A 56,975-nucleotide genomic window follows, 5' to 3' on the forward strand; every position below is an offset into this window, starting at 1 on the left:
AGCGTCAGCTGCGAACACGGGAACAACGGTGTCAGGGACGCGGTGCCCGTGGGCACGGTCACTGTTCCACTTCCTGACGACGCCGTGCCGCTCCCTGACGATGTTGTCCCACTTCCTGACGATGTTGTCCCACTCCCTGATGACCCGGTGCTACCGGCGTTAGCCGCCTCCAGCACCAGATACACGCCGTTGGCTTGATATTTCAACGTCGGCGTCAGGTTGAGGCTATTGACCAGCACCCCACTGAATGTGCCGGTGACACCACCGGTGGCCGCAAGAATCTGATACGACTGATTCGCCGTATAGGTACCGGCTGCCGCGCTGAGGCTGACATTGCCCCCCTTGAGCACGGCGCTGCCGTTGATCTGCAGCAAGCCGTGCGCACCGGTGGGATCGATATAGATCTGGAACTGCGAGCCGGGGTTGAAGGTGACAGTACGCGTGGCCGACATCACTTTCGCGGCGGCGGCCGCATCGCCGATCAGCAGGTTGCCAAAGACGTTGATGCCGCCCACCTGGCCGGTACCTGACAGTGTCGCGCCCGCATCGACCTGCACGTCGCTGGTGATCGTGCCGTCCACCTGCAAATCACCGGACGCGACCTCGGTGGTGCCGGTATAGGTATCGACGGCAGTCAACGCCGTGGTGCCGCTACCGGTTTGCAATAGACCACCACTGCCGGAAATCACGCCGCTAAAGGTGTTGTTATCGGAGCGATCGAAGGCGACGATGCCTTGATCCACGATATCGCCCAGCACGCTACCGCCGCTGCTGCCAACGCCTAGCTGCAGCGTACCGCCGCTGATCGTGGTGCCACCGGTATACGTATTGGCACCGCTCAACGCCAGCGTGCCAATGCCGATCTTGATCAGACTGCCAGCAGTGCCACCAGCGATGCCGCCATCCGTGATGGCGCCAGCAAACATCGTGGAGTCCACGGTGCCGACGGTCAAGGCATGACTGCCGAGGGCAACGATGCTTCCAGCTGCACCGCTGAGATCCTGCAATGTCTCCGCCGTCGCCTGAGAGATATCCAGCGTGGCGCCCGCACCGGTCAAAGCGACGCTGCTGCTGGACGCAAGGCTACCGGCGACGCCGCTGCTGTTAGTGCCCAGATACAGTGTGCTGCCGGCGCCGATCGTCGTGGCGCCGGTGTACGTGGTGTTTTCCAGCAAGGTCAGCGGCAGTACGCCGATCTGAGTCAGGCCGCCACTACCACTGATGTTCGAGAGCGACACGGCGGTAATGCCATCTTGCGCGCCGACTACGTTGTCGACGAGCAGTGTACCGTTGTCGGTGATGCGATCCGTGCTCAGTCCATCGGAGCTCTCGGCCGTCAGCAAACTGCTGTCGCCGCGCGAGCTGGAAAAATAACCGAGCTGACCTGGCGTGCCGGTGGAGTTGCCGACCGTACCATCACCCAGCTGCAGGATCGTGCCCGCATCAATCTGGGTCAGACCGTTGTAATCCCCTGGCTGGGTAAAGATGACATGGTTGGCATTGCTGGCGTTGCCGGTAATCACCACCGATCCGATACCGGGGGTAGAGGTCGAGTCGTGATAGATCCCGCCGCCGATCGGCGTATCCAGGGTGACCGTACCGTCGTAGTCGAAAGCGAGAATGCCACCGTTGTGCAGATTGATGTAGCTGGTGTATTCGTTGCCAGGCAGGAAGATTTTGTCGGTGGTGCCATCGCCGAACTGGACGATGCCGCCTTCGATATTGAAGCCGCGCGTGCTGGACCCACCACGGATCATGGTGTAATTCAGGCTCGGATTCGACAGCGACGGATCGGTTTCCGCGGTTACGCCGCTGTCGGTGTAACTGTACACGCCCGACAGCACGATCAGCCCGCCATAGCCATTGATGTTGATATCGTTGCCGAAGTGGCTCTCCCACACGTTCTGGGTCACCGTCATCACACCGGAGTTGCCGGACCCGGCGTCGATCGGCGTGTTCAGGATGAACGAGCCGTTGTTGAAAACGAACGACGAATCGGGGATGGCGCCGTAGCTGTGGTCGGTCCCCAAATACAGCGTCTGGTTGTTCTCGATGATGGTCGCACCGGTATAGGTGCTTACCGTCGGAAGGTAAAGCTCACCGCTGACCAGATGGAGTGAACCGCTGCCGCTGATACTATTGATTGTCACCGTCGAGCCGTCATTGGCCCCGTCCACGGCGAGCGTGCCGTCGTTCTGGATGTTGACGAAGTTGTTGCCAAAGCTGCCCAGCGACCCCGTGTTCCCTGTTTGCGCGTTGGCGGCTAACTTCAGCGTGGCCCCAGTTCCGATGTTGATGGCCGGTGCATTCATATTGACGACGTCGTAGATCCAGCCATGAAACGAGTTTCCCGCGATGCCCTCGTAAGTCTCGGCATTACCGGGGTAATAACCCTTATCTACTATGGTCTCCGTCGCGCTGGGCACGTTAAACGTGTTGACGCCGGTCAACACCAAGGTGTTGCCAGCGCCGCTGACGGTCAGCGTACCGGTGCCCGATAACACGCCGCTGTACGTGGTGGTCCCGCTAGGCAAGGCGACGGAATAGGCAGCTCCCTGCAGAACGATGTTGTCGGTTCCCGCATCGGCTTGCAAAAGCGCCGTGATGTCGCCACCGGCGCTGGGTGCCGTGACCTGTGCGAATGCGTCGACGCTGGTGGCAGCCAGCGCGATGCCAAGCATCACCACAAGTCGCTTTCTGGTTGGCTCGCCCTGGCCGGACTTTTCTCTCAGCCACCGACCGTCATGGCCGCCACCGATAACGTGCTTCATCTGCTTGTCCCCTCACCTGGATTTCTCACATGAAGATGTCTAGGGGCTTCCTGCGACAAGCCGATGCATCAAGAGGTCCGAACCTTAAGTGTCCGAAGGCCATCTGAGCTTGCCCTTATCCAACGATTGCGTGCGATGCCCCCAGCATCGATCTGGCGCATCCTGCGATGTCCTGAAGATCACCGACAATTATGAAATCGCGTATCGCGATTCATGTTTCTCCAATCTGGGTAGAGTTTCCCTGACTCGCCCCTGCAGGTCGCACGTTCCCAGCCGGTATCCGCAGCGGAAGATATCGCGCAAGTCGGTTTCAACGTTGGCAACGACGACCTTCCCAGTTCAGCCGCGACTATCGCCGACTGTTTGGCCGTCCACCCGGTGAGGATGGAAAGCGCCTGTGCCAGTTGAGCTAACGGGATAGCGCGGCGCCATAAAGGCACGCGCAAGCTTCGGCGTATTCGCTAATGACTATTTACCGGTGCCAACAAACCACTCAAACGATCAACACTTCCTGCAATGCGCTCAAGCTGGGGATAACGCAGTGTGCCGTGATACGGAATCGTTGCGGCATGAGTCTGCCCATCGGTCTCGTATTGAATTTCGACCAGTGTGGTGACCGCCGATTTCACGGCAGCCTTCATCAGGTCGGACGTATACGGTTTGCCATTCACCGAAATGATGTGTGCTCCAGGCGCCATGCCAGCGGTGAACGCCGGACCCTGCCAGGAAACCACCCGCACATCGCCCTTGCTCGATATAGACAAGCCGATCGAGTATGTGAGATCGATCACGCCGGAGTCGGCCTCGTCCTGTGTAAAGGTCGCGGTAGGCGTATCGGTATAGACGAGCCGCCAGCCCATCCGCGCGAGGCCATCGAGAACACCCGAATCATGGGCATCCAGCCGTGACCGCAAGAAGCCACTCCAGTCGTACGGCACGATTCGATCAAGCGCGTCGCACACCTGCTCGAACGTGTAGGTTGAGGTGATGCGCGAACCGTTGCCCACGTCGAAGAACGCACGTGCGAAATCATTGAGATTTTTTTTATCGTTGCTGCGCTCGCGCATGATGGCGTCAACGTCCAGCCACAGCATCACGCCCTCCGGGTAATAATCTTCGCGACGTTGCCAATCGCGCCATGCCACCGAATGGCCCGCCATGTAGAGCGGATCGTTATTGCTGTCCTGTAGAGTCTTCCAGCTCCGCCCCACCCGCGCGTCAACCACGGCAGCATCAAGCGCCAGCTTGTCGAGCGTCTCTTGCCGCGTTCGTTGACCGCTGCGCGCGGCAAGAACCCGCCCCCAGAACTCCGTTTGTCCTTCATAAACCCAAAGCAGGCTATCCCGCATAGGTACATTCAACGTCGGGGTCCATAAGTCAGCCGGCTGACGGAATTTCCCGTTCCATGAATGCACGTACTCGTGGGCAATCAAGTCACGGTTGTTGAGTTGCTCGGCGCTGTCAGTGAAATAGTTGGCCGGCAGATTGTCTTCTCCGGATTCCAGATGCTCGATGCCGCCGGCAGGGAACGCATCGCTCAGCGTGACGATCGCATCGTAGTGAGCGTAATGCGGCGGCCCAAGCAGTTGCCGGGTCTGCACAAGAAGCTGGCGTAACTTGCTCAAGTCATCGCCAGTTTCCTCAAGGTCGCCGGGGTTATCGGCCAAAAGGTCCAGCCGGACCGCAGGCACGCCATCCGGCGTAAGTTTCACTTGCCGCCAGTACCGACCGGCATATATCGGCGAATCGGCAAGCGTCTCCAGCGATGCAGGCTTGAAAGCGATCATGTCACCGGACGCACCATCCACGTCGAGCGAGGTGAAGGCCTTGAGCCCCGGAGGTAATTTCAAACTCGCAGCCACAGGAATGTTTCTGGCGAACCAGCCCGCCGGATAAAGAAGCAGTCGCTGCCATTGCACATTAACGAGGTTCGGCGTCATCACCGCGTCAGATGCCCGCGTCAGATATTGAAACTCGACCTCGATCGCGAGCGCGCCAACCGGCACGTTGATATGGAACGCATGCATGTCAACTGCATCGCGCTGCCAATCGATGCTCTTTCCGTTGATGCTGACGAAGAGACCAGCAAGATTGGCCACTGAAATCGTCTCGGCGTGACTCGCGCCTTCCCAGGCCGGATAGAGCAAGGTAAGCGGCCCGGATGCCTGCACGGGCAAAGTTTCCCTGACGGTAAATAGCTTGTGGGCGATATCGGTCGCGTCAACAACTAACGATAGGGTGCCCTTGAACGGCACATCGCGAGGTGCCTCGATCGGCGCTGGATAAGGCAGCGGTTGGGGATTGATGCCAGCACCCATTGCCGCCAGCGAGCATGTAAACGCCATGCTCGCAGCCGCGCACAACGTCATCGCTGGGCGATGGATGACGTTACGTAAAAAGGCATTTATTCCATGGAGCATGCCGCCGACACAACGCTTGCTCGCTCGCATAGACAGCAGAGCATGTCGTGGCAATCGGAACGTAGCGTATTTAATAAGTTTCCTCACCGACCTGGCCTCAACGTCAATCATTGCAATGACGGCGACCAGCCTAACAAGGCTATTTACAAATAGTCAATCTTGGACTTATTGTCTATTTGATGCGAAAACGCTATTGCTATTCCGACACCGTGCAAGACCAACGAGTCGGTAAGCTCGCCACCACGTTTACGAGCCCGAGGACCAAGCGATATGCCGAAAAGGACGAAAATTGCTCAAGCGAAATTCGCCTCGTACTTCCCCGTAGCCGATGCCATCGCGACACTTTTCCGGCCGCACGTGGAAGTGGTCATCCACGACTTGTCTTCCTTGAAAGTGGCATACATAGCCAACTCGATTTCCAGGCGACGCATTGGCGATTCATCGGTGGCTGACCAAGTCTCCGAGGAAAGCCTTGCCCAAGCCGTGATCGGTCCGTACCGCAAGGTGAACAAGGACGGTCGCAACCTGCGCTCCGTCACCGCGGTCATCCGAGATGCCGATCAGCAGCCCGCTGCGATGATGTGCATCAACTTCGACGTCTCCACCCTTGAACGCATCAGGGATGAAGTATCCGCGCTGGCCTTCCTTCCGGAATCCCTGGAACCACACGCACCGTTCTTCCATGACAACTGGCGACAAGCCTTGGAACGCCTGGTGCAGGAAGTTGAGCGCGAGGAAGGCATACCGGTGAAGTCCTTCAACACCAGTCTGCGCTTTGCGCTGATCGAGAAAATCAGCGACAGCGGTTTTCTAAGCATGCGCAATGCGCCTCCGGTCGTTGCAGAACGCGTCGGCATTTCACGGGCTGCTCTGTACAAATACCTCAAAGAGATTCGCTCACGCGCCTAGCGATTCAACTCAGTTGCTAGCGTATCGGTCTGCGTGCGGATTCCGGTCGGCTTGAACACCGATTCCGCTTGACGCTGAACACCTTGCTGGTGCTGACCAGAGACTGTCGTTCTATTGCGGTTGAGGCCGCCACCCAGCGGCGGGTACTCCTCATGATGCTCGGTGGTGGCTAGCCCCACTCTCTCAACCATCCGTCGAACGCGTCGTTTTCTCCCAGTGATTGATCTCGGCGGTCAAGTCAAACAACTTCTGACGCACCAGGTTGAGCGCGTCGCTTCCGAGCAGTAAATGCGCTGGAGGCGAGTCACTATCGATCAAACTCAGCATGGCCTGCGCTGCTTTTGCAGGATCTCCAAGCTGCTTTCCGTTCTTTTGCTGACGGGCCTCTCGGATCGGATCGAACAGCCCGTCGTAATCAGAAATGGAGCGAGGTGTCCTGACCATCGAACGTCCTGCCCAGTCAGTGCGGAACGAGCCAGGGGCTACCGCCGTTACGGCGATGCCGAGTGGCTTCACTTCTTTGCCGAGCACTTCTGAAATGCCTTCCAATGCGAACTTGCTGCCGCAATAGTAGGAAATCCCAGGCAGAGTGATATAGCCGCCCATCGAAGTGATGTTGAGGATATGCCCCCTGCGTCGATGACGCATGTAGGGCAGTACGGCCTTCATCATGGCCACCGCACCAAACACATTGACGTCGAACTGCCGCCGCATCTCTGCCAATGGCGACTCCTCCATAACGCCCTCGTGACCATATCCGGCGTTGTTGACCAGTACGTCCACCGGACCAACGGTCCCCTCGATGTCGGCAACGACCCCATCGATCGCATCAAAGTCGGTGACATCGAGAATGCGGCCTATCGCGTTGCTGGCAGCAAGCGCTTCGAACTCACGCCGAGCTTGCTCATTTCGCACAGTTCCAACCACACGATGACCCATGGCGAGAGCCTCTTGGGCCAGGGCCCTGCCGAACCCGCTGCTAACCCCGGTAATAAGCAAAGTCTTGGCTGCTGACATGGTGGCTACTCCTGAAGAATAATGGGAGGGTGCACAATAGGCTCTTATAGGCAGGATTTTGACGCCTTATTATCCAACTTTCTTGCCTATTCCTATGAACAGTCATCTCCCATGAAGAAGGCCGAGCAACCTTTGGCAGACGAAAGCCAGCGTATGGCTGCCCTTGCTCGTGGACTAGCGCCCCAGGAGGGATACAACCTCACGGCATTGCCTGACGTACGCATACTGCGCTCTGATCGAACCCTGTCGCGAACGCCGGTTTTGTATGACCCCGGCATCGTGATCGTGTGCCAAGGGCGCAAGCGTGGCTATTTTGGTAACCAGATTTATCGTTACGACGAGCAGCATTACTTGGCGGTTGCTGTGCCCGTTCCGTTCACGATGGAATCGGATGGCACGCCCGAACATCCACTGTTGGCCGTCTATATGCATCTGGATTTTCAGATGGCCGCGGAGCTGATGATTCAAATCGACCGCCATCACTTGCCGGTTGATCAGGAGACGCCGCTCAGCATGATATCCAGCCCCATGGACTCAGCTCTGCGGATGTCCGTGCTGCGCTTTCTGGAAGCCATGAGCCGACCATTGGAAGCGACGATTCTTGGACCAGGCCTGGTGCGTGAACTTTATTTTCGGATACTCACTGGGCCCCAGGGTATGGCCATGCGCTCGGCCCTTGGAATGCACGGGCAATTCGGCAAGATAGGGAAAGCACTTCGCCATATTCACGTTGCATACGCGCAACCAATCAATCTGGCGCAATTGGCTAGAGAAGCTGATATGAGCGTACCCACGTTCCATAGCCATTTCAGGGCCGTAACGCAAACGTCGCCCATGCAGTACGTAAAGTCCACGCGACTACACCAAGCCCGTCTATTGATAGTGCGCCAAGGTATGACGGCGGAGGCCGCTGGCTACGCGGTGGGGTATGCAAGCGCCTCGCAATTCAATCGAGAGTTCAAGCGGCTTTTCGGCCTACCGCCAGTTGCGGAAGTGAGGCGCATGAGGAAAAACTTTGCAATACCTCCCGCACAAGCGGCGTCGGACTACGTTTCATCACACTGAATTGATACGACACAGTCCCTGGATCTGGGTGCTGGGTGGTGTCCGCTTTCACTCGAAGCCGCATAGAAACCACTGAGCAACAGCGGCACGATGTTCAACGCCAGAGGGATGTTCAAACGTGGCCGGAACGGTGTTCAGTCGCCACCGGAATCCACGACAAAAAAGAAAAGGCCACCTCGCGGCGGCCTTCTCTCGCATAGCGCGTTAACCAACCTCGGTGAATCAGGCCGCGGCGCCCTCTTTTTTCAGGCTGGCCATGTCGATCACGAAGCGGTACTTCACGTCGCTCTTGAGCATGCGCTCGTAGGCCTCGTTGATGTCCTGGATGTTGATCTTCTCGATGTCCGAGGCGATACCGTGCTCGGCGCAGAAATCGAGCATCTCCTGCGTCTCGGCAATACCGCCGATCAGCGAGCCGGCCAGCGAACGACGCCCGAAAATCAGTGCGCCAGCGCCCAATTCAGCTGGCTTGTCAGGTACGCCAACCAGGGTCATGGTGCCGCCGCGCTTGAGCATCTGCAGATAGACGTCCAAATCGTGCTTGGCCGACACGGTATCCAGAATGAAATCGAAGGAGCCCGCATGGGCCTTCATCTGCTCGGGGTTGTTGGACAACACCACCTCGTCGGCGCCCAGGCGCAGCGCATCTTCGCGCTTGGACTCGGACGTGGTGAACTGCACCACCTTGGCACCGAAGGCATGCGCCAGCTTTAGCGCCATATGGCCCAGACCGCCCAGACCAACCACGCCGACCTTGCTGCCCTTGCCTACTTTCCAATGCTTCAGCGGTGAGTAGGTGGTGATACCGGCACACAGCAGCGGGGCGGCGGCGGCCGGATCGAGCTTGTCGGAAATGCGCAGGGTAAACGCCTCGTCCACCACGATCTGGCTCGAGTAGCCGCCCTGAGTGACGCGGCCGTCGTGACGATCCTTACCGGCGTAGGTAAGAGTGAAGCCGTTCTCGCAGAACTGCTCGAGGTCTTCCTTGCAGCTGGCGCATTCGCGGCACGAGTCGACCAAACAACCGACGCCGGCCATGTCGCCCACCTTGAACTTGGTCACGCCCTTACCAACGGCAGTGACGCGACCGATGATCTCGTGGCCCGGCACGATCGGGTACTCACCCTTGCCCCACTCGTCGCGCACGGTGTGCAGGTCCGAATGGCAGACGCCGCAGTAGAGGATGTCGATCACGACGTCGAGGTCACGCGGATCGCGACGCTCGAAGCGGTATGGCGCCAGCGGGGCTTTGGCCGATGCGGCGGCATAGCTGAGAGTGGGAAGCATGGGAGATCTCCGTAGGGGGATAGGAACCCCTTCAGAGTACGGCGTGTAAAGCAACCGTAGTAGTCTCAATAACGGCTTTCAAAAACAACCAGGAGTTTCCAATGGATCGACTCCGCGCGATCGAGACCTTTCTCAAGGCGATCGACCTGGGCAGCTTCAACCGCACTGCCTCAGCCCAGGGCACCACCCCGCAAGCCGTCAGCAAGGCCGTGCGCCAGCTCGAGCGCGAGCTGGGCGTGCAGCTATTCCGTCGCAGCACGCGAAAAAGCAGCCTCACCGAGGAGGGCCGCCGCTTCGCCGACAAGGTGCGGCCCGGCATCGAGACCGTCAACAGCGCATGGCAGCATGCGCGACAAGCGGTCACCGAGGAACACGGCACTATCCGCCTCACCGCTTCGCCGAGTCTGGGCCGTCTCTTTCTGCTGCCGCTGATCGGGATGTTCCGCCGAATGTATCCAGGCGTGATGGTCGAGTTGCTGTCGGACGACCGCTATACCGATCTGATCGGCAGCGACATCGACATCGGCTTCCGTAGCGGTTTTTCGCCCGACGCCCAACTGGTGGTACGCGAACTGTTCCGTATTCAGTTGATCATCTGCGCCAGCCCGGCCTATCTGGCCGAACACGGTGTACCGTCGCAAAGAGCACAACTGGAAGGACATATGTTTACCGGTTCGCGTCACCCCAATACCGGACGCATCTCACCGTGGGAGTTCCTGCATGAGGGGGAGCTGCGCTTCGGCGACCTGCCAGCCGGCTTCACCAGCAACGACCCCGAGGCCGAAACCCAGGCTGTGATAGCCGGGCTCGGCGTGGGCCAGATCGACAGCATCAGCGCCGCCCGCCATCTGCGCAGCGGAGCGCTGGTGCCCTTGATGCTCGATCAACTCAACGAACGCTACGGCGTCTACATGTACTACGCCCAGCGTACGGAAATACCCAGCCGCGTACGCAAATTCATCGACTTCGTGATGGCCCAGACCGGCGATGCGGCCGCCTGCCGCCTCACCGAGGAGGAATTGAAGACTCTGCATCGACGTGGGCTGCGTGCCGCCACGCCAAGCAAACCGGCTCGATGATCGAAGCACGCGTAACCTATAACTTTAGTCGGCCGCGACTCTGGCGTGCGCATTCCGCGCCAGCCACGTCAGTGGGTTACGATGCCGCGCCTTGATCGTGTTGCGGCAAGCTACCGCTAGTTTCAGGAGTACCCCACGTGTCGCATTGCTCCAGCCCCCTGCTTACGCGCCCCATCGTCGATGCCTTGCTCGCTGCACGCGATGCCGGCGCGGGCGAGTGGATCGGCTCGCTGGATCTGGGGATCTCGAATGCCAGTACGCCGCTGGAGATGGACGCTTGGCAGTGGCGTGGTCAGCATTATCCCTACCCGCTCAAGCTGAAAGACCGCACGATTTATTACTGGGACGGCGAGGAATTCGCGCCTGTGTCGCGCTTTGCTGGCTCGCTGATCAAGCTGGTGCCCACCGAGTGGGGCGCACCGACGTTCGAGATCGACGGCATCAAGATGCTGCCGACGTCGAAAGAGTCACCCTTCGAGGATGCGCGCCGCAAAGTGGCGCTGATCGAGCCGCGTGGCAAGGTGGTGCTCGATACCTGCGGCGGACTGGGCTACTTCGCAGCCTGCTGCCTGGAGGCGGGTGTGGCGCACATCCAGTCGCTCGAAAAGAACGCCGACGTGCTGTGGCTGCGCACGCTCAATCCATGGTCGCCCAATCCGGATGGGCTCGCCAGCGGCGGTCGCCTGCAGCTCAATCATGCCGATGTGTCGCTGGCGATCACGCAGATTGCCGATGCGTCAGTCGACGCGCTGCTGCACGACCCACCGCGCTTCGGCATCGCCGGCGAACTCTACTCGCAGGTGTTCTACGATCAGCTGGCGCGCGTACTGCGCCGCGGCGGCCGTCTGTTCCACTACACCGGCAGCCCGAACAAACTCATCAGTGGCCGCGACGTTCCCAACGAAGTGGCCAAGCGGCTGGAGAAAGCCGGCTTCAAGGCACAGCTGGCGCTGGATGGCGTACTGGCAACACGGCGCTGACCTAGCTGAAACGGGTATCCGTCGAACGCTCGTCAGCCTCCCATCGAAGGCTGCTGCGCCTGGATGAAATCGACAAACGCGCGCAGCGGCGCGGGAAGATGGTGGCGACCCGGATAGTAGAGAAACGGCCCGGAGAACCGTTGCCACCACGGCTCCAGTACCGGCTCCAGCGCACCGCTTTCCAGATGCGGGCGCAGCCAGTCTTCGAACAATTGAATGACACCACAACCGGCGACGGCAGCGTCTACGGCAAGATCGGTAGCCGCGCCGATGCGAACGACCAACGGACCGGAAGGCTCCACCATGACGATCTCGCCATCACGCTCGAACTCCCAGGCATTCATGGCGCCGCTGGCGAACCGCCCGCGCAAACAGGCATGGGCGAGCAGATCGCGCGGATGGTCGGGGCGACCGCAGCGGTCGAGATAGGCCGGCGACGCTGCCGTCGCATAGCGCTGCACGCGCGGGCCGATCGGCAAGGCGATCATGTCCTGCTCTAGCCGTTCGTCATAGCGAATGCCGGCGTCACAGCCCGCGGCGAGCACATCGACGAAGCTATCTTCGGCGATGATCTCCAGACGGATGTCGGGATAGGCCGCGAGAAACGGCGGCACGATGTGCGGCAGCACCAGTCGCGCCGCACTCACCGGCACATTCAGCCGGAGCGTACCGGCTGGACGGTCGCGAAAACCGTTTACCACATCCAGCGCGGCCTCGACTTCGCCCAGCGCAGGGCCAAGCCGATCGAGCAATCGCGCACCGGCTTCGGTGGGCATCACGCTGCGGGTGGTGCGGTTGAGCAACCTCACGCCGAGCGTGCTCTCGAGCCGGCGCACCGCCTCGCTCAGACTGGACGCGCTGCCGTCCATCTTCCTGGCGGCATCGCGAAACCCGCCTGCCCGAGCCACAGCGACGAAGGCCGTGAGATCTGCAAGATTCGCCGGCATTGTTCGATTTTCCATACGGCCTGTGCCGATTTAGCCTGGTTATCATACAAGCGTCGAGTGTCTATATTTCAGGTCCCTTGATGAGAAAGACCGTGAGAGAAAGACCATGACAGACATCCGCAAAGCCGGAACTTTCAAGCTCGGCGATCGCACCGTGAAGCGTCTGGGCTACGGCGCCATGCAGCTGGCCGGCAAAGGCGTGTTCGGCCCGCCGAAAGACCGTGACGGCGCGCTCGCCGTGCTGCGCGAGGCCGTGGCCAGCGGTATCGATCACATCGACACCAGCGACTTCTACGGTCCGCACGTCACCAATCAGATCATTCGCGAAGCGCTGCACCCGTACGCCGACGATCTGGTGATCGTCACCAAGATCGGGGCGCGCCGCGGCGAAGACAGTTCGTGGAATCCAGCCTTTTCGGCGGAGGAGCTGACCCGCGCCGTGCATGACAACCTGCGCAACCTCGGGCTGGACGTGCTTGATGTCGTCAACCTGCGCCTGATGTTCAGTATTCACGGCCCGGCCGAAGGCTCGCTCGAAGCACCGCTGACGGTGCTTGCAGAACTCCAGCAGCAAGGTCTGGTTCGCCATATCGGCTTGAGCAACGTGACGCGCAAGCAGATCGCCGAAGGGCGCGCCATTGCGGACATCGTCTGCGTGCAGAACCAGTACAACCTCGCGCACCGGAACGACGACGCGCTGATCGACGAACTCGCCGCCGCGGGTATCGCTTATGCACCGTTCTTCCCGCTCGGTGGTTTCACACCGCTGCAATCAACCGCGCTCTCCGATGTTGCCATGCAACTCGATGCCACGCCCATGCAGGTAGCACTCGCCTGGTTGCTGCAGCGCTCCCCGAACATCCTGCTGATTCCAGGCACCTCGTCGGTAACGCATCTGCGTGAGAATCTGGCCGCGACTGATATTGCCTTGCCAGACGACGCGCTGAAAATACTGGATCACATCGCCGGTGATAACGCGCCGGGCTGAGGCTGGGCCGACGTAACACGTTTAGTAACGAGGGCAGCCCTCAGAAAGGGATGCCCTCGCCACCGTTCAGATCAGCGCTAGCTCTACCGGTTCCGCCCTATTTGCGCGCCGCGATGATCTGGCTCAGGTAATCCGGTGTGCCCTCGACGCGGACCAGATGCGGGTACTGCAAGCCGCCGTGATAATCCACCGACACCGTGCGGAAACCGCCCTGGTAGTTCAGCAGCAGCTGGATTGGTGACTGGCTGTCCTTGGCCGCCGTAATTGCTTCCTTCAGCACGTCGCTCGAATAGTCCTGGCCGTTCACCGCGATCAGCGTGGCTCCGCTGCTGACGCCGGCCTTGAACGCCGCGCCATTCCAGTTCACGTCGTTGATCAGTCCCTTGTCTGCCATCGTCAAACCGATCGACCAGGTGAAGTTGTACAGATGGCGCGGCGGTTCCGGCTGGCTGTTGTACTGCTTCTCGTAGTCGCTTTCCTTGTCGGTATAGACCAGCTTCCATCCGGTGCCATCGATGCCATTGAGCGGCGGATTAAGCGCATCAACGCGGGCGTGCAGGAAGCTGGCCCAGTCGTAAGGCGCCACGCCGTTCAATGCGGCCACGACGTCGTCGAAGGTGTAAGTCTTGGTCACGTAGCTGCCATTGTCGACACCGAAAAACGCATGGGCGAAATCGTCCAGCGACTTGCGGTCATTCGTCAGAGCGCGCAGCTTGCTATCCACCTCCAGCCACATCATCTGTCCGCCGCTGTAGTAATCCTCGCTCATCTGCCAGCTGCGATACGGCAGGCCCGAGCGATGCGCAGCAGTGGGATCATTGGTCGTGTCCTCGAGCGTGCGCCACGCGAAACCGGCGCGGTTACGCTCGTAATTGGCCGCTGTCATCGCGAGCGCATCGCGAAACTGCTGTGGCGTCCACATGCCGGAACGCGCGGTCAGCACGAAACCCCAATACTGTGTCTGCCCCTCGTAGACCCATAGCAGCGAATCGCCCATCGGCACGTTGAAGTTGGGCGTCCACAGGTCAGCCGGACGTCGGAACTTGCCGTTCCACGAATGCGTGTACTCGTGCGCCAGCAGGTCACGATCGGGCGCGTTCTCACTCCACGCCGTGAAGTAATCGGCACCGAGACCGTCCTCGCTGGACTGGTGGTGCTCGGTGCCGTTGCCGCCCAACTGGTCCGAAAGCGAAAAGAGGAAGTCGTAGTGGTCGTAGTGATGCGAGCCGAACAGCGTGATCGCCTGCGTCACCAATGCCCGATGCACCTTCAACTGCTCGGGCGTCATCTCCAGATACTTCGGTGCATCCGCCACGATGTCCAGATGCACTGGTGCACCACCGGCAGGCGTGAGATCGACACGCTTGAAGTACTGGCCCGCGTAGATCGGCGAATCAACCAGATTGTTGAACGTCACCGGCTTGAAGGTGGTGGTGTCACCCGACTCAGACGTCGTCTCCAGCGCGGTGCCGAGCTGCCAGCCATGCGCCAGCGTCACGCTGGGCACAAAGGTGATGCCACGCGAAAAATAGCCGGCCGGATACAACGAAACCTTGCTCCATTCCATGTCCATCATGCGGTCGGTGATATCGAAATCGCCGCTGCGATCGGACAGATACTGAAAGTCCACGTCGATGCTCGACAGGCCAGTCGGTACATCGAGATGGAACGCGAAGACGTTGTACTTGTCGCGCTTCCACATCAGCGGCTTGCCGTTGCCACTGAGCTTGAGCCCGGCAAGCATGGCAATCGGACCACTCGGCGAATGGTCGCCAGGAATCCACTGCGGATACAGCAGCGTCAACGCACCCGACTTCACAGGAATGGTCTCGTGCACGCGAAAAATGCCCTGTACCGTGTCGCTGGCATCGACATGAATCGCTATCGTGCCGGGATACGGCGTGTCCTGTGGTAGTGGTACCTGGTCGGTTCGCAGCTCCTGTGCGCATACGCTACCGATCGCGAGAGCCATCGATATGGCCACGACAAGACGTACAAGCGTGCAGCGCGCGCCAGACGGCGACCGGGGGGAAGAGGCAACGAACATGATGAACTCCGACAGGCAAATCCAAGGAATTCGCACAACTTAACATCGCTGCACAAACTATGGGGAGGGAATCCGAGCACGGCGAGTGATGCTGCACTTGGCTGTTTGCGCACGCTTGCCTATTCCACCCGTTTCCCGCCGCTGGCCGAGGCCAGGCGCAGAAAGGTCTCGTGCTGATAGCGGCTCATGCGCAGCTTCTGGCCGGTATCCATCGTGACGACGTGGTAGCCGTTGAACCACGGATGGATAGCCTGGATCCGGCGTACGTTGATAATTGCCGAGCGGTGGACGCGCGCGAAATGCCGCGGATCAAGACGCGCGGCGAGTGCGCTCATGGTCTCTCGCATCTCGTGGACGCCATCGGCCAGGTGGATCTGCACGGTGTTGCCGCTGGCCTTGATCCACACGATCTGGTCGACGTCGATAAAACTGATGTGCTCGTCGATGCGCACGGGAAGGCGCTGGATGTAGTCATCGCGCTGGCGCAAGGCGTCGAGCGCCTGCAGGATCTGCACGGAGGCGACCCCGCCTGCACCCTCGCCGGTCGACAGCCGCGCCTTCACGCGCCGCAACGTGTTCGCGAAACGCTCCCGACTGAACGGCTTCACCAGGTAATCCACCGCATTTGCCTCAAACGCCCGCACCGCATATTGCTCGAAGGCGGTGACAAACACCGTCGCCGGCATGCGCTCTGCGCCAATGGTCGCCGCCACCTCCATGCCGCTCATGGCAGGCATCTGGATGTCGAGAAAAACCAGGTCCGGTGACTGACTGCGTATCGCCTCGACCGCCGACACGCCATCACCGCACTCGGCCAACAGCTCGATGTCGGGATCGTCACGCAGCAGCCGCACGATGGCATGGCGTGCGATCGGCTCGTCGTCCACGACCAGGGTAGCGATGCTCATGCGGAGGCGACCTCGGGCGCATCGTCAGGCTCTTCGATCTCGCGAAACGGCAGCCGAAGACGGCAGATAACGCCCTGAGGCCAAATCATCCCCAAGTTAACCTGCGCAACACCGCCATATAGTTCGCGCAGGCGTAGCTCGGTGTTCGACAGCCCGATACCGTGTCCCGAGGTGGATGCTGCGCCGGCCTCCAGCGTGCTGTTGCGGTTGCGCACGTCGATGCACAGAGTGTCGCCCTCACGCCGACTTTCTACCTCGATGCAGTCCACACCGACTCGCTTGCCGATCCCATGGGTGATGGCGTTCTCCACGATCGGCTGCAGGATCAGGCTGGGCACAGCACAATCCAGCGTATCCGGAGCGACGTAGATCTGCGTGGTGAGGCGATCCTTGAAGCGTATGCGCTGGATGCCGAGGTAGAGATCCAGCAGCACCAGCTCCCGCCGCAAGCTGATTTCCTGGCCATCGTAATCCTCGAGGAATGCACGCAGCAGGTCGCTCAGGCGCAGCAGCATGTCTTCGGCCGACAGCGTGTCCTCGTCCAGCAACGTCGCAATCGCGTGCAGCGTGTTGAACAGGAAATGCGGCTGCAGTTGCGACTTCAACGCACGCAGGCGCGACTGTGCGAGCTCCGTCGCCAGCTGGCTCGCCTCGATCTCGCGACGCGTCTTTTCGGCATGGAACCGCACGGCTTGCTGAATCGCGAACAGCGACCAGTAGGCCAGCAAGTCGGTGGCGAAGTTCTGGCCGATAAACTCCTTGACCTGTTCACCGAACGAACTGGGTTCGAACGCTGTCGACACGAACGCGCCGATCAAAATGGCCAGCACAGTCACACCCAAGCTCGCCAGCAATTGCATGCCTAGCCCGCGCAGTGGCATCGGCGACTGAATCGGATACTTCGCTGCCAGCCGGAACACCAGCGGCGTCAATGCCGCCCAGGTGTACCACTCGATGATCGACCAACGCAGGTAATCGAAAGGCGAAAAGGTATGTCCGATCAAAATGTCTTGCATGAACCCCTGTATCGCAAACACCACCACCACTACCCCCCACAGACCGAGATAGCGGAACAGGCCGATCTGCGTGTTGCCGAGGCGAACCATCATCGCGGGATATCCCGTGGGTTGGAGTGGCCATCCTAGGTGCTGCGCACGGCGCTGCAAAGCAAGATCGCTACGCCACTACGATTCACCACTGCGTTACGACGATTCATCCCGAACTACTTTCGCAGGACACCTCCATCCGGCCATATCACGGTGCCGACCGTGTGCGCACGAGCCACCGGCGGCACCTCACCTCAGCCGGAGCACCTCCATGAATTCGACCCACGCCACCTCCCTTGTCGTCATGTTTGCCTTCGCGCTTGGCAACCTGCTCGTCGTTCCATCGGCGGTCAGCGCCGATGCTGCGCGCAGACCCGCGCGGCACTTCGATCTGGTGAACGCCACGTTTGACAGTGTTATCGCGCTCGCCATCGCGCCTGCCGACCGTGATGCCTTCCATGACATTGCCCTCGGCCAGCCGTTACAAGGCGGGCTGACCTCAATGACCTTCGACGTCCCCACCGGCGGATGCCTGCGCGACCTCCGTGTCACCTTCCACGGCGGACGTACCCAGCTCTTTCCGCGCATCGATGTCTGCCGTAGCAGTGGCCTGCGCCTGGCGCCCAAAAACGGCAGCACAGAACCTTCCTGAGCATGATCAAAGGGGGCGAAGTGTCTCCGCCCCCTTTGATTCAACGCTCTTGCTGTTTGTCCCGCATCGCGTTCGAAAATCTCCGGAGAAGCTTCGACAGCATGCTGCGCTCCTCCTTGGTCCAGTCATCCAGAAGCTGAGACAGTAGCGTTCGTCGCGCCAACTTGATCGCCTCGATGGTGCGAGATCCGGCCTTGGTGATGACGGCTTCCTTGACCCGCATGTCGTTTGCGCCGGGTTGGCGTTTGACGAGGCCCAGCTCCTCGAGCTTGGCTATCTGCCGACTGACGGTGGAAGGATCACGACCCACTTGCTCGGCCAGCTCAGCGCCACCCATGGCTGGAGAAATGCTGAGACGGACCAGGAGCGGAAAAAGCGCTCGATCGAGCGACACACCCGCCTCTCGCAGCAAGACATCATCCTGACGCGGGCTATTCATGGCGCCGACCAAATCAATCAACGAGCCGGCAAGTTCATCCAAATTACTTGTATCGCGCATGCTTTACTTGCCTCCCTCATCGGCCTACTATTGCTTGCATCATACAAGCAATAGAGATCATCATGAATCATAAAAGTGTTCTTCTTATCATGGGCAGCACACGCGCTGGCCGGATCTGCCCGATCATCACCGAATGGGTTGCTCGCATCGGGCGCTCCTGCACCGACTTTAGCTATGAGCTGGTGGACCTGTCGCAATGGCCACTGCCCATGGACGATGAGCCCGGCATCCCTGCGGCTGGCGGATATATTCAACCCCACACGCAAGCGTGGAGCAGAAAAGTGGCCAGCGCGGATGCTGTGGTCTTCGTCACACCGCAATACAACTGGGGTTATCCCGCAACGTTAAAAAACGCGATTGACCACCTCTACAAGGAATGGAACGGAAAGCCTGCAGCGATCATCACTTACGGAGGCCATGGCGGCGGAAAATGTGCAGAGCAGCTGCGCCAAGTCGCCGGGGCCGTCAAGATGCAGCTGACATCAGCGACGCCTGCCATCACCCTTTCCAGCGACGTCATCAAGAACGGATCACCCATCGACCCCGACGTCGATTTCAAGACTTACGTTGAGTCCGTCGAGCAGGCGCTCCACCAGTTAGCGACCTTTATGGTTTGATCCATGCGAGCAAAGCCAGCTCACTGTTGCCGTTTTGCTAAACGTGCTTGGCGAAACGCCTTAGGTCTTCAGCGTAAGCCACTGGGGCTTCCCAACCCGGGAAGTGACCGCCGTGCTTTTGCATGGAGTATTGCCTGACGTTATAAAAGCGCTCGGCCCAGACCTTGGGTGCAGTCACCAAATCCTTTGGCCACATGCAAATGGCGGTAGGTACGCTGACATGATCGCCGAGCTGAATCTTTGGCCGAAAGTGGTGGTTGTCGTAGTAGTAACGCATCGATGATCCGATCGTCTGCGTGGACCAATAAACCATCAGGTTGTCGATGAGCATGTCCGATGAAAAAGTCTGCAGAAGATCGCCGCCGTGATCGCTCCAACAGTAAAACTTCTCCGCAATCCAGCTAGCCAGACCAACAGGTGAATCCGCTAAAGCGAACGCCAGCGTTTGCGGTCGAGTGGATTGCAGATGGTTATAGGCGCCCTGCTCCGCCTCCCATTGCGCAACGCTTGCTTGATAGGCGCGCTCGACATCCGAAAGAGGTGGTGACTGTGCTGTGAGCGGCGGGTCCACCACCGCTGAAAGATGGATGCCCATGACGCTCTCGGGGTACTTCAATGCCAATCGCGTCGCTACGCCGGCGCCGATGTCGGTTCCCGACGCGAGATAACCCGGGTAACCGAGATGCTCGGTCATCAGCGAGTGGAACAATGCTTCGGTACTGACTGGATACGGACGCGTGGGTCGATCCGAAAAGCCAAACCCCGGCAGTGCCGGAATCACCACGTCGAAAGCGTCGTCTGCCGAACCACCAAAGGCGGCCGGATCAGCAAGCATCGGCGCCAGCTTTGCATACTCGACGAAGCTGGACGGCCAGCCGTTCATCAGGATCAGCGGCTTCGGCCGCGGGCCACGGCCTTTCAAATGGATATAGCTGACGCCCAAACCGCCGATATCCGCCCGGAACTGCGGCAACACGTTCAATCGTTTTTCGGCGGCGTCCATATCGTAATCCGCCGACCAATACTGCACGAGCGCCTTCAGGAAAGACTCGTTCATTCCATAGCGCCAATCTGTCGTTACCGCGTCGCTCCAACGCGTCTCGACAAGGCGACGTCGAAGATCTCCCCTCAGTGCGCTGTCGAATTTGATATGAAAGGGTTGACTAGGCATCACGTCACTTTCTCCTGTCGCTATTCGTTGCTCGGAGCGCTGGCCTTGCGCCAGCATGCGCGCCGCGATGGGTGCGGTAACGGTTAGTGCGAAAGCGCCGCCGACCTTTCTCAGAAACTGGCGTCGCTGCATGCATGAAATTCCTCAGAGAAAAATGGAGCGCCACAGCCAGCTATCGGCGCTGATCCAGCAAGGCAGTCAAGCCATTCCCGCAGTTACCGTATAAATAAATTAAATGGTAACATCGACATTCGCCAGAGAACTACCATGCCCGAACACCGCACCGGCACGCCCGCCAGACTGAGCCAGTTGGAATCGTTTCTCTGGCACGATTTCGACGCCGGCTTTGACGACTGGAACGTGTGGGTTCGCCGAAAAATGCCGCACAGCGCTGAAGCGACCACGACGAAGAGTGCGTTTCGCTACGGCATGCAAATCCATGCAGCATTGAGGTCGTTGCAAGCCGCCAACAGCGGCATGGCCACGAGCAACGAAGTCGCCGGTCGTGAAACATTCAACCGCCTCGCAGCCCACTACGGCATTCGCCCGCGCCTTGGCGAGGACGGACTTATCGTCCTCGCGTCAGACCGCCCGACGGACGGTGTGGTGTCGCTTATCCTCGCCGCCTTCGAGGCCATGCAGACCGGCGTCTGGAAACGATTCAAGCTGTGCCGTGAGCCAACCTGCCGCGCCTCCTATTACGATGCCTCCAAAGCAGCGGCGAAAACATGGTGTTCCATGGACACCTGCGGCAGCCGCAACAAGATGCGCCGCTACCGCGCTAAAACGTAAGAGCGAACCGAGGCAAGCATGCAAGACAGGCGTCGTTGAGGAGTTTTCGGATGTGAGACAAGCCGCAAGTGGAGCCACCCTCATCGTGGATAGCATCCACCGAAGCACTTATGGCGTATAAACCTTTTGACCCTTCAGCCAGAGCAGGAATCCCTCCCATGAAGTCATTGTTGAAATTCGCCGCCCTCAGCCTCGTCGGCACCGCCATCCTCACGTCGCCTGCGTTTGCGGCACTGAAGGAAGGCACCCAGGCACCGGAATTCACCGCGCCCGCCTATCTCGCCGGCCAGCCGTTCACATTCGATCTGGCCGATGCACTGAAGAAAGGGCCGGTGGTGGTCTACTTCTTCCCGGCCGCGCACACCTCGGGCTGCAACATCGAGGCTCACCTGTTCTCGCAGGCCATCGATCAGTTCAAGGCGCTGCATGCCACCGTGATCGGCGTTACCGCCGGCCATACCTCGGAGCTGGCGGATTTCTCCAAGGAAACCGAACACTGCGGTGGCAAGTTTCCAGTCGCCGCGGATGAGGGCGCAAAGATTGCCAAGGAATACGACGCGACGCTGACGCTCAAGCCGGACTGGTCGGACCGTACCTCGTACGTGATCGCCCCGTCGGGGAAAATCACCCACGTCTATTCCAGCCTCAGCCCCACGAAGCATGTTCAAGAGACGCTCGACGCGGTAAAGGCGCTCGAGAAGCAGGGCTAACTGCGCGGCTGGTCCAGGGCTGCCGATAACCCATCGGCAGCTCTTTCGCGCTCGTCAATGAAAGGATGCACAGGCATCCACAGCTAACCAGCCTGATGTGGTTTCCGCCAACGAACATCGTCCGGAAACTTAACCGCGCCCTCACTGGATGAAACGCGATCCAAATTTCCCGCCGCGGTTTCTCGCGATGGAAGGCAATGTCTTTCGCAGTAGTACAAAAGCCATCACAACGGCAAGAAAAGCGAAGAGACTTCCCTCAGGCCCTACCCCGCCGCCGGTAAGCCAGACCGACCCATGGGGGAGAAAATCAAAGAGATGTCCTTGGTCGAGGTAGCCGCTTCCCACCGCGCCAAACAGTGGCGCGCGGCGATCAATGCGATTCGCGATCGCGCTGATGAACCCTAACACGCGTTCCCGCAAGATGACGTCGCATTAGCTTGCTCTTCATCCGTAGCCCGAGTATTAGATCAAGACGGTAATGTGGTTTGTCGATCAGCAAACGGGGACGTTGTCAGTGACGATGCAGCCCGAAGACTTGCCTGTCCGACTATCAAGCACGCAATCAGGTGATGAGCAAAGGTTGCGCCTTGTGGTTGAGGCTGCACCAAATGCCATGCTCATGATCAACGCGAGCGGCATTATTGTCTTGGTAAACACTCAAACTGAGCGACTCTTTGGGCATGAGCGTTCCGAGCTTCTCAACAGACATATAGAGATGCTGCTTCCCGAGCGCTATCGAGGCCGTCACGTCGGCTTGAGGACAAATTTTTTCGCGCAACCTGTTACAAGATTCATGGGTGAAGGTAAGGAACTCTTTGGACTACGTAAAGATGCTACCGAGGTACCGGTAGAAATTGGCTTAAGTCCGGTTGAAAGTGACGGCGAGTGGCATGTTCTCGCATCGATCATAGATATTACCGAGCGACTCCGAGTCGATAAGGTCCGACGCGCGACGCGGGATGATGTGTTCCGTCAATTGATCCTCGACAGCTTACCCTTCAGTACGATCGCGACCGATATCAACGGGCAAATTCTTACCGCGAATCCTGCGGCCGACCGTTTGCTTGGATACGATCGTCATGAGTTAGTGGGAAAGTCCGCCCTGGTTCTCCACGATACCAAGGAGCTGAAGTTGCGCGCGGCAGAGCTTACTGAGCCTGGCCTGGAACCCATAGCAGCGAATTATCAGGTCATCGTGAAGTCCGGTAGTCAGGGCATGGCCGACGAACGCGAGTGGACCTATGTAAGGAAGGATGGCTCGGGCGTACCGGTGAACATCGCCATTACATCCCTTCGAGACGATGCGGGCAATGTCACGGGCTTCCTCAAGGTGGCCTATGACATTACGACTCGCAAGCGCGCCGAGAATTACATCCGCCATATGGCGCACCACGACGCACTTACAGGGTTGCCAAATAGAGCGCTTCTCATGGATCGGCTGGAAATGGCCATCCGTCAGGGGCAGCGCCATGCCAGGCAAGCAGCGGTATTGATGATTGACCTGGATCACTTTAAGCGAGTTAACGACTCGCTAGGCCATCAGATAGGCGATCAGCTACTGCTAACGGTTGCCAAGCGGCTGCAGGGGCGTATTCGTGATATTGATACCGTCGCCCGGTTGGGCGGTGATGAGTTTGTTGTGGTGCTGAACGAAGTTTCCGGTCGAGAGACGTTGACCGCTCTTATCAATGATCTGGCAGCTCTGATATCGGACACGATGTTAATCGAAGGGCATGAGCTCGCGGTCACGCCAAGCATCGGCGGTTGTCTGTTCCCCGATGATGGCGTGGACGCAGGCACATTGCTCAAGCATGCGGATGCGGCCATGTACCAAGCCAAGGCGATCGGTCGGAGCAACTTCCAGTGGTTCGATAACGCGATGCTCCGGGCGACTGAGGAAAAACTGGCGCTGGGGCTTGCCCTGGGGCACGCCATTGAGCGCAACGAGTTGACTGTGCATTACCAACCCGAAGTCTCGATCTCAGATCGACAGGTCGTGGGTATGGAGGCTCTCGTGCGCTGGAGTAACCCGATGCGGGGTGAGATCGAACCCGATCGATTCGTACCTATCGCGGAAGAATCCGGTCTCATCCTCACGCTCGGAGAGTGGGTACTGCGTAAAGCTTGCCGCGAGTGCGTCGAGATTCAGCGCGAGCTCAAACGGATGGTGTCGGTTGCCGTCAACGTCTCGCCCAGACAATTCCAGCAGAAGGATTGGATAGCGACCCTGGTGAATGCCATCGCCGAAAGTTGCATCACACCTTCCTGCCTCGAGCTTGAGATCACCGAGGGAATGCTCATGGAGAATCCGGAGGAGAGTGCACGAAAGCTGCACCAAATCCGAAAGCTCGGCGTGAAGATCGTCGTCGACGATTTTGGTACCGGCTACTCCAGCCTCTCCTACCTTACGCGCTTCCCGATCGACAAGATCAAGATCGACCGTTCCTTCGTGCGGGATCTCGCGACCGATGCCGCCGATGCCGCCGTGATCAATGCAATTATCGCGCTGGCCAAAAGCCTCAATATTCGCGTCATCGCTGAGGGTGTCGAGACCGAGCAACAGCACAGCTATATGTTTGAACGAGGCTGTGACGAAGCTCAAGGCTTCCTATACGGCGCTGCTGTTTCCAGCACGGCTTTCGCTGAAGCCGTCTCTTGCATTGAAAGCAACTGAAGATCAGCCCAGAGAAAGCCCATTTAAGCATCCTGGAAAGTTGAGAATCAGCTGTGCTACACAGTGATCCGGTACTTGCCCTGCAAAAGTTTTTCGATCTCACCTATCGTAGGCGCCATGATTTTTCTTGTTCTGGGCGGAGCTTTTTGCTGTGGCTTCAATGGCAAGCCTATAACGATGCGCGCGCCCAAACGGCCGCTGCGCAAATTGAGGGGGAGTTCTATATAGGATTCCCCTTCCCTGGCTGTGGAAGGGGCGGTAACGCTGCCGCTTATTGGACGTCCTCCTCCTTGTCCGCATAGTGCCCTGCCAGATCACGAGCAATGAGCGGCTCATTGAGAAGATAGGCGGCATGGTCCGCCAGTGTGTTCCAGCATTCCAGCGCCTGAGTTTGCCCCTGCAAATGTGCAGAGATATCCTGCACCACGTGCACCGGCACTTCCTTGCCGAGATGCCGCGTAGTGAACGTCAACACCTGCAATATCGCGGCGAGGCCGCGCAAGCATTCATTCGCCTGTGCTTCGGCACCTTGGTAGATAGCCGCCAGATGGTCAGGGCCGAGTCGGGCCAGCCCTGCGCCTACGATACGGCCTTCTCCGCCACCTTGCAGGTGATCTAGCAAAGTGTGGAGGCTGTAGAGCCCATCGGCTGCTCGGATAGAGTGATCTATCGCTCTGCTCGCTTCATTGTTCACATTTGTTTCCATGGCAAACGCTCTTTACGTGCGCCTTCCTGGCTCGAAATGTGACGGCGCATCAACGCCATCGAGCCAAACCTATCGAATCGTTACCTTCTGTTTTGTGTCGTACTCATCAAACAGCTTAATTGTAATTTGACTTATTAGTCCGTAGATCAATAGTCCACCAGATACGACTGTTCACTGGTGGATATCACCTCTTACGTTGGCCCCGCCTTTCGACTCCTGCGCGAACGCCATTCGCTCAGTCAGGAGGAACTGGCACTACGCGCCGGATTGGACCGCACCTATGTGAGCGGCATCGAGCGAAGCCGCCGCAACCCCTCACTGAAATCCATTCAACGTATCTCCGCTGAGCTGGATACCTCACTGGATCAGGTGTTCGCCCTGGCACGCGAACTAGCGGATGAGAGCGAAAAGATTCCTGCACAGAAGCATAGTGCGTGCCAAACACTGAGTAGCCAAATCCGTCAGCACCAGCATCGTGTTTGATCAGCGGAAGTTGGTGGCAAACGATTCACCGCTGGACTACTCGGCATTGAGCTATCGCGTCAACTTCGTGTCGAACAACTGACGCGCGGCTTCCACGTCGGGCAAGTTGACGACGGTCCAGTCGTACAACGCCTTGAACGGCTTTTTCAGACTTTTACCCAACGCCGTCACGCTGTACTCGACAGCGATGGGTGACGCCTCGACGACACGCCTGGCCACAATGCCGTTGCGTTCCAGGCGGCGAAGAGTCTGCGTCAGCGCCTTTTGCGTAATGCCTTCCAGCGTGCGTTTGATTTCGTTGAAGCGCAGCGGTCCATCTTTCAGGGCAGCAAGAATCAGCACCGACCATTTGTCAGCCAGCTCGTCCAGCAATAACCGGCTGGGGCAATCGGCGGCCTGAAGCACACGATGTTTGAGTGAGGCCATGGTGGTTTCCTTATGGCTACCTGGTTGCAGAATTGTGCCTCATTGACACTAGGTATACAAACTATACCATCGCCTCATTCCCTTCGATGGAGCTTCCTGTATGACTTCCACCAACACCACCTCTTCAAGTGCCGACGTTCTGTTTCAGCCGTTTCAGATAAAGAGCCTCGCATTGAAGAATCGCGTGGTTATGGCACCGATGACGCGCTCGTTTTCACCCGATGGCGTACCCGGCGAGAATGTTGCCGCTTACTACCGTCGGCGTGCCGAGGGCGAGGTCGGGCTGATCCTGTCCGAAGGCACCGTGATTGATCGGCCGTCTGCCCGGAACGAGGGTAAGATCCCGTTCTTCCACGGCGATGCCCCGCTGGCCGGCTGGAAACCGGTGATCGACGGCGTACATGCCGCTGGCGGCAAGATGGGTCCGCAGATATGGCACGTCGGTGCCGTGGCGCATCCGTTTGCTGACTGGGCGCCGCCGGCACCGCCCGAGAGCCCTTCCGGTCTCGTGGCACCCGGCACCGCCCGTGGTCAGGCGATGAGCGAGGAAGATATTGCCGATGCCGTCGCGGCCTTTGCCCGCGCTGCCGCCGATGCCAAACGCCTTGGCTTCGACACGCTGGAGATTCACGGCGCACATGGTTACCTGATCGACCAGTTCTTCTGGTCGGGCACCAACGAGCGCACCGATCGTTACGGCGGCGCCACGCTCGCCCAGCGTTCGCGCTTTGCCGGCGAAGTGGTCAAGGCGATACGCCAAGCCGTGGGTCCGGACTTTCCGATCATCTTGCGGGTGAGCCAGTGGAAGCAGCAGGACTACGCGGCACGCCTGGCATCCACGCCGGACGCCATGACGGACTGGCTGCTGCCGCTAGTGGAAGCTGGCATCGACATTCTGCATTGCTCGCAGCGGCGCTTCTGGGAACCGGAGTTCGCGGAGATCGACGGCGCCCACGGCCTCAACTTCGCTGGCTGGGCAAAGAAGCTCACCGGCGCCGCCACGATCAGCGTCGGCTCAGTGGGTCTGTCGGGTGACTTCATGGCGGCCTTTGCTGGCGAAAGCTCCACCCCAGTCGGTTTGGACAACCTCGTCGAACGCATGCAGCGTGGCGAGTTCGATTTGATCGCCGTGGGCCGCGCACTGCTCAGTGATCCCCTGTGGCTGACGAAAGTCCGCATGGGTCACCGCGAGCACTTGAAAGAATTCACAGCGGCGGCAATGGCTGAGCTGGTGATGTAAGCGGAACGCTTGCTCAACAACTGCGTGAATCATTACACCAAGGATGCCCTCAACGAGCCGTGACGCTGGCGGTACTGGTGGAGACAGAACCCGTGTGAATGCCGGACTGCATGACGCCGATGGCAATCGTGAACACCAGTGCGACCACCGTGGCGAGATGGGGGATGCGGCTGGCGCTCGCGGTTTGAGACTTGAACATGATGGCAACTCCTGAGGAAGACATTGGCGTCGCGAACACGGCGCCTATGGCTTCGCATGATCCGCAGTCAGCGCCATAGAGGCCAATCGTTTGTTTTCATGGCGTCCATTTACCGCGGCTATCGCTCGGGAGGGCGCTCTTTGTCAAAACGAACGGGGCGCCGAGGTAGACCGATGGCTTCCTCCATCGACGCCTGTCGTCGCCAGCGCCTCGAAATCCCGCATGTGATCAATTTATCGGCGTCTCTCGATAACCATGACGCGGCTTCCGATTGAGGCCAAAGATAGGCATTTTTCTGAGTGGAAATCAGTCTTTCACTGATGGGACTTATGCAGGGAATGATCAAAAGTGGTTTCGCCTGGTTGTTCCTTGTGACGGGAACCGGCATCCATCCCTATCTCTTCAGAGGAAAAGCAAATGCATCCATTCATCAGATCCGCTGCGATCGTCGCCTTCGCGCTTTCGGCAGCTCAGGCCATGGCGAAAGAACCTGGCGCGTGTGGCGCGCTCCCCGACTATGTTCGCGAAGCAGCGCGCGACATGGCCTATTGCGTCACCATGCCGGCCCCCATCGCGGCTTGCGGCCCTGCGGCGGTTGATGTGCAGGTATTCGGCAACGCCGAAGGTCGACTGCCGCAGGCAGGTCGCGGCCAAACCTACTACGAGGGCAAAGCCCGGCATGACCCAGGCGGCCCGGCGGGCACGTATCGGCTTGTATACCTCGTCACCGACGGCAAAACCAAGTCGGTCATCGAGAGTCGTTATTACTCTGCCGATCACTACGAGTCGTTCTGCAGCATTCGTTGAGAGCTCAGAAAAAACGAACGGGGCCTGCGTGATTTGGCCCCGTTTTGTTCCTTGTGACTCGCGTAGAACCTCGAACCGGAACTCGCAAACTATTGGAACCTGGCACCGTCAACCTTTGATGCCAGGCGTTCCTCGAGACACCATACTGAATCGTTCAGTTGAGGATCGACAAAGGCTCCGCGTCCATGCGTAGCCTTTATTTTTATCAGTTCCGCTGCTGCGTCCCCGCGGGAGTCGCGACGAATCCGTACTGCTTGCCGGCAGCGTCGAAGTATTCGCCGGCGACCACACCGAAATTGTTGATCGTGGTCGCAAACGTCACCGCCGCTCCAGGCACGTCGATAGTGTGGAATTGCTTCTGTGTTTCGACGAAACCGTGGAAGGCTCCGGACGCGTCCACGTAGTAGCCGGAGATTTGGCCGACGTCATTAATTGCGAATATCGTCATCGATACTGCATTGACCGCCTAGGTCGCCGAAATCGTTGATCCCCCAGAAGATCTTCAGCCAAACCGGGATAGCCGAGCGTCTGATAGGTATAGATCTTCGGGCCACTAGCGGCCACGGATGGTGCCGCGGCGGCTGCCGATGGCATCGCACCGGTTCCAGAGTCCGCAATGGCAACACTCGTGAAACCGGCAAAGACGAGGGCGAAGAGGGCGGCGGCTCTTGTGAGCCGTCATGCGAAGAGCGATGATTTGACATGATTTCAATCCGTATTTGGATGAGACGTGCGATAACATTCCGGAGGCTTGCGGCTATCCCAAGCGGAGCCATCACTCTTTACAGCGCAAAAAGGCCGTCTGCACCGACACGCTCGGTACAACCGCCTCTGCCGCGATGCTGGTCGCGATTGCCAAATGCTCCTTGCGCATGAACGCCGAACCCCAAATCACGGAAACCCTCGCACGCGGTGACCCTGCGGCGATGGATGCGTTGATTCCGAAGATCTACGCAACGCTGCGCCATCTGGCGCGCCGCCAGCGGGCGCATGAAGCGGCGCATACGCTTGAAACGACGGCGCTGGTTCACGAGGCCTATCTGAAGCTGGCCAATCAGAGCGACGTCAGGTTTGCCGATCGCGCACACTTGTATGCATACATGAGCCGGGTGATGCGGCATATCCTGATCGACCATGCGCGACGAAAGAAGGCTCAGAAACGTCAAGCACCGGAGATGATGGCGGGAGAGGTGCGATCGGAAATCATCGATGTGCTGGCGATCGACGAGGCGTTGAGTCGGCTTGCGGCGCTCGATCAGCGCCTTGCGCACGTCGCCGAGCTCCGCTTGTTCGCCGACCTTTCGAGCCCGGATATCGCCGCAGTTCTAGGTGTCAATGCACGCACGGTCGAGCGCGACTGGCTGAAAGCGCGCACGTTTCTGTCAGTCTGCCTGATGCCGGGTGCGTGAGGCGCTGTCGGTAGCTGCGGCCTGATTGCGCTTATAGAGACATGCCAGAACAGGAATATGCGCGGCCGATGATTTTCGACTTTGACCAACGATGGCACGAGATCGAACAGCTGATCGATCAGCTGTTCGAGGTGCCTGCCGCCGAACGGGCCGATTGGCTGCGTACGCACTGCGAAGACGCGACGCTGCGTGTACTCGTTGCACAGGCGCTCGACGATGCGCCTGGTATTGAGGCGATCGAGCGCGGCATGACGCAATGGTTGCCGACGCTCGCCGACAACCTACCCGATACGCTGCCGGCCATCTCGGGCTATCGCGTCCTTCGTTTCGTCGGCGCGGGCGGCATGGCCAGCGTGTTCGAGGCCGAACGCGAACTGCCTGGTGGCCCGCAAACTGTCGCCCTCAAGTTGTTGCGCATCGACGTTCACGACGCCGATGAGCGCCGACGCTTCCTGCGCGAACAACGCATCCTCGCGCGGCTGCAGCATCCGCACATCGCGCAACTGCTCGATGCGGGGTTCTCGCCAACGGGCACGCCGTTTCTCGCGCTCGAATACGTTTCCGGCGATGACCTCCTCACGCATTGCGAACGGCGCGGGCTGGCCACGCGTGAGCGCCTCGCGTTGTTCATCGACGTGTCCGCGGCAGTCGAGCATGCGCACCGCAGCCTGATCGTGCACCGCGATTTGAAGCCGAGCAATGTGCTCGTCGGCGCGGATGGTTGCGTCAAGCTGGTCGATTTTGGCATCGCCAAACTTCTAACTGGTGAAGGCGAGCAAACGCGCACCGAGGTGCGGCGCCTGACTCGCTCGTACGCGGCTCCCGAACAGTTCGCCGGCGACGTCGCGACGACCGCGATTGATGTGTACGCACTCGGCGTGTTGCTGGCCGAGCTGCTCGGCGGTCTGCAACCACGTCGTATCCACAAATACGCGGATGCGAACGTGTCAGTGTTCGACGACGAGGCGTTGCGACGAAAACTCGGCGTCGATCTCCATGCGATCATGCAGAAAGCAACACGACTCGACCCGATCCGTCGCTACGCGAGTGTTGCGGCGCTGCGCGACGACATCGAACGCTACCTTGACAGCAGGCCATTGCGCGCCCGAGCGGATACGTTCGCTTATCGCGTTTTCACGCTCGCAAAGCGGCATATGTTGGCTGTCTCGGTCAGTGCCGTAATCGCGATGATCCTCGCCGGTGCGACGGCAGTCGGCCTGTACGAGGCGCGTCTTGCACGTCGTGCGGCCCAGGAGGCGCATGCGCAGGCGCTGTCGGCCGAAGGCGAAGCAAGGCGCGCGGATGCGCTCAAATCGTTCCTCGAAGGCCTGTTCGATAGCCCGTCGCATGGAACGGAGACCAATGAAACTGCCGAGGATCTGCTCGCGCACGGACGCGAGCGAGCCGATCGCGATTTCGCGATGCAGCCTGCGCTGCGCGTCGAGACTCTCGCGCTGATCGGCGATCTCGAGCGTCGCAGCGGCCATCCGGATCGCGCGCGGCAGCCGCTCGAAGAAGCCGCGACACTGGCGAAAGTGCAGTTCGGCGTGACTGACAGGCGGACGCTCCACGTCGAATACCTGTTGGCAAAGGAAGCCGATGAACTGGGCCGCTTTCGTGAGGCAGGGTTGCGGCTTCAGAACGCGACCGACGCGTTCGAGGCAGGTCCGAACCGCGATTCGCCGGAAGAAGTGCAGGCACTCGCGTGGATCGCTGGCCTCGACGAGCGTATCGGCGAATCGGCGAAGGCGATCGACATCGGCAAGAATGCGCTCGCGCTCGCGCGTCGCGTGCTTCCGGACGACAGCGATGCGCTAACCGAAGCGGTGACGAACCTTGGCTGGATCCTGATGGATGCCGGCCATCCTGACGAAGCAGAACCGCTGTTGCGCGAAGCGCTGGCGCGCAAACGCAACCAACTTGGCAGCCGACACGCCGAAGTCGCCGACGTGATGGCATACCTGACCTCGACTTTGTCCCAACTCGGTCGCTATGGCGAAGGCGAGCAGCTCATGCGCGACGCACTCGACATCGACGCCAGCGCGTACGCGCGACCCAATGCTCACGTGGCCTGGCATCTCAATGATCTTGCCGTCGTGCTCGCACTCGAAGGCAAGTTCGACGAAGCCAGTGCGTTCTACGCGAAGTCGATTGCGATCGATCAGGCGCTTGCGCCGGCGGCGGCACTCAACGAAGCGGTGAGCCTGGGTAATCTGGCGCGGATCCGTTTCAGACAGGGTGCTTATGCCGAATCCGAGGCGAGCTTTCGCGATGTGATCGACCGCAAACAGCGCCTGCTCGGCGCGGACTATGGCGACAACGGCCGCAACTATGACTGTGCGATTCTGGCGGAAATCCTCATCGCGCGTGGTCGTTTAGACGAAGCTCGAATGATTGCCGATAGCGCACTGGCGGAGGCGCGAAAGCAGCATCTTGATGCGCATCCGGATATTGCTTTCGCGCTCACCGTCGAAGCCGAGCTCATGGTTGCAAGCGGCGCTCACGAGCACGCCGCTGCATTTGCCGGAAAGGCCGTCGCTATGTACGTCGCGCTAGCGGACCAAGGCTCGGAAAAGGCGATCAGGGCGCGTCTTCTGTTCGGCGAAATTCTGCAAACCCTCGGCCGCAACGGCGAAGCAAAGCAGCAACTCGAAAGCGCCCTCGCAGCGGTCAGAACAACCACGCCGAATACAGCCGCGCTCGTTGCGCACGCCGAGGCCGACCTTGCGCGCGTCGATGCGGCGCTCGGCGATCGCGCCGCTGCGGATCAGCTTCGCGCAGAGGCCGAGGCATCGCTCGCCGAAATCAAAGCGGGGCCGAACACCGAGCGCGATGATACGATACGCCTACTCGCAAACCTCAAGATCAGAGCCAGTTGATTCGAGATTGCCCAGTGATCAGTGCCCAGACAAAACGATGTCAGGTTGATGCTGTTTGCTGCATCGTCATGGATCCCGAAGAGCCACGCGAAATGCGGCCGACGATGAGCCTGAAACGCTTAGAGCCTGTTTATGATCCCCACGCGACTTTCACTGCCACGTGCACGTTGCGCTCGGACAGCCTGAGCGTTGCGATCGCGCGACCGGCATCCCACGACCAGTGGTCGAAAGGCTGGCCGTCCACGGTCACACCCTGCGGCTTGCCTGTCGCATGGATATGCAATTCGTACGATCGCCGCTGCACCTGCCTCTCGAAAGTCCCCGTGGTCGGTGCGATGACCAACTGCTGCGCCCCGTTGGCCACGGTGCTGTAGTCGATCGAGGTCAACGCGTAGGCGTGGTTGGTATAGGCCAGTGAAGTGCCATCGTCCTCGTAAAGATCAAAATGGCCCTTGCCGCGTCCGTAGAGATCGAGGATCAGCCTGTCCAGCGGCCGGGCATCGGAATACGCGCTAGCCGGCTGTTGCGGAACAATCGCGCCATCGCGCACGAACACCGGCATCGCATCCGTTGCATAGTTCGCGCTGAAGGTTTTGCCACCTTCGTAGTGCTTGCCGGTAAAGAAATCGAACCACTCGCCCGGCGGCAGGTAGACGCTGACCTTGCCGCTTGGATCGAGTACAGGCGCCACCAGCATCTGGTCGCCGAAAAAGTATTCGTGCGGATGCTCGTACGCCTCGTCGAGATCCGGATAGACAAGATAAAGCGGCCGCATGATCGGCATCGACGCCGAGTGCGCCTGCCAGGCGTAGCTGTAGACGTAGGGAATCAGCTGGGTGTGCAGATTGAAGTATTTCTTCATCAGCGCGATGCCCTGCGGACCGTACAGCCATGGCATGCGCATGTTGCCTTCGAGCGGATTGGCATGCGCACTGTGCATGCGCAGGATCGGGCTGAGCGCGCCGAACTCGATCCAACGGGCGTAGAGGTTGAAGTCGATCTTCGCGCCATGAAAACCGCCGATGTCGTGACTTACATACGGCACCAGCACATTGCCGGCTCGCGTGCTGTACGCGACCTCGTAGGCCAGCACCGGCCATTCCGAATAGGTATCACCAGTGAAGTACGCCGGATAGCGTTCACTGCCCCAGCCACCGTAGCGACCGAGGATGAAACCGCGCTTGCCGGTGGCCTGCTCAGTCGCGTCGTAGAACACCTTGTTGGTCCACAGTTGCTTGTCGAGGCCTGGCATGTCCACCGCACCGCTGCCGCCGTCGATCCACCAGAACGCCACACCCTGATCCAGCAGCGGCTTGTGCAGCGTCTGCATGGAAATATCGGCCTGCCGCTGGTTGGACAGGTCGAAAAAGATGCGCGGCGGCGGCTTGACATCGCGCAACGCAATGCGGCTTCCAAGCAGCCCGCTGCCCCACTTGCCCGCGACCACGCGCAGCACGATGCTATTGACCTCGCCAGCCCGTACATGCGCGGCGACATCGGCATAGGTGACTCGCTGCGGCCACTGGATCTGGCTGTGTGGAATCTCCTGTCCGTTGACGAACAACCGATACGACGACGCCACTTCGCCGAACACCAGATACAACGATGCGGGCAGCTGCGCGGGCAACCTGATCGAGGTGCGATACCAGGCGATGTCGACACCGTTGCCATGTCCCTGTTGTTCCCACGACAGGCCAGCTTTGATCGGCGACCAGTGCGCGCCGATATCCGCAGCAAACCATGCCTGCGACATGCCCTGGTCCTTCGGATCGGCGGTGAACTGCCAGTGGTCCGATAGCGCCTTTTCGAACGACGGCTTTGGCGGCAACGACTGACCGAGCGCAGCGAGCGCGGCCGGTGCATGGCTGTCGTCGTAGGAGACCACGCTTTCTTCGGTGTTGGCGTAACCCGGGTGATCGTTGAGGCTCACCTTGATGCCCTGCACGTGCAGCCAGTCGAGCAGTTGTTTCGGATGCGGCACCAGCGGACTCCAGTCGAATCCACCATCCCAGCCATAGTTGTGCCAGGCAAAGTCCAGCACCAGGCCATCGAAAGGAATGCCTTCCTCGCGCAGCCTTGTCATTTCCTCCTTCAGGTGCTGCGCGTTGTAACGCTGGAACGCCGGCTGCCTCGCTTCGGCAGAATCTGGGAAATACTCGAAATTGAAGTCGGTGATCCACGCGCCGAGCGCATAGCGCGGAATCATCGGCACCGGACCGCACAACTCCGCGTAGGTCCGCAGCACACTCTGATAATCGTTGCCATAGGTGAACAGGTACCAGTCCTGCCCACCGGGTTGTGGACGCGGTTCGATCCACGCCTTCTGCGCATCCCACAGCGGTGTGGTGCTGTCGTCGATGAACGCGTAGCCGCTGCGACTCAGCAAACCCGGCTTGGCCTGCGGCAGCAACACCTCGATACCCGGGATCATGTCGTTGACCGGGCTTTGCAGATCCTTGCCATCCTTGGGCAGGTTGGGCGCGCTGATGTTGTCCAGAGAATAGGTCAGCCCACCGAGGTTACGTGCATCCACGTCGCCCGGGCGCCAATCGTGCGCAACACCGCTGCCGGGCGCGTTCCAGCTGACAAGGAGGTTGCTTGCCGTGAATGGTCCCGAGCGCAGTCGATAGCGCAAGGTCATCGCCGATGTTTTCTCCACCAGCCAGCCATCGGACTGTGTAGTCGTCACGTTGACGGCGGGCCAGTGGCGCTTCTGCACCACGGCCGTAGGCGCATCGACGAAACGGCCATTCGGCGAATATTCCATGCGCACCAGCGACGGCGTGAGGAATTCGAATCGTGCCTCGGTCGAAACCACAGTGGGCTTCGTCTGCGTGTTGGCGCAGGAAGCGAGTAACGAAACCAGGCAGGCTGTTAGCAGCCATAGGAAAGCTTGGCGAAAAATGCGGATCGGGAAAGCCATGCGGATTGTTACTCCAGCGCGGTATATATTCGAATGCAGTCAAACCACGTTACTTCGAAGATGACCAAAAGGCGATTTTGTGAGGTCCACTCCCACCGGCGGCCTCAACCGGTTGAAGCCGCCACCCAAAGCTGACAAACGACAAGGAGGGGCGATGCTTAGGATTCTCGTTTTGGCAGGCGTTGCGCTGTCGATGGTTCTTGGCGCCGCCGCGATCGCGGCGGCGCCAACCGGTACAGGTGGTCTGCCACCTTGGCATTTTCAAATGACTCACAAGGAGGTTGAGTCGTTTACTGACTACGGCCCGTACAAGACTTTTAGCAACGGTGATCTAGAAACTTACTCTGGATTATTCGTAGGTCGCAAAGAGAACGTGCAGTTCTTCTTTAAAGACGGAAAGCTGATAAGAATCGGTGTCTATCTTTACGAGGGCCAAGATATCAAGGCGGCAGCCGGAGTCTGGGGCCAAACGTACGAAACACTAAAAAGCAAATATGGTTCGATTGAGCTTCCAGATATTCGCGTCGATTCTCCAGGCACTGAGCTGGCAGCTTCCGTTGTCGCAGCTGCCGCAGGAGGTAACGTAGACGTTTCAGGAAAGTCACAGATGGCGCCCTACAAGCAGCCTTCGGATGTGTTCGTATTCGCAAGCTTTCTGCGAGGTGAAGTGCAGGGTCAAGTGTTTTACTACGTAATAGTCCACTACGATCCGCCTCACGGCTAGCTTGAAAGATACATGTTCCACAGAGGTCCGCTCCCTAAACGGACAGTTCTGATGGCTGGGAAAGACTATCCCGTAAGAATGCTGAGCGGGTACGCTGGCGGTTAAATCTTCAAGGAATGCCGATCATGATCGAAACACATCGACCCATGGCTGGGAAGGTCTGCATGGTTACCGGCGCGACTGCTGGTATTGGGAAAGTCACAGCGCATGAGTTAGCCAGGCAAGGTGCCACGGTCATCATAGTTGGCCGCGACATTCAGCGGTGCCGGCAAACGGTGGAGGCCATCCAGCGGGATACTCATAACGCATCAGTGGAATTTCTATGCGCGGATCTGTCTTCGCAAACGCAGATTCGCCGTCTGGCGCAGCAGTTTCTTGTGCGATATAGAGATCTGAACGTCCTCGTCAACAATGTGGGTGCTTTGTTTACCCTGCGCCAGGAAAGCATCGACGGCATCGAGATGACTTTAGCCCTCAATTATCTTGGCGTGTTTTTGCTTACTCAATTATTGCTCGATGCACTCAAAGCAAGTGCCCCAGCTCGCATAGTCAACGTTGCCTCAGAAGCGTACGAAGACGTGCCGGAATTTAATTTCGTAGATCCACAGTTTGCCAGGCGTGGACTTGGCGCCTATCCGAGCAGCGAATTTGGCAATATTTTCTACGCGCTAGCGATGCCCTGGGCGCATCCCGCATTCCGCCAATATGCGCAGACCAAGCTCGCCACCCTCATGCTCACGCATGAATTGTCTAGGAGACTGGCCGGTTCCGGCGTGACGGCCAATGCTCTGCACCCGGGCTTGGTTGCAAGCCAATTTTCAGATGGAAATGGTGTGTACGGCTGGCTCATGCGACGCTACATGCGATTGCGCGGCGTCAATGTCGATGAGGGCTCGGCGACGTCAATCTATCTAGCAACAGCGCCGGAACTGGAGCAGATTTCAGGCGCATATTTTGTAAAACAGCAAATTGTGGCGACCTCTGCCGCGGCGAGAGATGAAGTAGCGGCGGCGCGACTGTGGCAGTTAAGCGAGACATTGTTGAATACTTAGCATGCACCACCACCGTGGATGGCTATCGTACTCAGAATGTTTGATCAAAAGGCTCGGCCGAAAATTAAGGTCAGCTTTCCACCCGTAGAAGACATTGATACCTCAGGTCAAAAGAGCGCAATGCGTCCGGGAAAGAATGGCGCTTCCGCAACTAAGTTGGTGAATTGCCGTGATGAACATCTATGAGCTGGGTCTTCTGTTTCCGGTCATCCTTGGAATCCATAACGCGGAAGAGTATTTCCACCATGGCGACTTCATCCACACCTACCCCTCGCGCGTCGCACGATTTTTGAGCAAACAGGTCATTCGCACAGCCATGGTGTTGCTCACCCTTACTGCCGCCATGGTGAGTGTGCTCGCCTGGGGCTATCGCGCGTCATGGCTGTTGGATATTTCCATCGTCGCTGACTTCGCTCTGATGCTCAACGCCTTCAGCCACATCGGAAGGTCCATCCGTCGACGTTCACTCACACCGGGATTGTTGTCCGCAGTGTGCCTGGTGCTCCCATATTCGGCGGCCGTGATGGCAACGCTGCGCCTTTCCGAAGGTATGTCCTGGGAAGAGATAGCGCGTCTGGTCGCGTTGGGGATTCCCACCATTCCGCTAGCCGTGGCGATATTTTTGGCCCTTGGATATGCGCTGTCGTTCGTGAAAAGATTCATGGCCACCCGAAGCTCTGCCACGTAAAGTGGCTCGATATCATAAGTAGCACAAGGCCTGGTTAGGGTGGTTGTTCGGCATGCTAGAGATATCCGCTGTCGACTCGGCCCGGACATATCGCCGCATGATTGACGACACTTCTCAAGCTAAAATTTGGGTCTGCTCGCGGCAAGGAAGCCAACGAGTGAAACGCCTTAACTGCCAAGTTCCTAGCGCTCGTCGCCTTCTATCCGTTTGAGAATGCGGCGAAGGTGAGCAAGGTCGGTCTTGGAGAGATGTTGGACGGCTGGCGGTGCATCGTCGTGCACGTTGCGTTGTACCAATTCGACGAGCTGTTGACCCGCGGGCGTGAGCGACACCAGTTTCGCGCGTCGGTTTTCAGGGTGAGGATTGCGTTCGACAAGGCCGCGATCTTCAAGATCATTCACGGCGACCGTGGTGGCGGGTGCATCACTGCTGGTCATATCGGCTAACTGCTTCAAGGTCTTCGGCGCATCGAACAGTCGCCACAGTATGCGTACACGGCTGAAGGGCAAACCGGTGGCATCGCTGACTTTTCGGCGCCATTCGCCGCGGGTTTCCCATACCAAATCGACCATCATCTGCCAGATCTGATCGGCTTCGCTGCCGCTGTTGGCGTGACCCATTATGCCGTCGCTCCGGTAGGTGCTTCCTCCAGCAAGTGCGCCGCGTGGCGGGTAGTGTCACGCGCCCATTGCGTGTTGGACAACCACGCCAGCAACAACACGGTAACGCCGCCGCCCGTGATCAACCACCAGAACGGATGCGAGGCCTCGGCGAAACCGTCATGTACATGCGCACCCAAGATAGTACCCGCCAAAGCTACGCCAAGCGACGCGCCAATCTGTCTGCTGGTGGAGGCGACCGCCGCGGCGAGACCCGCCTGCGCCTTGGGCATGCCAGATACGGCCGTGTTGGTAATGGGCGCATTCACCATGCCGAACCCGATCCCGAAGATCATGTACGTCAGCAACAAAAACGGCAGCGGCGTTGTCGCCGTCAGCTGCGTCATCATCAGTGCGCTGATGACCGTGGCGCTGCCCGAGGCCAGCAACGAGGGGCGTGTGCCATAGGTGCCGACCAGTCGGCCGGAGAACGGTGAACAAAGAATCGTCGCCAGTGCGAGCGGCAAGGTACACAAACCGGTATGGAAGGCCGAGAGACCGCGCACTTCCTGCAAGTACAGCGCATTGAGGAACAGAAAGCCGGAGAACGCCGAGAAACTGCAAACGGCGATCAAGGTCGCGCTGCTGAAGGGCGCACTGCGAAAGAACCGCACGTCGATCAACGGTTCGTGACGCCGAGGTTCGTAGATAAGCAACGCGATCAGCGCAAGCACCGCGGCGGAGAACAAGCCAATGATTGTCGTCGAGTCCCAGCCATCGTGGGGACCTTCGATCACCGCATAAGTCACCGTGGCCAGAATGACGAACACCAACAGTTGTCCGATCGGATCCACGCGCCGTGGATGCGGTGCCTTGGACTCGGGAATGTAGCGCGCGGCGAGCAGCATCGCCGCGGCACCGATGGGCAAGTTCACCCAGAAGATGGAGCGCCAGCCGATGCTCTCGGTGAGCGCGCCACCGATCACCGGACCCAGCGCCATTGCTACGCCGGCGACTGCACCCCAGACACCGATGGCACGTGCGCGTGCTTTTGGTTCGTGGAAAGTGTTGGCGATGATCGACATGGCGACCGGATTGAGCATCGTCGCCCCCAGCGCCTGCAAAATGCGAAACGTGATCAGGCTATGAATGTCTGGGGCAACGCTGCACAACAGCGAGCCCAGCATGAATAGGGCCATGCCCAACTGAAACACGCGACGGCGCCCAAAGCGGTCGGCCATCGACCCGGCCAGCATCAGCAGGCTTGCCACCACCATAGTGTAGGCATCGATCACCCACTGCAGTCCCGATATCGTCGCAGTGAGATCGTGCCGGATCGAGGGTAGCGCGACGTTGACGATGGTGGCGTCCATCGCGACCATCAGCAGGCTGAGGCAGCAAATGCCGAGAATAAGGTTCGGATGGGTCGCAGCCCGTCGGGTATCGCCAATAGTTGTATTCATACAACCATTGTTGATTAACAACTATCGCCTGTCAATCAGTCTCTGCGTTGCCTCACGCATGACCTCATTCGCCATCAAGCCATCACCTGACGTGCTGCTCTACGGCTTAACGGATGAACGCGTCATCAGTGCGCTCGGTGCAATGACCCACGGAGCCGGCATGCAGTTCTTCCAGGCCTTCTCCAGTTTGTGTTCGTCTTTTTGGACTCATGCTGGTCGACTGACGTCAACAACTTGAGTACAACGCGTCAATCGTGAGACTTGGCCACCACACTGCCATCGTTCGGATCGACCAACAGATTGATGTCGCTGCCTTGCGCCGTTTTAGCTTCGGCACTCCAAAGACCGTCGTCGAACTTTACGTCCTTGACGTTCTGGTAGTCGGCCGCAGCCAGCTTGGCTTTGACCTCGTCCTTGTTGAGTTTGGACGGCGCATCGGCCGGATATACCCTGCCGTTGACCGGGCCGACCGCGAGCTTGGACCACGTCTTGTTGCCGCCTTGGGCCTTGCCACGCCACACGCCGTCCTTGAACTTCACGCCTTTGACTTCCTTGTAGCCGGCGCTGGCGACGCACCCTCGATGGCATCCTCGCTCAACGCTCCAGTTGGCGGGCAGGCCGTCCACGTGGCAACCGTGGTGGTGTTTGAGTGGCACTAGCCGTTGACTGTGCGGTTGCGGCCATATCCTGCGCCAAGGTAACACTGCAAACCGATAGTCCAATCACTAGGGGCAGCATGCACTTGATCATGGGAAGTCCTTATATGAATCGGCAGCTGACTCTCAGCGCCGACTCATACAATCGTCATGGCACCCCTATGTCCGGAACGATGGCGTGAAACGCTCGTGACCACGCAGCCCCACCTGCAGGTATGCCTAGCAAGTTGCACGCGAAATCCGGAAGTTACTGAACTGTGCTGGTGAGCACGCTCGCATTGTCTTCACCCTGCCGTTCTCCTTGAAGTCGACAGATGACTCAGACACTTAATGTCAGCTTCTGGCCGATGCACAGCGTTGCATCGAGGACAACCAAGCCCCACGTAGTAACGTCCGCTCTCGACCGCCACCCCATAGCGGACATTCCAAGAAGTGCGGAAATTGGCATCGCCTTCCAAAGGACAATAATGCCCCCCGAGTCACGGAAGGCAGACAAATGGTGAAGACGGAGTTGACGTGCTCAAGGCGCAAGGGGCAAACGCTGGGCGCCAGTAACAATAGTGGTTCCTTCTTCATCCCGCAGCGCCCGCTCTAGCAAGGCCGCCACCTGTTCGCCCTGATCGGTAAAGATCAGCTCCATCGCCGTCCGGCGGCCAAGTGTTTCGATCTGCGCGTGAAACAGCCATTCCCAGATCGCCTTGCGGTCCGGTTCCAGGCGTTCGGCCAGAGTAAAGATGCGGCGGACTATTCCTCGGCTCATGACTCAGAAGGTGTAACTAAGTGCTGCGAAGTAGCTGATCGTGTGGTCGGCATCGACCATCGGGCTGTCTTGACCGCATTCGGCACAAGCGTGTAGCGAAGACCGCCAGTAGTCACCCACGAATGCGATAGCTTGTAGGTGGCGACAAGGCCCAGATAAGGCGAAGAGCCGCCGCCGGCGTGGTAAACAGGCAGGCCGCTACGCAATGCTTCACTGGCGCCGATGCCATAGTAGTAATCGTTCAATGCGCTGGTGTTGTAAGTCACGCCGCCAGTCGGCAGCAAGGTCAGCCTGCCTTCGATAATCGGGTAGGTATAATTGAGATCGACGGCGCTACCGCCACCGTGGCCGGTGAATTCCTTCTGTGCACTGGCCTGCACTACGCCCCAATCGGCATGATGCCGCCACGCTACGCCGGCCATGCCGGAGATGTCGCGATCGGAAAGGCGGCGCAGGCGCGGATCGTCGGTATCGTCATGCAGAAAGCGATTCCCCAGCGGCGAAGCAATAATGGAGAACTCATCCGAGCCCGTCTTGAACAAGCGATAGCCAATGGTTGCTCCTCGAAGGTAGAACGACTTGCCTTCATAGCTGACCATCGGGAGCGGCCACGCTTTGTTGCTGTAGCTGCGGTAAGGACTGGGGCTCCAGACGGCGCCGAGACCCAGGGTCCAGGTGGGGCTTTGCTGAGGCGCGGACTGGGCCCTTGCAGAGTTGCAGAAAGCGGTACAAAGCAAAACAGCCGACAGGCTGGCAAAACGTAATGATGCAGACGACATAGGCTGACAAAGACCAGAGAATCCAGACGACCGCTGATGTTGGGCACGGTACATTGCCTCAACATTGCGCCTGCCTCATGGAGGTGGATGTTAGAGTCGCCCCCCACGCAGCCATGCGTGATGCAAGGAGATACCAGCCATGCGAATCCTGCTGGTTGAAGACGAACCGGAAATGGCCCAGGCCCTGCGCACGGCATTGCAGCGTCATGGCATCTTGGCGGATATCGCGCCAAACCTGATGCAGGCCAACGAGGCTTTGCGCCAGAACGTACATGACCTGCTTCTACTGGATCGTCAGTTACCCGACGGCGATGGCGCCACCCTGATCCGGCTTGCGCGGAAGCATCAACCCGACCTGCCCGTCATCATGCTGACGGCGCGCGGCTCATTGGCCGATCGCATTGATGGCCTCGATCTCGGTGCGGATGATTATCTGGTCAAGCCGTTTGCCATCGAGGAGCTGCTGGCGCGCATTCGCGCCGTATCGCGGCGCCCGGCGCAACTGGCGCTGCCCACGGCAACAGTGGGCAACCTGAGTTTCGATTTCTCCGCACACGAGGTCTTCGTTGACAATGTGTTGCTGCAACTTCCGCGACGGCAATTGCTGGTTCTCGAAGCTTTATTCCTACGACATGGTCGCACTGTGCGTCGCGAAGTCCTGCAGGAGTCGGTCTACGACTTCAACGATGAGATCCAATCCAACGCGCTGGATGCCCATGTATCGAAGCTTCGTCGTGCCTTGAGTGAGGCGGGCGCACGTGCGGATATTCATGTGATTCGAGGCATTGGCTATCTGCTCAAGGAGCGTACCAATGAACGTGAAGAATAAATCGCTCACCCTGCAGTTGGCATGGCGGTTGATCGGTTTGCAAGTCGTGGTCATGCTCGGGCTGATCAGTATGTTGACCTACACGATATACAGCGGAGAAGTGTCTTATATCGACGAAAACGTTCCTCGCATGATGGCGAACAACTTGCGTGTCGACGATGCCGGCAACCTGGCATTTCGGAACGATGCCAAGCTGCGATCGCTTCTCCAAACCTCGCCTGGCTTGTGGTTCGTCATTGAGGATGAAAAAGGCCGTCGTATGACCCACGGCGAGGTTCCAAAAGTTTATCGCCCGCTGGCAGATTCACTGCCGCAGCTGCAGAGCGGAGAAGTTCACGCCAGCAGCCCGCCTTATGCGCTCGCCATGCGCATCTATACCGACAACACTCCGCTGGGTCGCGTTTATATCATCTGCGGAGGTGTGCCCACGACGAGTGCGGGCATCTTGTTCGCTTTGATCGTGGCTTACTTCGGCTGGCGCATAACATTGCCGATGGCATTGCTGACGTTGATTGTGGTGCCGTGGTTGATCCGTCGTGCCATGCGCGGTGTAGCCGAGGTGGCTGAGCAGGCCCAGGCGATCGATATTGACGAACGAGGTGCACGCCTTGCTGATCATGCCGTGCCGCGCGAACTGCAACCGCTAGTACAAGCGTTCAACGCTACGCTCGAACGCCTCAACGAAGGCTACAAAACCCGTGATCGTTTTCTGGCTGGCGCCGCGCACGAACTGCGTGCGCCCATCGCGATTCTCGAAGCGCGGATCGAAACACTCGAGGCTGGCGCCATGCGCACTCGTCTGCTCACGGACGTTGCGCGTTTGTCCAATCTGGCCGAGCAGCTGCTGGATCTACAGCGCCTCGGTAAACATGAGAGCAAGCTCGAGCCGCTCGACTTGGTGTCATTATCGAGTGAAGTCACCGCGGACGTCGCTCCCTTGGCGATAGGTGCCGGCTATGAGCTAGCGCTGGATGCGCCCGAGACGCCAGTCATGGTGATGGGAGACCCGCTATCACTTTCGCGTGTGTTGACCAACTTGATCCAGAATGCCGTCGCACATGGCGGCGGTCGCGGTCTGATCACAGTCGATGTTCACCCGGACGGCACGTTCGGTGTCAGCGATCAGGGGCCGGGCATTCCCGTGGGCGAGCGGCATCGCATCTTCGAGCCGTTCTATCGATTGCGCCCAAGCAGCACGGGCGCCGGGCTAGGACTGCATCTGGTGCAGGAAATCGTCGCGTTGCACGGTGGCCGGATCGACATCGTCGAGGCAGATGGTGGTGGTGCATGGTTTCGTGTACGGCTTCTGACCATCGCCGCGAGCGCAGCCGTGAGCGGCGTTGGTAGTACGGTAAGTACGGTAGGCCTTCGAATATAAGAAATGCGCAAAGATCTGTTTTCAGGCGGCTCTTGCGATATTTCCAAGCTTAATGCGCGAAGCACCAAAGTCTGTGCACGCTGTAGCTAACGTCCGCTTTCGACGGCGGTCTCAATCGTACATTTCGAACGAGGCAAAATCGGGATGACACGTCCATCGGCTATTCCTGAAACGAAACTGCAAGTCGTGGCTCTAACATCTGCCTAGGCCTCAAAGGTGCTAAGACTCAATCTTTCGCCAAATACCAGGCAGATGGCGAGGCGCGCTGTGGCAAACAGCAGACACGAAAAAGGGTGAAGGCCAACGACCTTCACCCTTCCCTGTATCGAACTAACTCGCTCACGCAGCCAGACCAAACCGCTTCGCCGGCAACGCATGCGACAGATTCGGCGCCAACGCCTTGCGCGCGTTATCGGCAGCGGCCCAGTCGGCGGCATCGGGCAGCGACGGCAAGGTGACCAGTTCGCCCTGGTCGTAACCGGCGAGCGCGGCGTCGACGAGATGCTCGGCGCTCATCACCATTTTCGATGGCAGGTTGCTTACCGGCAAACCCGCAATATCCCAGAACTCGGTGGCAATGGCACCAGGTAGTACGGCCTGCACCTTGATGCCTTTATCGGCCAGCTCGTGGTACAGCGATTGGGTGAAGGCCAACACATAGGCCTTGCTGCCACCATAGACGCCGTTCAACAGCTCCGGCGCCACGGCGACGATGGAGGAGATGTTGATGATGCCACCGCGACGACGCGCAATAAGGCCCGGCGCCACCGCCTTGGTGAGCCGAGTAAGGCTGGTGATGTTGAGCGCGATCATCGCGTCCATTTTGTCGGCGTCCGAATCGATCAGCGGTGCGGTGGCACCCACGCCAGCGTTATTGACCAACAAGCTGATGCTGACGTCGTTGCGCAGCACCTGCTCGACCGCACGCAGCTCAGCGGTGTTGCCCAGATCGGCAGCGATCACTTCGACATTGCGACCGGTATCGGTGGTGATGCGCTCAGCCAGCACGTTGAGGCGTTGGCGATTGCGGGCAATCAGGATCAGGTCGTAGCCGCGGCGGGCCAGACGATCGGCGTAGACGGCGCCGATGCCGGTGGAAGCGCCGGTGATGACGGCGGTACCCAGGGCTGAATTCTGATTGTGCGATGTGTGGCTCATGGCGCTAACTCCGAAGTGGTCGGCGGAATGCCGGCGTTGACGGAAGAGAGATTAGGCGCGCATGCTTATGTCATCAATGTCATATATCCAACCTTTTAGGACATTACAGGAAATACCCTTATGCAACGCATCGGCATCGTGCTTTTCCCTGGTTTTCAGGTGATGGGACTGGCTATGAGCTCAGTGTTCGAGTTCGCCAACCTCACGGCTGGCGAAAACCGCTATGACATCCACGTACTGTCGGAGCACGGCGGCCCGGTGCCCGGCTCGCTGGGTTTTGCGGTGACTACCGAGGCGTTCGCCAACCCACGGTTCGACACCTTGCTGGTCGGCGGTGACAACGAACCGACACCCGCCACGCCTGGCCTGCTCAACTTTCTGCGCAAGGCGGCCAAGGTATCGCGCCGCGTGGGTGCAACCTGCACCGGCGCCTTTGTGTTGGCCGCTGCCGGATTGCTGGACGGACGTCGCGCCACCACACACTGGGCCTACGCACGCACCCTGCAGCGCGAGTACCCCAATGTGATCATGGAAGAGGATCGCATCTTTATCGCCGACGGCCCGATCTGGACCTCGGCCGGCATGAGCGCAGGCATCGACCTGGCGTTGGCGATGGTGGAGAAAGACCTCGGTGCGGACATCGCACGACTGGTAGCGCAGAAGCTGGTGATCTATCACCGCCGCGCGGGTGGGCAATCGCAACACTCAGCCCTGCTGAAGCTGGAACCGAAATCCGACCGCATCCAGACCGCGCTGGATTTTGCGCGCCAGCATCTGCGCAGCGAACTCTCGGTGGAACAACTCGCCGAAGCCGCCAGCCTGAGCCCGCGCCAGTTCAGCCGCGCGTTTCGCGCTGAAACCGGGCAATCACCTGCCAAGGCCGTGGAACATCTGCGCGTGGAAGCCGCCCGCCTGATGATGGAATCGGGCCGTCACTCGATGGATACCGTCGCCCGTGACACCGGCTTTGGCGACAGCGAACGCATGCGCCGCGCTTTTCTACGTGCCTTCGGCCAACCTCCGCAAGTGATACGGCGTGTGACGCGGGAGCATGCGGCCGCGGTTATGGGATGAGCGTGTGAAACCATCGCTTGCCATGCGAAAGAACACCTATGGATAGCGTACGAACCACGCAGCCGCTTGATGCCGCAGCTCGGTCGCAGCTGTTTTGTCATCAGTCCAGCCATGCGGCATGCGAGGTACAAGAACAAGCCGGAGTCGCGCATCACCATAAGCGCGACGGTAATAAGGCAGCAACGCATCATGTAGCGCTATCGCTGGCTTCGATGTCAGCACAGTGTCGGCATCGCCCTGCACGATCAACAAGGCTGGTGGTGGATTGCCGCGCGCGATATCGGCGGCATGGCGAACGGCATCCGTTTCGTCGGCGAGTGCACGCGATGCCGGTGTCCAGGCATAGGGTCGATGCATTGCCCGCTGCAATGCATCGACAGAAGCGTTCAGCCCTGTGGATGCGTTGACCAACACCGCCGCACTCACAGCGACCTTGCCTTGTATCAGAGTGATAAGCGCCGCTGCACCGCCGCCAGAAAATCCAAATAGACCGATGCGCTGACCAGATGTCATGCAACCATGCTGCTCAAGCGCAGCGACGACCGATGACAACTCGTCAGCCGCACCGACCACTGCCGGCTCGAACAACAAGATGGCGAAGTCCCGCGATTGTCGGCGGGCAAGCTCCTTGTTGCCGCCTGCGGGCGCGCGGGCGCCGAACAACGGCAGGCCTGGATACACCTTCACCGCCGGCACATCATCCAGCGGCAGCGCCTCCATCAACGCACGCTCACTGGCCGGTGCACCGAAGCCGTGCCACAACACGATCGGCGGCCGCGAGATATGCCGCGGCACTCGCAGGATCGCCGGCACACCTGCCAGCATCGTGTCGACGGTGACGACAGCATCGCCAGCACGTTGGAGTTGCGCGCAGCGGAATGACCCGCCGACGCTCGTGATCTCGCGTATCTCCGGCGTCGTTGTGTCGGCCAAAGTGGTCATAACACAGCCGACCGCGCTGAACAGAAATACCCACATCAAACCCCGTGGCACTTTTTGCCATGTTCGCCGTGATGTCTTTTTCAACACGGTCTCTCCGAAGATAATCTCGCCGCAGAAATACCCGCATGCAGCTTACTCGTTTGCAATCGCGAATGATTTCCTCATCAAGACTGGAAGCACCTCGATGGCCGGAGCGCTGACTGAAGAGAATGGCGAATACGAGGCAGCTCATGGATTGCTGATCCGTGCCAATGGATACGGCGTGGCCATCATGCGGAGTCTGGATGACCTGGTAAGAAACAGCGCATTGCAACAAGGACGGCATGGACAGCACCATGGCGTCATTTTTCTGCGGTGGACCGTTTCGTCGTCATGCGGTAAGTCTCGGTTTTCTTCAGCCGCTGGTGTGGCGACCCGGCACTCGGCTCAAAGCCGCCACGCCAAACGAGCGAGCCTATAGCGTGTACAAAATGTCTGGCTACCACTCCATGCGGCCCGATGAAATACATCGATTGCGACTCTATCAAACCCATTGATAACCGACGCATACGGGTGTTTGATTCGCTTCTTGTGATCCACGTCATTCGGAATCTTTAATGCAACGATCGCAATGCTCGTTGTCTGGATACGGATCGTAGCCGAGGCATCTAGATATCCCATGATCCGTGAATTTCCGCTCGCCTATACGAATTTTTCCAGTTATCGACAGCGAATTTAATGGGTACTCTCAAAGACTGATGGTCAACGAGCATCACGTTCAATAAGGAATGCGACTTCGCGCACCATGACGATTTCAAGCGTGTGCTCTGATGATTAAGTTGTGCGTATTTAATCCTGGTTGGTGAATAAAATTTCATTCGCATTATTTTTCGCTGCTTGAACCGCAATAATTTACTACTGCTAAAAATCGGCTAGATAGTCAGGAACCGTCGTAATGACGGTGCACAGGGATGCGGAATCCAAAGCTGTGTTTTGTTTCGGGAGTAACGGGGAATCTGGATCGTCCAGGTTCAACGACCACAACACTTTCGCTACCACTGGGGAACATCTATGCAATCCAAGAAGATTTCTGGCGCACGTCAACTGCTCAAGATCGCGATTGTTGCAAGTCTCGTTAGTGCAGCCTGGATTCCCGCGGCGTTTGCCGCGCCAGCCGTCGCTGACGGCGTTAATCAAGCACAAGTCCCTTCGATGGTGCAGGCACAGGCCATTCAGAGCTGGCACGAAGACATCGTGCGCTCTTCGGCACCTGCGGAAGGCTGTTTTCAGGCCTCGTTCCCCAGCATTCTCTGGAAACAGGTGTCCTGCAGTCAGGTACAGTCATTTTCCCACCCACTGCCGCGGCATACGGATGCCCTGACGAGGCTTTCGGAAACCGCAGCGTCTGGTGGTACGCAGACCACTGGTAATGGTGATGACTATGCCATTGAGGTTTCTGGTCTGATCAGCAGTGCTACCGGAACCTTTCCGTCGGTCACCGGCGTAACTTCTGAAAAGAGCGTCGGCGTCGCTGCGTTCGGCGGTGGCGGCATCCTGGGAGCGAACGAATACACGCTCCAGGTGAATTCGAATTACAACAAAACCACCAGCGTTTGCAAAAGTCATTCGGGCTGCACGGTCTGGCAGCAATTCATCTATTCCCCGGATTACAGCACCAAGGGTAAGGCGGCCGTTTTCATCCAGTACTGGCTGATCGGCTACGGCGGTACCACCTGTCCGAGCGGATTCGGCAGCGACGGCTCCGGTGATTGCTACAAGAACAGCGCCGCCGTCACAGCACCGGATGTACCGGCCACCCAATTGGCTAACCTCAAGATCTCCGGCAGTGCCACCACCGGCGGCAATGACACGGTGGTGTTCACCAATGGCACCACGGCCTACACGCTTAGCGCGAAGGACAGCGTGCTGGATATCGCGAGTGTCTGGGACCAGACGGAGTTCAACGTTGTCGGCAACGCCGGCGGATCGGAAGCGGAGTTCAACTCCGGCTCATCGATCACGGTGAAGCTCGCGGTGAGCGACGGCAGCACTGCCACCCCGACGTGTGCTGCGAACGCCGGCTCCACCGGCGAGAGCAACAACCTGACTCTGGGCAACTGTACCGCCACCGGTGGAACGACGCCGTCGATCGAGTTCACCGAGTCGAACTAAGCACCACGCTCGACGTAAGCTGATGTAGAACAGGCGCCGAAAGGATCATCCCTTCTCGGCGCCTGTTTATATCCGACAATATCGTTCGGCAGTTCAGACGGCTAAACTTGGTGACTGCAGGTGACACCGAACTGCCAACCCGACGATTGCAATCCCGAATCGACCTCACATATCCCCACCGATGCTCGCCGCCACCTCGTACAACGCGCGGCTGATCTGGCCAAGCGAGTTGTGCTTCACCGCTTCGACCAATTGCTCGAACATGTTGCGGTGATCGCGACCGGTGTACCACGCGGACGCTGGCGCAACGGTTTGGCACAGTGCCTTTCAACACCCTGCTAGACTCCGTCGAACGACTTTAGATCCGGTTGTGTCGGGGGTACGGATGGTGCGGGATTTTCCACAATCTTGTTGAGGGTTGGGCTTAATGGCTATGCCGTTGTCATGGAAAATCGGTGCCGTCGTGGCCAGCTTGATCGTTGCCGTGCTTGCCTGGGATGGACTTTCCCAGTATCTCGCAGCGCGCCATGCCGATGAGATCATGCGCGACTCCGCTCGCATCGCCGCGCTGGACGCACAACAAGCCAAAGATCGTGCCCAGCAATACCAGGCACAGCTGGCAGCGGATCTGAAGCAGCAGCGTGAGGACATGTCCAACATGCATCAGGAAGTGATTGAGCAGGCCCAGCAGTATCAGGCACAGCAGGCCATACGCCTCAACCAGCAGAGGCAGGAAGAACTTCGCGTACAGGCAACTTACCGGCTGGACCGAAACCAGCATTGCGATGGTGGCATCGTCATCAACCACAACGGTTCGAGCTTTACACAAGCTGTCGGCAAGGATGGCCAGCCAATCCCATGCAAAGGTGACACGGCGACAGAGCCACTGCGTTAATCGTGCATCGCCATCACTGCGGCTGCACCAAGAATTGCCGACGACTCCGTTTTGCACTGACATCCGATCGAGTCTATATAAGAGAGGCTTGCTGACGACTCTATGAGCATCCCTCAACCCTCAGTCGCGAGCTTGGTGATAAACGAAGGCGGCGTTGGTTCCGCCACCGTGAACCACCGCGATCTGAATATTGAGATGTGCCATGGCTTCGAGGTAACGCGCATTGCCCAAGTGGCCTGTGATCAAGGGCGCAAATCCAGCACTTGCGGCGATATGTGCCACGACCGCATTGGCGGCAACGTCGTCGCCCGCAATGAATGCCGTGACAGGATGCCCCGCTCGCTCGATCCGATCTTCGACCATGATGTCGGCGAAGATCGTATTGAACGCCTTCACGAGGCGCGACGATGGCAGCAAACGAGCCAGTACTTCGGCAGCCGAATCGGACTCTCCTAGTGGCAGTGGCGACCAGTCATCGCGCAGAGGATTGGTCGCGTCCACCAAGACCTTGCCAACCAGAAACTGTGCAAGGCTCGGAAGCGTATTGGCACAGGCTTGATAGGGAATGGCAACGATCACTATCTCTCCATGGCACGCCGCATCTTCCAGCGACATGACGCGATAAGCATTGGCGGAGTGTGACTGCGTCGCATCGCGCAATCCCACCACCACATCGTGCCCCGCTTTCGTTAGCAGCTTGGCCAGACGACCGCCGAAGTTGCCGCCACCAAGAAATGCGATCTTCATGACTCATACCCTTCGATTGATTGTGAGTCTTCATGATCCCATCATGGTTTCCAACTTCAATTAGGTACCTGAAAGTAACCATGTCGAAGAAGATCATGCTGCCACCGGACGCCTTTCTGAAGGTTTGCCCATCGCGCGCGGTTCTGACGCGGATCGGCCAGAAATGGACCGTGCTGACGATGGTTGCGTTGCAGGATTCATCCCTGCGCTTTGGCGACATCCGGCGTCGTCTAGAAGGTGTTTCGCAAAAGATGCTTACTCAGACACTGAGGGCCATGGAGCGTGACGGCCTTATCGAGCGGGACGTGTACGACGAGCGGCCACTGCGTGTGGAATATGGCTTGAGCCCTCTTGCCCGCACCTTGTTGCCGCTTGTGGTCGAGCTGAAAGAGTGGGCGGAGCGTTCACTCAAAACCATCGAGACTCACAATCGTATTTTTGATCGCAAGTTTTCTCACTAAGACATGAGCACCCGTGCGTGCGTCACGCCGTAGTGCCGGGGAAGTCTCTTCAAAGCAGAATTAGGTACGCAAACCCGTTGGAGCGCGATATCGGCGACTGTCAGCCAAGCTGATGCGCAGCGAGTTGCCCGAGCCGCTTCAGCGCATGGTCGAGGCGCTCATTCCACGGCAAGCCACAGCTCAACCGCAAGCAGTCGGCGTAGTCTCCGCGACTCGAGAACAGCACACCCGGCGAGGTGCCTATGCCTTTCGCGAGTGCCGCCTCGAACAACGCGCTGCCATCACCGCCCGCTGGCAGCTGCAGCCAGAGCGACAACCCGCCTTGCGGTTCGCTGGCCCGAGTTCCGGCTGGCCAGTGACGCGTAACAGCTTCGTGCAGACGTTGTCCGTTGTCGGCCAACGTACGACGCAAGCGGCGCAGGTGCCGTTCGAGGTCGTGGCGTTGCAGATAGTCGGCGATGGCCAATTGCGGCAGGCTCGCGCTGCCCACGGTAGAGAAATATTTGGCGCGGATCAACGCATCGGTCCAGTTGCCACCCGCCAGCCAGCCGACGCGCAATCCAGGAGACAACGTTTTCGAGAACGAACCGCAGCTGATCACGATGCCGTGTCGGTCCCAGCGACGCAGAGGCGACGGCCGCTGACCCGACCAGGCCAGCTCGCCGTAGATGTCGTCCTCGATGACCACGGTGCCATGCTGCGCACAGCTTTCCAGCAACGCTTGCTTGTCGACGTCGCTGGTCAGACTGCCAAGCGGATTGTTGAAGTTGGGCACCACGATCGCGGCGCGCACCGTGTTCTGCTGCAGCAGTTGTTCCAGACGAGCGACGTCGATGCCCTGACCTGGAAGATTCGGCACTTCCAATACTTTCAGTTGTAACGCGGCAACGGTTTGCAAAATGCCGTGGTAAGTCGGCGTTTCCACCAGCACCACGTCGCCCGGCGCAGTGACGACGCGCAGGGCCAGATTGATCGCCTCCATCGCGCCGGCGGTGATCACGATTTCGTCCGGTGCTACCGCAGCACCCACTTGCGCATAGCGCTGCGCGATCTGTCGCCGCAGAACCAGATGACCTTGCGGCGGCGCGTAATCGAGCGCTGCCGACGCGCCATGCCGCAGACAGCGCGCCAGCGATGCGGTCAATGCCGATTGCGGCAATAACGCGGGAGTCGGCGTGGCGCTATGCAGTGGCAACAGATCGCTGCGGGCCAGCATGTCCAGAACATTCTGCAGTGCAGGATTACTGACGATGCCAGGTACGCGTCGCCTGGGTGATCGCGCCGTCGGTGGCTGCAGTGCCATCGCACGCACGAAGTAGCCCGAGCGTGGCCGCGCCACGGCCAGCCCTTCGCGCTCCAGTTGCAGGCAAGCCTGCACCGCGGTGGCGACACTGACGCCATGTCCCTGCGCCAGCTGCCGGATCGACGGCAAGCGCTCCCCGGCATGCAAGGCACCTTGCGCTATCTGCGTGCGCAGCTCACCGGCGAGGCGTTCGTAGAGAAGCACGGGCCCATCACCTATCTGTACTGGTCAAATTTCATCTTATCTGAATCTGTATCTATGGTGACGAGCTGCTTACGCTGACCTTCCCATCGCGAGGAAGGCTACATGACACCGACAACCGCTCACGACGGCGCACGCGCTGCGCTGCTCCAGCTCCTGCTTGGCGAACTGCTGATCGGGTCGGTAGGCGTCTTTGTCCACGAAAGTGGTCAGGATCCGGTCACGGCCGTGTTCTATCGCTGCCTGTTCGGTGGCCTGTTTCTGCTCGGCTGGGGGCTGATGCGTGGTCACCTTCACGGCTTGCTGCAGGAGCGCGTGCTGCTGCGCGGCGCCGTGCTCAGCGGCGTGCTGCTGGTACTCAACTGGGTAGCGCTGTTTGCCGGCATGGCTCGCTCATCGATCGGCGTGGCAACGCTGGTCTATCACTTCTTCCCGTTCGTGATGCTGATCCTGGCGGCGCTCGTGCAGGGAGAACGCACGCGGCCGACCGACCTCGCCTGGACGCTGCTGGGCTTCGCGGGCGTGGTGTGTTCGACCAACCCGGCACGCTTGTGGCGTGATGCCGACCCCGCTTACCTGATCGGCATCGGTCTGACCTTGCTCGCCGCCGTGCTATGCGGCGCGTCGCTGCTGATGTCCCGACAGATCGGCAAACAACGTCCATTCGCGCTGGTGATGATCCAGTGCTGGGTAGGCGTGGCGATGTTGGCTGGCTTCAGCAGTACAGGCGTGTTTCACACCGGCCCGCATTGGGGGTGGCTGCTGGGGCTGGGCGTGATTCACAGCGGTATCGTGTACGTGCTGTTTTATTCGGCTTACCCACGCTTGCCAGTGGTGACGATTGCCGTGGTCGCGTTCGTCTATCCGCTGGTGACGTTATTGCTCGACTACCTGATCTACGGACACCGCCTGGTCCCGATGCAACTCGCGGGTTTGGTATTAATTGTGCTCGGTACGCTCGGCGTCAATTTGAAGTGGCGCCTGGGTTGGCCACGGGGGCGAGGGGTTACACAGAATCCTTAAAGCTATAAATGGGAGGCCTGGACAAGGCCCCCTCCACGCCTCAGCTACACGTTGCGGCGGTATTCGCCAGCCACGTCAAGCTTTGTTCTTTATGTTTGCCTTGGACGTATTCAGTGCTACCGCAGCGCGAATGAGCGCTTTCAACGCCTTTTCATCGATCGTATCGTCTTCATGGAAATCGATCGCACGCCGGGTGTTGCCTTCGAGACTGGCGTTGAAGAGGCCTGAAGGGTCCGCCAGCGAGGCACCCTTGGCGAAAGTCATCTTTACGGCGTTCTTGTACGTCTCGCCGGTGCAGATGATTCCGTCGTGGTACCACACCGGCACCCCTCGCCACTTCCATTCCTCGACCACGTCGGGGACGGCCTGCTTGATCATCGCCCGGACCCGGGCGAGCGTCTCGCCCCGCCAATCGCCGAGTTCCTTGATCCTCGCATCGATCAACTGGGAGGGAGTGTCGCCTCCGCTTGCTTCTTTCGAGCCGCTCTTCTCGTTCTTCATGGTGGCTATCCCTTTCTTCATGGTTGCCGTCGCTCGCCCGTCAATAAGTATCCTCGCCAACCGTCTCGATGGCCTCGCGAATTGAACCGCGATCGCCAAACTTTCAGCCCCTATCCAACTCTCCTGCGATCCACAACTTCTTCGGTAACAATGACGGTGACCCCATCCACAGGAAACTGCCCAATGATCCAGCGTTTCGATACCGGCCACCGCATGTCCGAAATGACCATCCACAACGGCGTAGCGTATCTCGCCGGTCAGGTGCCTGAGGACACCAGCGCCGACATCGTCGGCCAGACCAGGCAGGTACTCCATGCCATTGATGGCCTGTTGGCGCTCGCGGCAACCGACAAGACGAACATCCTGCGCGCGGAAATCTTCCTGGCCGATATGGCCGATTTCACCGGCATGAACGAAGCCTGGGATAACTGGGTACCGCAAGGCGCTACGCCAGCCCGTGCCACGGTGCAGGCCAAGCTGGCCAAGTCGGACTGGAAAATCGAGATCGTGGTCACTGCCGCTGTGCCGTGATCGTGCGAGGTCATGCAGCTGCTGTGCTGTGGCGGATCGGCTGTTCATCGGCGCGATCGTCCCACGCGATACCGGAGTGCTCAAGTCCGTTGAGCAAACGGGTCCAGGTTTGTCAGACATTATTCCTGACACCTTTTGCCTGACCACCTTATTTGCGCTGAGTGTCCATTGCATTCGCGGCCGATGCCGGCTTGGCTCTGGCCGAGCGGAAGGCTAATTTGTCGAGCGTAACCAAGGGGAGCGCCGAAGCCACTGCACGATAGCCTGCATCATTGGGATGCAGGTGGTCGCCACTGTCGTAGGCTGGGAGCAATCGTGCGAGATGGGACGGGTCATGCAGAATCTGATCGAAGTCGAGTACGGCGTCGAAGTCGCCGCCATGGCGTATCCACGCGTTGACCTGCTGGCGAATGACATCCTTCGCGGGCGTTGAATAGCCGGGAATGGTGGCGTTTTCGAACGGGGGAATCGTGGTTCCGATAATGCCCAGGCCGTGTTGATGGGCTAACGTGATAAGGCGCCGATAGCCGGCGATCAGATCATTGGCATCCACCGATTGGCCTGGCGGCGCCAACCCGTGCAAGAAGCCAAGGTCGTTGCTACCGATACGCACAATGACGACCTTCGCGCCGGCCTGATCGAGCGCGTCGCGGGAGAAGCGCGCGAGTCCTGCCTCACCAAGCGCCGCACCGAACGTGCTGCCGCCCGGACTGCCATGCAACAGGCGGTTGCCGATAAGACCTGCGTTGAGCACGGCCATGTTCTGACCGGCTTGCTGCAGGCGCACGGCCAGGACATCCGGCCAGCGTCGGTTGGTATCGGCGGTGGAACCATCGCCGTCCACGGTGGAGTCACCAAAGGCGACCACGGCAAAGGTGGGCTGCGTAGCGACCACGTCCACGCCGGTGAGAAACGGCCACATATCGATGCGTCGAGCGACCGGAAAGTGCGCGGCCGCTGTGGCGTCACCTGGCCGCGATACGTAGCCGGTCTGCTGAGCGAGAATGTGGACGGTCGTGGCTACGGCGCCCTTCGGCAAATACAGGCTCACGGACAGGTCTGCCAGCGCGGGTACCTCCATGCGTGCGGGATCACTCAGCACCGTCGCATGCGCCGGCACCACGATGGATGTGCGTCCGCCAAACGTCAGCGCGCGGTCGAGGGCAGGATCGATATCCGCACCGCTCGTGCGACGGGCGATGTGCGCAACACCGATCGTCAGCGGTGCGTCGCCGTAGAGGTTGGACAAGTGGATACGAACTTGCGACCCGCCTGCGCTGACATGCACGATCAGGCGCAAGCTTTGGGCACGGTAATGATCGAGTGGACTCGGCAGTGGCGGTTGCGGGATAGCGATCCAGGTGCTTACCCAATCTGTCCCCGGGCGGGCGGCATCGGCACTAGCGACG

Annotated in this window: 53 protein-coding genes (1 of these 53 running past the window's edge); 27 read left to right on the forward strand and 26 right to left on the reverse strand. The window is 59.2% G+C overall.

What is annotated here, in order from left to right; all coding sequences use genetic code 11:
• Both HDE79_RS06530 and HDE79_RS06535 read right to left on the reverse strand, forming a co-directional pair.
• The coding region (locus tag HDE79_RS06530) for an autotransporter-associated beta strand repeat-containing protein (protein WP_184601157.1) at positions 1-2,771 on the reverse strand (2,771 nt) is incomplete at its 3' end.
• 461 nt (positions 2,772-3,232) lie between these two features.
• Entirely contained in the window at positions 3,233-5,116 is a 1,884-nt protein-coding gene (locus HDE79_RS06535) for a M61 family peptidase (RefSeq protein ID WP_255488314.1), read from the reverse strand.
• 345 nt (positions 5,117-5,461) lie between these two features.
• Between HDE79_RS06535 and HDE79_RS06540 the strand changes: the two genes are divergently transcribed.
• Complete coding sequence (locus tag HDE79_RS06540) at positions 5,462-6,100, forward strand: PAS domain-containing protein (protein WP_184601158.1); 639 nt, start codon at positions 5,462-5,464, stop codon at positions 6,098-6,100.
• A 183-nt stretch (positions 6,101-6,283) separates the two neighbouring features.
• On the opposite strand, the gene HDE79_RS06545 is transcribed toward HDE79_RS06540, so the two are convergent.
• Complete coding sequence (locus tag HDE79_RS06545) at positions 6,284-7,117, reverse strand: oxidoreductase (protein WP_184601159.1); 834 nt, start codon at positions 7,115-7,117, stop codon at positions 6,284-6,286.
• Between the two features lie 111 nt (positions 7,118-7,228).
• Between HDE79_RS06545 and HDE79_RS06550 the strand changes: the two genes are divergently transcribed.
• Complete coding sequence (locus HDE79_RS06550) at positions 7,229-8,182, forward strand: AraC family transcriptional regulator (protein WP_221440067.1); 954 nt, start codon at positions 7,229-7,231, stop codon at positions 8,180-8,182.
• 222 nt (positions 8,183-8,404) lie between these two features.
• Here HDE79_RS06550 and HDE79_RS06555 read toward each other — a convergent pair whose 3' ends face one another.
• On the reverse strand, positions 8,405-9,469 hold the full coding sequence (locus HDE79_RS06555) for an NAD(P)-dependent alcohol dehydrogenase (protein WP_184601160.1): 1,065 nt from the start codon (positions 9,467-9,469) through the stop codon (positions 8,405-8,407).
• Positions 9,470-9,570: 101 nt separating this feature from the next.
• Here HDE79_RS06555 and HDE79_RS06560 point away from each other — a divergent pair, with 101 nt between their 5' ends.
• Positions 9,571-10,548, forward strand: coding sequence for a LysR family transcriptional regulator (locus HDE79_RS06560; RefSeq protein WP_184601161.1), 978 nt, complete (start codon positions 9,571-9,573; stop codon positions 10,546-10,548).
• 137 nt (positions 10,549-10,685) lie between these two features.
• Positions 10,686-11,528 (forward strand): SAM-dependent methyltransferase, encoded by an 843-nt coding sequence (locus HDE79_RS06565; protein WP_184601162.1) that lies wholly within the window; start codon positions 10,686-10,688, stop codon positions 11,526-11,528.
• Positions 11,529-11,560: 32 nt separating this feature from the next.
• Here the strand turns inward: HDE79_RS06565 and HDE79_RS06570 are convergent, their stop codons facing one another.
• Positions 11,561-12,475, reverse strand: a complete 915-nt coding sequence (locus HDE79_RS06570; protein WP_184601163.1) for a LysR family transcriptional regulator — start codon at positions 12,473-12,475, stop codon at positions 11,561-11,563.
• Positions 12,476-12,581: 106 nt separating this feature from the next.
• Between HDE79_RS06570 and HDE79_RS06575 the strand changes: the two genes are divergently transcribed.
• The gene (locus HDE79_RS06575) at positions 12,582-13,463 is read left to right on the forward strand and encodes an aldo/keto reductase family oxidoreductase (protein WP_184601164.1); all 882 of its coding nucleotides are present in this window, start codon (positions 12,582-12,584) and stop codon (positions 13,461-13,463) included.
• Between the two features lie 97 nt (positions 13,464-13,560).
• Here the strand turns inward: HDE79_RS06575 and HDE79_RS06580 are convergent, their stop codons facing one another.
• The 3 genes from HDE79_RS06580 to HDE79_RS06590 form a co-directional block, all read right to left on the reverse strand.
• Positions 13,561-15,510: a M61 family metallopeptidase gene (locus tag HDE79_RS06580; RefSeq protein ID WP_184601165.1), complete on the reverse strand. Its 1,950-nt coding sequence runs from the start codon at positions 15,508-15,510 to the stop codon at positions 13,561-13,563.
• A 119-nt stretch (positions 15,511-15,629) separates the two neighbouring features.
• Positions 15,630-16,397, reverse strand: a complete 768-nt coding sequence (locus HDE79_RS06585; protein ID WP_343205917.1) for a LytTR family DNA-binding domain-containing protein — start codon at positions 16,395-16,397, stop codon at positions 15,630-15,632.
• 17 nt (positions 16,398-16,414) lie between these two features.
• The gene (locus tag HDE79_RS06590) at positions 16,415-17,527 is read right to left on the reverse strand and encodes a histidine kinase (protein ID WP_184601167.1); all 1,113 of its coding nucleotides are present in this window, start codon (positions 17,525-17,527) and stop codon (positions 16,415-16,417) included.
• 208 nt (positions 17,528-17,735) lie between these two features.
• On the opposite strand from HDE79_RS06590, the gene HDE79_RS06595 reads away from it, so the two are divergent.
• Entirely contained in the window at positions 17,736-18,116 is a 381-nt protein-coding gene (locus tag HDE79_RS06595; protein ID WP_184601168.1) for a hypothetical protein, read from the forward strand.
• Between the two features lie 40 nt (positions 18,117-18,156).
• Here the strand turns inward: HDE79_RS06595 and HDE79_RS06600 are convergent, their stop codons facing one another.
• Entirely contained in the window at positions 18,157-18,615 is a 459-nt protein-coding gene (locus tag HDE79_RS06600; protein ID WP_184601169.1) for a MarR family transcriptional regulator, read from the reverse strand.
• A 62-nt stretch (positions 18,616-18,677) separates the two neighbouring features.
• Between HDE79_RS06600 and HDE79_RS06605 the strand changes: the two genes are divergently transcribed.
• Positions 18,678-19,232 carry an NADPH-dependent FMN reductase gene (locus HDE79_RS06605; protein WP_184601170.1) on the forward strand — a complete coding sequence of 185 codons (555 nt, stop codon included), beginning with the start codon at positions 18,678-18,680 and terminating at the stop codon, positions 19,230-19,232.
• A 37-nt stretch (positions 19,233-19,269) separates the two neighbouring features.
• On the opposite strand, the gene HDE79_RS06610 is transcribed toward HDE79_RS06605, so the two are convergent.
• Positions 19,270-20,535: an epoxide hydrolase family protein gene (locus tag HDE79_RS06610; RefSeq protein WP_343205918.1), complete on the reverse strand. Its 1,266-nt coding sequence runs from the start codon at positions 20,533-20,535 to the stop codon at positions 19,270-19,272.
• 135 nt (positions 20,536-20,670) lie between these two features.
• Between HDE79_RS06610 and HDE79_RS06615 the strand changes: the two genes are divergently transcribed.
• From HDE79_RS06615 to HDE79_RS06625, 3 genes are all read left to right on the forward strand, one after another.
• Positions 20,671-21,195 (forward strand): CGNR zinc finger domain-containing protein, encoded by a 525-nt coding sequence (locus tag HDE79_RS06615; RefSeq protein ID WP_184601172.1) that lies wholly within the window; start codon positions 20,671-20,673, stop codon positions 21,193-21,195.
• 158 nt (positions 21,196-21,353) lie between these two features.
• Positions 21,354-21,905 (forward strand): peroxiredoxin, encoded by a 552-nt coding sequence (locus tag HDE79_RS06620; protein WP_184601173.1) that lies wholly within the window; start codon positions 21,354-21,356, stop codon positions 21,903-21,905.
• Positions 21,906-22,383: 478 nt separating this feature from the next.
• Entirely contained in the window at positions 22,384-24,579 is a 2,196-nt protein-coding gene (locus HDE79_RS06625) for an EAL domain-containing protein (protein ID WP_184601174.1), read from the forward strand.
• A 271-nt stretch (positions 24,580-24,850) separates the two neighbouring features.
• Here the strand turns inward: HDE79_RS06625 and HDE79_RS06630 are convergent, their stop codons facing one another.
• Entirely contained in the window at positions 24,851-25,285 is a 435-nt protein-coding gene (locus HDE79_RS06630; RefSeq protein ID WP_184601175.1) for a hypothetical protein, read from the reverse strand.
• Positions 25,286-25,462: 177 nt separating this feature from the next.
• Here HDE79_RS06630 and HDE79_RS06635 point away from each other — a divergent pair, with 177 nt between their 5' ends.
• Positions 25,463-25,768, forward strand: a complete 306-nt coding sequence (locus HDE79_RS06635; RefSeq protein WP_184601176.1) for a helix-turn-helix transcriptional regulator — start codon at positions 25,463-25,465, stop codon at positions 25,766-25,768.
• A gap of 51 nt (positions 25,769-25,819) precedes the next feature.
• Here HDE79_RS06635 and HDE79_RS06640 read toward each other — a convergent pair whose 3' ends face one another.
• Positions 25,820-26,194, reverse strand: a complete 375-nt coding sequence (locus HDE79_RS06640) for a helix-turn-helix domain-containing protein (protein WP_184601177.1) — start codon at positions 26,192-26,194, stop codon at positions 25,820-25,822.
• Between the two features lie 100 nt (positions 26,195-26,294).
• Between HDE79_RS06640 and HDE79_RS06645 the strand changes: the two genes are divergently transcribed.
• Positions 26,295-27,434 carry an NADH:flavin oxidoreductase gene (locus HDE79_RS06645; RefSeq protein ID WP_184601178.1) on the forward strand — a complete coding sequence of 380 codons (1,140 nt, stop codon included), beginning with the start codon at positions 26,295-26,297 and terminating at the stop codon, positions 27,432-27,434.
• 49 nt (positions 27,435-27,483) lie between these two features.
• Here the strand turns inward: HDE79_RS06645 and HDE79_RS06650 are convergent, their stop codons facing one another.
• Complete coding sequence (locus HDE79_RS06650) at positions 27,484-27,633, reverse strand: hypothetical protein (RefSeq protein WP_184601179.1); 150 nt, start codon at positions 27,631-27,633, stop codon at positions 27,484-27,486.
• A gap of 417 nt (positions 27,634-28,050) precedes the next feature.
• Here HDE79_RS06650 and HDE79_RS06655 point away from each other — a divergent pair, with 417 nt between their 5' ends.
• On the forward strand, positions 28,051-28,440 hold the full coding sequence (locus HDE79_RS06655; RefSeq protein WP_184601180.1) for a ribonuclease domain-containing protein: 390 nt from the start codon (positions 28,051-28,053) through the stop codon (positions 28,438-28,440).
• Between the two features lie 205 nt (positions 28,441-28,645).
• Here HDE79_RS06655 and HDE79_RS06660 read toward each other — a convergent pair whose 3' ends face one another.
• Positions 28,646-28,888, reverse strand: coding sequence for a hypothetical protein (locus HDE79_RS06660; protein ID WP_184601181.1), 243 nt, complete (start codon positions 28,886-28,888; stop codon positions 28,646-28,648).
• A 424-nt stretch (positions 28,889-29,312) separates the two neighbouring features.
• On the opposite strand from HDE79_RS06660, the gene HDE79_RS06665 reads away from it, so the two are divergent.
• Together HDE79_RS06665 and HDE79_RS06670 are read left to right on the forward strand one after the other, a co-directional pair.
• A complete protein-coding gene (locus HDE79_RS06665) occupies positions 29,313-29,849 on the forward strand; it encodes an ECF-type sigma factor (protein ID WP_184601182.1) in 537 nt (178 codons plus the stop codon).
• Between the two features lie 68 nt (positions 29,850-29,917).
• The gene (locus HDE79_RS06670) at positions 29,918-32,728 is read left to right on the forward strand and encodes a serine/threonine-protein kinase (RefSeq protein WP_184601183.1); all 2,811 of its coding nucleotides are present in this window, start codon (positions 29,918-29,920) and stop codon (positions 32,726-32,728) included.
• Between the two features lie 130 nt (positions 32,729-32,858).
• On the opposite strand, the gene HDE79_RS06675 is transcribed toward HDE79_RS06670, so the two are convergent.
• Positions 32,859-35,651 (reverse strand): TIM-barrel domain-containing protein, encoded by a 2,793-nt coding sequence (locus HDE79_RS06675; RefSeq protein ID WP_184601184.1) that lies wholly within the window; start codon positions 35,649-35,651, stop codon positions 32,859-32,861.
• Positions 35,652-35,805: 154 nt separating this feature from the next.
• Between HDE79_RS06675 and HDE79_RS06680 the strand changes: the two genes are divergently transcribed.
• From HDE79_RS06680 to HDE79_RS06690, 3 genes are all read left to right on the forward strand, one after another.
• Positions 35,806-36,375, forward strand: coding sequence for a hypothetical protein (locus HDE79_RS06680; protein WP_184601185.1), 570 nt, complete (start codon positions 35,806-35,808; stop codon positions 36,373-36,375).
• 125 nt (positions 36,376-36,500) lie between these two features.
• Positions 36,501-37,427, forward strand: a complete 927-nt coding sequence (locus HDE79_RS06685; RefSeq protein ID WP_184601186.1) for an SDR family NAD(P)-dependent oxidoreductase — start codon at positions 36,501-36,503, stop codon at positions 37,425-37,427.
• Between the two features lie 172 nt (positions 37,428-37,599).
• Positions 37,600-38,115 (forward strand): HXXEE domain-containing protein, encoded by a 516-nt coding sequence (locus HDE79_RS06690; protein WP_255488342.1) that lies wholly within the window; start codon positions 37,600-37,602, stop codon positions 38,113-38,115.
• A gap of 182 nt (positions 38,116-38,297) precedes the next feature.
• Here HDE79_RS06690 and HDE79_RS06695 read toward each other — a convergent pair whose 3' ends face one another.
• The 5 genes from HDE79_RS06695 to HDE79_RS06715 all read right to left on the reverse strand — a co-directional run bounded on the left by HDE79_RS06695 (position 38,298) and on the right by HDE79_RS06715 (position 42,426).
• Positions 38,298-38,735, reverse strand: coding sequence for a MarR family transcriptional regulator (locus HDE79_RS06695; protein ID WP_184601188.1), 438 nt, complete (start codon positions 38,733-38,735; stop codon positions 38,298-38,300).
• On the reverse strand, positions 38,735-40,177 hold the full coding sequence (locus HDE79_RS06700) for an MFS transporter (protein WP_184601189.1): 1,443 nt from the start codon (positions 40,175-40,177) through the stop codon (positions 38,735-38,737). Before HDE79_RS06700 ends, HDE79_RS06695 begins: the two co-directional genes overlap by 1 nt.
• A gap of 248 nt (positions 40,178-40,425) precedes the next feature.
• Complete coding sequence (locus HDE79_RS06705) at positions 40,426-40,803, reverse strand: PepSY domain-containing protein (RefSeq protein WP_343205919.1); 378 nt, start codon at positions 40,801-40,803, stop codon at positions 40,426-40,428.
• Positions 40,804-41,353: 550 nt separating this feature from the next.
• Positions 41,354-41,593: a hypothetical protein gene (locus HDE79_RS06710; RefSeq protein ID WP_184601190.1), complete on the reverse strand. Its 240-nt coding sequence runs from the start codon at positions 41,591-41,593 to the stop codon at positions 41,354-41,356.
• Positions 41,590-42,426, reverse strand: coding sequence for a MipA/OmpV family protein (locus tag HDE79_RS06715; RefSeq protein ID WP_343205920.1), 837 nt, complete (start codon positions 42,424-42,426; stop codon positions 41,590-41,592). Before HDE79_RS06715 ends, HDE79_RS06710 begins: the two co-directional genes overlap by 4 nt.
• Positions 42,427-42,511: 85 nt before the next feature.
• On the opposite strand from HDE79_RS06715, the gene HDE79_RS06720 reads away from it, so the two are divergent.
• Together HDE79_RS06720 and HDE79_RS06725 are read left to right on the forward strand one after the other, a co-directional pair.
• Positions 42,512-43,201 carry a response regulator transcription factor gene (locus HDE79_RS06720; protein ID WP_184601192.1) on the forward strand — a complete coding sequence of 230 codons (690 nt, stop codon included), beginning with the start codon at positions 42,512-42,514 and terminating at the stop codon, positions 43,199-43,201.
• Positions 43,185-44,579 carry a HAMP domain-containing sensor histidine kinase gene (locus HDE79_RS06725; protein ID WP_184601193.1) on the forward strand — a complete coding sequence of 465 codons (1,395 nt, stop codon included), beginning with the start codon at positions 43,185-43,187 and terminating at the stop codon, positions 44,577-44,579. The genes HDE79_RS06720 and HDE79_RS06725 overlap by 17 nt, the downstream gene beginning before the upstream one ends.
• Before the next feature lie 339 nt (positions 44,580-44,918).
• On the opposite strand, the gene HDE79_RS06730 is transcribed toward HDE79_RS06725, so the two are convergent.
• Complete coding sequence (locus HDE79_RS06730) at positions 44,919-45,737, reverse strand: SDR family oxidoreductase (protein ID WP_184601194.1); 819 nt, start codon at positions 45,735-45,737, stop codon at positions 44,919-44,921.
• Positions 45,738-45,857: 120 nt separating this feature from the next.
• On the opposite strand from HDE79_RS06730, the gene HDE79_RS06735 reads away from it, so the two are divergent.
• A complete protein-coding gene (locus tag HDE79_RS06735; RefSeq protein ID WP_184601195.1) occupies positions 45,858-46,811 on the forward strand; it encodes a GlxA family transcriptional regulator in 954 nt (317 codons plus the stop codon).
• Positions 46,812-46,847: 36 nt separating this feature from the next.
• Here HDE79_RS06735 and HDE79_RS06740 read toward each other — a convergent pair whose 3' ends face one another.
• Complete coding sequence (locus HDE79_RS06740) at positions 46,848-47,753, reverse strand: prolyl oligopeptidase family serine peptidase (RefSeq protein ID WP_184601196.1); 906 nt, start codon at positions 47,751-47,753, stop codon at positions 46,848-46,850.
• Between HDE79_RS06740 and HDE79_RS06745 the strand changes: the two genes are divergently transcribed.
• From HDE79_RS06745 to HDE79_RS06755, 3 genes are all read left to right on the forward strand, one after another.
• Positions 47,734-48,213, forward strand: a complete 480-nt coding sequence (locus tag HDE79_RS06745) for a hypothetical protein (protein WP_184601197.1) — start codon at positions 47,734-47,736, stop codon at positions 48,211-48,213. The two genes, HDE79_RS06740 and HDE79_RS06745, sit on opposite strands and share 20 nt — an antisense overlap.
• A 590-nt stretch (positions 48,214-48,803) precedes the next feature.
• Positions 48,804-49,904, forward strand: a complete 1,101-nt coding sequence (locus tag HDE79_RS06750; RefSeq protein ID WP_184601198.1) for a hypothetical protein — start codon at positions 48,804-48,806, stop codon at positions 49,902-49,904.
• Positions 49,905-50,331: 427 nt separating this feature from the next.
• Positions 50,332-50,799, forward strand: a complete 468-nt coding sequence (locus HDE79_RS06755; RefSeq protein ID WP_184601199.1) for a hypothetical protein — start codon at positions 50,332-50,334, stop codon at positions 50,797-50,799.
• Between the two features lie 120 nt (positions 50,800-50,919).
• Here HDE79_RS06755 and HDE79_RS06760 read toward each other — a convergent pair whose 3' ends face one another.
• Positions 50,920-51,546, reverse strand: coding sequence for an NAD(P)-binding domain-containing protein (locus HDE79_RS06760; protein WP_184601200.1), 627 nt, complete (start codon positions 51,544-51,546; stop codon positions 50,920-50,922).
• Positions 51,547-51,626: 80 nt separating this feature from the next.
• Here HDE79_RS06760 and HDE79_RS06765 point away from each other — a divergent pair, with 80 nt between their 5' ends.
• Positions 51,627-52,007: a helix-turn-helix domain-containing protein gene (locus tag HDE79_RS06765; RefSeq protein WP_221440068.1), complete on the forward strand. Its 381-nt coding sequence runs from the start codon at positions 51,627-51,629 to the stop codon at positions 52,005-52,007.
• A gap of 100 nt (positions 52,008-52,107) precedes the next feature.
• Here the strand turns inward: HDE79_RS06765 and HDE79_RS06770 are convergent, their stop codons facing one another.
• Positions 52,108-53,514 (reverse strand): PLP-dependent aminotransferase family protein, encoded by a 1,407-nt coding sequence (locus HDE79_RS06770; RefSeq protein ID WP_184601201.1) that lies wholly within the window; start codon positions 53,512-53,514, stop codon positions 52,108-52,110.
• Between the two features lie 102 nt (positions 53,515-53,616).
• Between HDE79_RS06770 and HDE79_RS06775 the strand changes: the two genes are divergently transcribed.
• Positions 53,617-54,534 carry a DMT family transporter gene (locus tag HDE79_RS06775; protein WP_184601202.1) on the forward strand — a complete coding sequence of 306 codons (918 nt, stop codon included), beginning with the start codon at positions 53,617-53,619 and terminating at the stop codon, positions 54,532-54,534.
• Positions 54,535-54,609: 75 nt separating this feature from the next.
• Here the strand turns inward: HDE79_RS06775 and HDE79_RS06780 are convergent, their stop codons facing one another.
• Positions 54,610-55,035: a DUF1801 domain-containing protein gene (locus HDE79_RS06780; RefSeq protein WP_255488315.1), complete on the reverse strand. Its 426-nt coding sequence runs from the start codon at positions 55,033-55,035 to the stop codon at positions 54,610-54,612.
• 183 nt (positions 55,036-55,218) lie between these two features.
• Here HDE79_RS06780 and HDE79_RS06785 point away from each other — a divergent pair, with 183 nt between their 5' ends.
• Positions 55,219-55,566 carry a RidA family protein gene (locus HDE79_RS06785; RefSeq protein ID WP_184601204.1) on the forward strand — a complete coding sequence of 116 codons (348 nt, stop codon included), beginning with the start codon at positions 55,219-55,221 and terminating at the stop codon, positions 55,564-55,566.
• A gap of 148 nt (positions 55,567-55,714) precedes the next feature.
• Here HDE79_RS06785 and HDE79_RS06790 read toward each other — a convergent pair whose 3' ends face one another.
• A protein-coding gene (locus HDE79_RS06790) for an SGNH/GDSL hydrolase family protein (RefSeq protein WP_184601205.1) crosses the window boundary here: on the reverse strand, positions 55,715-56,975 show its 3' portion. It continues 92 nt past the right edge of the window; the window shows 1,261 of its 1,353 coding nt (coding positions 93-1,353); its start codon lies beyond the right edge, outside the window — the gene reads right to left on this strand; its stop codon occupies positions 55,715-55,717.

It is taken from the genome of Rhodanobacter sp. MP1X3, from assembly GCF_014207165.1.
In the GTDB taxonomy this organism is placed as follows: Bacteria; Pseudomonadota; Gammaproteobacteria; order Xanthomonadales; family Rhodanobacteraceae; genus Rhodanobacter.

Bases quoted from the DNA above. Each gene is read 5' to 3' on its own strand.
- HDE79_RS06535 (WP_255488314.1), bottom strand. From the start codon at position 5,116: ATGGCGTTTACATGCTCGCTGGCGGCAATGGGTGCTGGCATCAATCCC.
- HDE79_RS06540 (WP_184601158.1), top strand. From the start codon at position 5,462: ATGCCGAAAAGGACGAAAATTGCTCAAGCGAAATTCGCCTCGTACTTC.
- HDE79_RS06545 (WP_184601159.1), bottom strand. From the start codon at position 7,117: ATGTCAGCAGCCAAGACTTTGCTTATTACCGGGGTTAGCAGCGGGTTC.
- HDE79_RS06550 (WP_221440067.1), top strand. From the start codon at position 7,229: ATGAAGAAGGCCGAGCAACCTTTGGCAGACGAAAGCCAGCGTATGGCT.
- HDE79_RS06555 (WP_184601160.1), bottom strand. From the start codon at position 9,469: ATGCTTCCCACTCTCAGCTATGCCGCCGCATCGGCCAAAGCCCCGCTG.
- HDE79_RS06560 (WP_184601161.1), top strand. From the start codon at position 9,571: ATGGATCGACTCCGCGCGATCGAGACCTTTCTCAAGGCGATCGACCTG.
- HDE79_RS06570 (WP_184601163.1), bottom strand. From the start codon at position 12,475: ATGCCGGCGAATCTTGCAGATCTCACGGCCTTCGTCGCTGTGGCTCGG.
- HDE79_RS06575 (WP_184601164.1), top strand. From the start codon at position 12,582: ATGACAGACATCCGCAAAGCCGGAACTTTCAAGCTCGGCGATCGCACC.
- HDE79_RS06580 (WP_184601165.1), bottom strand. From the start codon at position 15,510: ATGTTCGTTGCCTCTTCCCCCCGGTCGCCGTCTGGCGCGCGCTGCACG.
- HDE79_RS06590 (WP_184601167.1), bottom strand. From the start codon at position 17,527: ATGATGGTTCGCCTCGGCAACACGCAGATCGGCCTGTTCCGCTATCTC.
- HDE79_RS06595 (WP_184601168.1), top strand. From the start codon at position 17,736: ATGAATTCGACCCACGCCACCTCCCTTGTCGTCATGTTTGCCTTCGCG.
- HDE79_RS06600 (WP_184601169.1), bottom strand. From the start codon at position 18,615: ATGCGCGATACAAGTAATTTGGATGAACTTGCCGGCTCGTTGATTGAT.
- HDE79_RS06605 (WP_184601170.1), top strand. From the start codon at position 18,678: ATGAATCATAAAAGTGTTCTTCTTATCATGGGCAGCACACGCGCTGGC.
- HDE79_RS06610 (WP_343205918.1), bottom strand. From the start codon at position 20,535: ATGCAGCGACGCCAGTTTCTGAGAAAGGTCGGCGGCGCTTTCGCACTA.
- HDE79_RS06615 (WP_184601172.1), top strand. From the start codon at position 20,671: ATGCCCGAACACCGCACCGGCACGCCCGCCAGACTGAGCCAGTTGGAA.
- HDE79_RS06620 (WP_184601173.1), top strand. From the start codon at position 21,354: ATGAAGTCATTGTTGAAATTCGCCGCCCTCAGCCTCGTCGGCACCGCC.
- HDE79_RS06625 (WP_184601174.1), top strand. From the start codon at position 22,384: ATGTGGTTTGTCGATCAGCAAACGGGGACGTTGTCAGTGACGATGCAG.
- HDE79_RS06630 (WP_184601175.1), bottom strand. From the start codon at position 25,285: ATGGAAACAAATGTGAACAATGAAGCGAGCAGAGCGATAGATCACTCT.
- HDE79_RS06640 (WP_184601177.1), bottom strand. From the start codon at position 26,194: ATGGCCTCACTCAAACATCGTGTGCTTCAGGCCGCCGATTGCCCCAGC.
- HDE79_RS06645 (WP_184601178.1), top strand. From the start codon at position 26,295: ATGACTTCCACCAACACCACCTCTTCAAGTGCCGACGTTCTGTTTCAG.
- HDE79_RS06650 (WP_184601179.1), bottom strand. From the start codon at position 27,633: ATGTTCAAGTCTCAAACCGCGAGCGCCAGCCGCATCCCCCATCTCGCC.
- HDE79_RS06655 (WP_184601180.1), top strand. From the start codon at position 28,051: ATGCATCCATTCATCAGATCCGCTGCGATCGTCGCCTTCGCGCTTTCG.
- HDE79_RS06660 (WP_184601181.1), bottom strand. From the start codon at position 28,888: ATGACGATATTCGCAATTAATGACGTCGGCCAAATCTCCGGCTACTAC.
- HDE79_RS06665 (WP_184601182.1), top strand. From the start codon at position 29,313: ATGAACGCCGAACCCCAAATCACGGAAACCCTCGCACGCGGTGACCCT.
- HDE79_RS06670 (WP_184601183.1), top strand. From the start codon at position 29,918: ATGATTTTCGACTTTGACCAACGATGGCACGAGATCGAACAGCTGATC.
- HDE79_RS06675 (WP_184601184.1), bottom strand. From the start codon at position 35,651: ATGGCTTTCCCGATCCGCATTTTTCGCCAAGCTTTCCTATGGCTGCTA.
- HDE79_RS06680 (WP_184601185.1), top strand. From the start codon at position 35,806: ATGCTTAGGATTCTCGTTTTGGCAGGCGTTGCGCTGTCGATGGTTCTT.
- HDE79_RS06685 (WP_184601186.1), top strand. From the start codon at position 36,501: ATGATCGAAACACATCGACCCATGGCTGGGAAGGTCTGCATGGTTACC.
- HDE79_RS06690 (WP_255488342.1), top strand. From the start codon at position 37,600: ATGAACATCTATGAGCTGGGTCTTCTGTTTCCGGTCATCCTTGGAATC.
- HDE79_RS06695 (WP_184601188.1), bottom strand. From the start codon at position 38,735: ATGGGTCACGCCAACAGCGGCAGCGAAGCCGATCAGATCTGGCAGATG.
- HDE79_RS06700 (WP_184601189.1), bottom strand. From the start codon at position 40,177: ATGAATACAACTATTGGCGATACCCGACGGGCTGCGACCCATCCGAAC.
- HDE79_RS06710 (WP_184601190.1), bottom strand. From the start codon at position 41,593: ATGAGCCGAGGAATAGTCCGCCGCATCTTTACTCTGGCCGAACGCCTG.
- HDE79_RS06715 (WP_343205920.1), bottom strand. From the start codon at position 42,426: ATGTACCGTGCCCAACATCAGCGGTCGTCTGGATTCTCTGGTCTTTGT.
- HDE79_RS06720 (WP_184601192.1), top strand. From the start codon at position 42,512: ATGCGAATCCTGCTGGTTGAAGACGAACCGGAAATGGCCCAGGCCCTG.
- HDE79_RS06725 (WP_184601193.1), top strand. From the start codon at position 43,185: ATGAACGTGAAGAATAAATCGCTCACCCTGCAGTTGGCATGGCGGTTG.
- HDE79_RS06730 (WP_184601194.1), bottom strand. From the start codon at position 45,737: ATGAGCCACACATCGCACAATCAGAATTCAGCCCTGGGTACCGCCGTC.
- HDE79_RS06735 (WP_184601195.1), top strand. From the start codon at position 45,858: ATGCAACGCATCGGCATCGTGCTTTTCCCTGGTTTTCAGGTGATGGGA.
- HDE79_RS06740 (WP_184601196.1), bottom strand. From the start codon at position 47,753: ATGACCACTTTGGCCGACACAACGACGCCGGAGATACGCGAGATCACG.
- HDE79_RS06750 (WP_184601198.1), top strand. From the start codon at position 48,804: ATGCAATCCAAGAAGATTTCTGGCGCACGTCAACTGCTCAAGATCGCG.
- HDE79_RS06755 (WP_184601199.1), top strand. From the start codon at position 50,332: ATGGCTATGCCGTTGTCATGGAAAATCGGTGCCGTCGTGGCCAGCTTG.
- HDE79_RS06760 (WP_184601200.1), bottom strand. From the start codon at position 51,546: ATGAAGATCGCATTTCTTGGTGGCGGCAACTTCGGCGGTCGTCTGGCC.
- HDE79_RS06765 (WP_221440068.1), top strand. From the start codon at position 51,627: ATGTCGAAGAAGATCATGCTGCCACCGGACGCCTTTCTGAAGGTTTGC.
- HDE79_RS06775 (WP_184601202.1), top strand. From the start codon at position 53,617: ATGACACCGACAACCGCTCACGACGGCGCACGCGCTGCGCTGCTCCAG.
- HDE79_RS06780 (WP_255488315.1), bottom strand. From the start codon at position 55,035: ATGAAGAACGAGAAGAGCGGCTCGAAAGAAGCAAGCGGAGGCGACACT.
- HDE79_RS06785 (WP_184601204.1), top strand. From the start codon at position 55,219: ATGATCCAGCGTTTCGATACCGGCCACCGCATGTCCGAAATGACCATC.